Below are 56,015 nucleotides of genomic sequence, written 5' to 3' on the forward strand. Positions count from 1 at the left end.
CCGGAGCGTTTAGTCGCGAGAGTGGGCACGTCAATGCGCTTCAATGTCCCGCCCGGCTGGCCGACTCCTCCGGAGGGCTGGGTCCCCGATCCCGGCTGGCAGCCGGACCGCAGCTGGCCGCCGGCTCCTCCCGGATGGCAGTTCTGGGTGGACGCCCCTGCCCCGGCCCCGCCGCCACCGCCCTCGGCCACCGGCTCGAAGCTGGACGAGCAGCTGCTGAAGGTCGCCCAGTGGGCCCGCCAGCGGGCCGGCAAGCACGACGAACAACTCCCGGCCGTGGTGTTCTCCGGCCCCGATCCGGCGGCGAAGTGGTTCGGCCTGGCGGCCAGCGTCGCGAAGTTCGGACCGGTCCACTCGGCCCTGAACAACGCGCTCACCTCGGCCGTCCCCGGCGGCGACCAGGTCCTGGAGCTGGTCAAGTCGCTCTACGCCATCGAGGACGAGCAATCGCGCGTCCTGCACAGCATCGACACGAACGTCAAACTCCTGAAAGAGGGCCCCTACCGAGCCGGCCGCCTGCTCCTGAGCGAAGCCCACCGTCTCGCCGACCACGCCGAGGAGAGCCGCCGTCTCCTGGAAACCGCCAAGGACCGCTTCTACGACGCCCAGCCACTGGCCTCCTCGGTCCAGGAACGCACCATGGTCGAGCTGCACCTGGCGCTCGTGTGGCTCGCCCTCGGCCGCCCCGACGACGCCCGCTACTGGCTGGAGCAGGCCTACCAGTCGGCGCGCCTGGTGATCGACTCGCTGACCCAGCAGGCGGGCGACGTCAAGGTCCTGAAATCCAAGTGGGCGACGACCGCCCTGAGCATCTACTACCCGGCCGGCCTGTTCGTGGTCCCCCTGAAGCTCAAACGCCTCATGAACGCCGACCGCGCCAACGCGGCCATGACCGCCTTCCTGCCCGTGGCGAACTCCATCGCCGCCTGCCTGAACAGTTTGAATGTGCGCCCGGTCGTCCCCGGCCTCCAGCTCACGACCAACTACGACGGCAGCCGCCTGCTCCAGGAGGTCGGCCTGGCGGGCTAGCGAGAATACGTTGTACTCACCCCCGCGGAGTCTCGGCGCGATGTCGATCTACGGCTGGCTCGGCCACTTCTACCGGCCGCCGAGCACGGCGAGCACCAGCCCGGAGCAGATCATCATCGACACGCTGACGACGATGCTCTGAGCCGGCGCGATGGTCGGCCGATACGCGGGGCTGGTGCAACGGGGCACGGTCCGTGCTCGGTGCATTCGCGGGCGTGTGCTGGATGCTGTGGCTGGCTGGCTGGCTGGCTGGCTGGCTGGCTGGCAAGCAGGCAGCGTCAGCCGCCCCGATTCGCCCGGTCGTCGTACTCCTCGCGCGCGGCCAGCACCTCGGTCGTGTGCTCCAGCGACCACTCCGTGAGTGCCTTCACCGGCCCGCGCAGCGTCACGCCCAGCGGCGTCAGCTCGTACTCCACCCGCACCGGCACCTCCGGGTACACCGTGCGCAGCACCAGGCCGTCGCGTTCCAGCGCGCGCAGCGTCTGCGTCAGCATCTTCTCGCTGACGCCCGCCAGCCGCTTGCGCAGGTCGGTGAAGCGCGATCTGCCGTGCTGTCCGAGTGCGCCGAGCACCAGGATCGACCACTTGTCGCCGATCCGGTCGAGCAGGTCCCGCGACGGGCAGCCCCGCTCGAACGGGTCGTAGGAAGGTGCCTCGGTCACGTTCACGGTCGCGACAGACGCCACAGCGCTCACCTCATTTCTTTCCGCCGGGCGGCTACCTTACCGAGAAGCAGCTACTTCCCAAAAGTGAGCTACCTGCCGGCCGGACCAAGCGCGAACCACGCGCCGCTACGAAAGCCGCACCTTCCGGATCCACACCACCCCGCCCGCAGCCAACACCACCGAAGCACCCAGCAGCATCGCCGTCTCGATCCCCTGGAACTCCCAGAACCGGTCGGCGGGCTGATACGTCACCACCTGCCGCAGCCCCAGCGCCCCCAGGCAGTCGTCCGTCTGCGCGATCCCCAGATTCGTGCACTGCGACGCCTGCAGCAAGCTGAACCCGCGCCCGTCCGGCGTGACCGTCCGGTCCGTGACGATCCACGCCCCGCGGATGTCCACCGGCACCGTTACCTGCCCCTCGTTCCCGAACTGCGCCGACCGCAGATCCGCCGCCGTCAGCACCGGCCTGGTGATCGTCGCCGGCGCGACCAGATGCGGCCGCACCCACGTCGGCACGACGAACTGCACCGCCGCTACGACCACCAGCGTGGCCGCCATCGCCGGCACCGTCCGCCGCACCACCACCCCGAGCACGACGCCCACCACGAACCCGAGCGCCGCGTACCCCAGCGGCACGACACCCCGCGCGTCGAACACGATCTTCTGGAACCGGCTGATCTGTGTTCCGACACCCTGCGAACCGCCCCCGACAGGAAAGCCGCCGGCCCGATCGATCGGCGCAGCCCACCAGCTCAGCGCGAGACTGACCAGCCCGGCGAACGCCATGCTCGCCAACCCCAGCGCCGCGATCTTCATCACGGCCCAGCGCGTAGGCGTGACGCTCTGATGCCACACGAAGCGCAGCGTCCGCCCCTCCACCTCCCGAGTGATCATCGGCGCGCCCCAGAACGCCCCGATCAGCGCCGGCGTGAGCAGCAGCAGTCCGAGCCCGGTGAAATACAGCACCGGATAGACCCCGTCCGCCTTCATCGAGGCCAGGAAGTGTGTCGTCGCCGCCGAGCACGACGAGCCACACGACGGCAGGCCGCTGGAATCGTAGAGCCCTGACAACCCCGACGCCGTCGTCGCGAGCGCGACAGCGAACGCGACAACGACAGCCGCAGCGACAACCGCCGAGGCACGAAACTGCCGATAGACAAGCCAGATCATCGCTGAGTCTCCACTTCCGAACGCGAGGCGCGGCTCATATGCGCCAGAACCAGCTCTTCCAAGTCCGCGGGTCCGCCCTGTGCCGCGAGCAATTCATCAACCAACCCCGCCGCCTGAATACGAGACGCGGCGATCACCACCAGGTAGTCGCAGAACCCTTCGAGATCCGAGACCAGGTGCGAGGAGAGCATGACCGTCGTCGCCCGCTCCACAACCGCCTCCCGCAGCTCGTCCCGGAACTCGCGCCGAGCCAGCGGATCCAGCGATGCGACCGGCTCGTCTAGGATCAGCAGCTCAGGACGCTTCGCGATGGCCATCGTCAACGCCAACTGCGCACGCTGACCGCCGGAGAGCCGCCCCGCCTTGCGCCGCGGATCCAGCGCGAGCCGTTTGATCCGCTCCTCGGCATACGACTTGTCCCAGCGCGGATTCAGGCGCGCGCCGAGCCGCAGGTGGTCGGCGATGGACAGCCCCAGATACGTCGGCGTGTCCTGTGCCACGAAGCCGACCTTGGCCAGGTGCCCCGGACCGCTCCCGGGCCTCCCGCCGAGCACCTCGATCGCCCCGGCGTCGGGGGCCAGGTGGCCCGTGATCAGGTTCAGCAGCGTGGTCTTGCCGGCGCCGTTGGGGCCGACGAGTCCGACGACGCGGCCAGCCGGGATGCTCAGCGTGCAGTCGGTCAGGGCCCAGCGGCTGCGATAGCGCTTGCCCAGCTGACGGGTTTGGATGGCGGTGTTCATGCGATCCAAAGTGCCGCCCGGCGCCCCCGCGAGTCGTCGGACCGTGGCATCGACCTCCGCGCCCCGATCTGGCCTGAAGTACGACGCGCGACATCGTCTCTGAGGCCGACGCGCGCTCAAGCACTGCGCCGGTACCGTCATGCCATGGACGCTCACAGCCCGCCGCTGGTCACCCGCCTGGCGCGCCTGCGCCTGCGGCCGTGGCAATGGGCCACCGTCGACTGCGCCGTCGCCGTCCTGGCGGTGGCCGCGGGCAAGGTGCCATACCTGCGCTTCCCGGGCTGGCTGGCCGTCGCCGTCCTGCTCCTGGCGTCCCTTCCCGCCGCCCTTCGCCGACTCTGGCCGCGTACCGTCCTCGCGGTCGTCGTGGTCAGCTCGGCGCTGGCCATCGCGGGCACCGCCGTGAACGCTCCGGTCTACATCCCCGTCGGGGCCTGCTACGCCGTGTCCCTGATCCCGCTACGGTTCCCCCGGCGTGAGGCGCTCTGGCTCCTCCTCGCGACCGTGCTCGCGGTGGGAGCCGGATTCGCCGTCTATGCCGCAGGTCCCGGCAACGCCAGCTCCGGCGACACCGGCCGCTTCGCGGCGGAGACCGGCGTCTACGTCGCGGCCGCCTGGCTGGCCGGCTACGCGCTCCAGCAGCAGCGTTCCTACACGGCCAAGGCACAGGAACAAGCCGCGCAGGAAGTGCGCGAACAACTGGCCGAAGCCCGCCGCATCAGCAGCGAGGAGCGGTTGCAGATCGCTCGCGAGCTGCACGACGTCGTCGCGCACACTGTCAGCCTGATCGCCGTCCAGGCCGGCGTGGCCAACTATGTGGTGAAGACGAACCCTGACGAAGCGGCGCGCGCTCTGGCGTCGATCGAGACGACTAGCCGCGGCGCTCTGCGTGAGATGCGGGTTCTTCTGGCGATGCTTCGCGCTGATGACAGTGCGGACGGCAGCGTGCGTGGACAGCAGGAGGCTGAGTTGGTGCCGGTTCCGGGGCTCGTCGACCTGGATGTTCTCGTGGCACGGGCCAATGAGGCCGGACTTCTGGTGGATCTGGAGATCCACGGCGAGCGTACTGTCGTCGCCGCTGGTATCGACCTGGCTGCATACCGGGTGATTCAGGAGGCGATCACCAACGTGGTGAAGCATGCGGCGACGGACACGTGCCGCGTGACGGTCAGCTATGAACAGGACGCACTGTCGGTGCAGGTGACGGACAACGGCACAGCCGGGGCCAGCCAGATCTCCGGTCTGGGACACGGCATCGTCGGCATGCGGGAGCGGGTCATCATGTACGGCGGCGACTTCCACGCCGGACCGTTGCCCGGCCGGGGTTTCCGGGTGTCCGCCCGGATCCCGCTGACGGAGGCCGGATCATGACGATCCGGGTCCTGGTGGCGGACGACCAGGCGCTGGTGCGCGGCAGCTTCAGCCTGCTCGTGGACTCCGCGCCGGACCTGTCGTCGGTCGGTCAGGCGGCGACCGGCGCCGAGGCGGTCGAGCTCGCCGAGCGCGAACACCCCGACGTGGTCCTGATGGACATCCGGATGCCCGGCATGGACGGGATCGAGGCGACGCGCCGGATCACCGCCGCGTCGCCGACACCGCCCATCCGGGTCCTGATCCTGACCACCTTCAACATCGACGAGTACGTCTTCACGGCCCTGCGTGCCGGGGCCAGCGGCTTCCTGCTCAAGGACACGCCGCCGGCGGACCTGCTGGCCGCGATCCGCGTCGTCGCGGCCGGCGAGGCGCTGCTGTCGCCGAGCGTGACCCGGCGCCTCATCGAGGAGTTCACCCGGCGACCGGAGCCGTCCCGGCGACCGCTCGGCGTCCTGGAGGACACCACCGACCGCGAACGCGAAGTCCTGACGCTCGTCGGCCTCGGCATGTCGAACGACGAGATCGCGGCGCATCTGCACGTCAGCCTGTCCACGGCCAAGACCCACATCGGCCGGCTGCTGATGAAGCTGGACGCGCGCGATCGGGCCCAGCTGGTGATCGCCGCCTACGACGCCGGCCTGGTCAAGCCCGCGTGAGCGGACCAGGCCGGCGGCGTCGTAGGCGTCGTGGTCGTTGTGGTTACGGCAGCACCTGAACCGTGTCCCCGACCGCCCGTTCACCGGTCGCGTCCGACGGGTTGGTGACCAGCTTGCCGTCCACGGCCATCGCCGTGGACCCGCCGCCGTCGAGGTTCAGCGCCTGCACCGCGCCGAGCGAGCGCATGAACTCGGCCTCCTCGTAGAGCGTGAAGCCCTCGCTGCCGGCCGTCTGGCGGCCGTCGACTGTGACCAGGAGCAGGTCGCCCTTGGCGTCGGTGCCGGCCATGGTGCGCGGCTGCCGGGCGTTGGCCCACTGGAAGCCGTGGGCCTGGAGCCGCGCGGCGGTGGTCTGGGCCCAGGAGTGCGAGGCGACCTCGGCGTTGGCGGGGCTGCCGGTGACGGTGCTGGTGACCGGCTGTTCGAGAGCGACGGTCCAGAACGGGGCCACGCCGGGGTTCTTGATGGTCACGGTGCTGAGGTCGGTGGCGGTGGCGGTGGCGGCGGTGGAGATGGTGGTCTGTGCCTGCGCCGTGGTCGCGCTGTACGCCGCGAGCGGCACGGACAGCGCGAGCACGGCTGCCGCCGTGAGTGCGCCCCTGGAAGCCGTGCGACGAACGAGGTAATAGCAGGCCCAACTTCCCGAACGAATTGTGGAAGGGCGAGGCGTAGCCTGTGTCTGGCCGCCTAGGCTGTAAGGACCTTGCTAGACGCACAACGGGAGGCACGGCCGTGCGTTTCGCCATATTGGGACCGACGACGGTGGACCACGGAGCCGGGCCGGAGGAGCTGCCGCCGGGTATCCCCGAGTCTGTGCTGGTCGTGTTGCTGCTGAGCAGCCCGCGGGCGGTTCAGCTCGACGTGCTGATCGACGCGGTGTGGCCGGAGCGGACGCCGATGGCCGCCGTGGAGTCGCTGCGCAACCATCTGAGCCGGCTGCGGCGGTTCCTGGGGCCGGTGCTGGCCGAGCGGTTGACCACGCGGCCGTCGGGCTACCTGATCGATCTGGACGGGGTCGGCTTCGACGTCGCAGAGTTCTTAGAACTGTCGCGGCAGGGACGGCGGTTGGCCTCCGGCGGCGTGTGGACCGAGTCGGCGAAGGTGCTGACCGCCGCGCAGGAACTGTGGCGGGGCGAGCCGCTGGCCGGGCGGATCGTCGGGCTGGACCTGGCCAGCCGGTTGCGGGCGCTGCGGGAGGAGCGGCTGTTGGTGCAGACGGTCCGCATCGACGCGGACCTGCGTCTGGGGCGGCACCGGGAGGTGGTCGGGGAGCTGCTGGACCTGACCGCGACGCAGCCTTTGCACGAGCCGGCGTGGCGGCAGCTGAGCCTGGCGCTGTATCGGGCGGGGCGGCAGGCCGACGCGCTGGAGGCGTTCCGGCGGTTGCGGAATCTGCTGGACGAGCAGTTGGGGGTCGAGCCTTCGGTCGAGCTGCGGGATCTGTATCAGCGGATGCTGAATCAGGATCCTGCGCTGAGTGCGGATGTCGAGGAAGGCTCCGACTCGGTGGATTCGGCGTCGGACCCGGTGGTGAAGCCTCAGCCGTCGGCGTCGGCATCGGTGCCGATGCCACCAGCCGCCGAAGTGATCGCAGTAGCCCAGCTGCCGGCCCTCATCGGCGACTTCACCGGCCGAGACGAGCAGATCCGGTTCCTGCACGAGGCGATCACCGTCCGGTCGGGGCGGGCCGGTCAGGTGCCGGTCGCGGTGATCACCGGCGGGGGCGGGCTCGGCAAGACGTCGCTGGCCGTCGCCGCGGCGCATCAGGTGGCGGATCAGTTCCCTGACGGGAACCTGTTCGTGGACCTGCACGGCATGGACGCCGCGACGCGGGACCCCGGCGAGGTGCTGCGGCAGTGGTTGGTGGACCTCGGGACTCCGGCGGAGGCAGTGCCGGTGGACGCGGAGGCTCGGCAGGCGCGGTTCCGGAGTCTGACGCACGGCAAACGGCTGCTGGTCGTCGTGGACAACGCTCGCAACGCCGCGCAGGTGCTGCCTTTGCTGCCGGCCTCGCCGGGCTCTGCTGTTCTGGTCACGAGCCGATCGCGGCTGAGCGATCTGCCGGCGACCGCGCGCCTCGATCTGGAGCCGATGTCGGCGGTCGAGGCGCTGAACATGTTGGGGGAGCTGGTCGGGGTCGAGCGGTTGCGTGCCGAGCCTCAGGCCACTGATGACATTCTGCGGGTTTGCGCCGGTCTGCCGCTTGCGCTGCGGATCGTCGGCGCGCGGCTTCAGGCTCGGCGTTCGTGGCCGGTGCAGGCTTTGGCGACGCGATTGGATGACGAGCACCGGCGGCTGGACGAGCTGCGGATCGGGGATCTGGCGGCGCGCGCTAGCTTTGAGGTCAGCTTTCGGGGTTTGCCTGCCGGTGCGCGTCCTGAGTCTTCGCCGGCTCTGGTCTTCACGCTGCTCGGGCTGGTGGGCGGTCCGGACATTTCGGTGGCGGCGGTCGCGGCTCTGGCCGGTGTTTCGCTCGACGATGCTGAGGATGCCCTGGACGTGCTGCTGGACGCGCACCTCGTGGACAGCGTGATCCCCGGGCGTTACTTCCTGCACGACCTGCTGCGGGACTTCGCTCGCGAACTAGCCACACCCTCCGCGGGAGATGACCCCGCCCACGCTTCGGATCGGTCGGCGGCGATCGCTCGGCTGATCCACTGGTACTGCCACGCTTCCTCCTCCGCGGCCGATCAGCTGGCGCCGAGGACGAACACCTGGGATCTGCTGTCCAGGATCTCGGAGCCCGAGGCGGTTCCGAGCTTCGCCGATCGCGACGCGGCGTGGCAGTGGTTCCTGGTGGAGATCGCCAACATCCAGGCGGCCGTGGTCTCCGCGGAGTCGGACCTGCCCGGGCCCGAGGCCTGGGTGCTGGCCTCGCAGCTGGTCCTGTTCTTCACGCAGGGCAGCCGCTGGGCCGAGGCGGCGGAGACGTTCACCGTGGCGCTGCGATCCGCGGAGCGGGACGGCGATCCGCTGGGGCGGGCCCGGATCCTGAGCGTGCAGGCGTACGCGTTCGGGCACCTGGAACGGCACGCCGAGGCCCTGGACGCGGCCGGGCTCGGGGTCGAGGCCGCCGAGCAGGTCGGCGACCTGCGGCTGCTGGTGATCGCGTACAACGCCTACGGCTGGGTCCTACTGAAGGCGGGGCACTACCGCGAGGCCGTGGCCAACCAGCAGAAGATGGTCAAGGTCCTGCGGATCATCGACATGCCCGAGCGCACCGCCGCCGGCCTCGCCGACCTCGCCGAAGCCCTGACCGCCTGCGGCGAGCACGCCGAGGCCGCCGCGGCCCTGGAGGAGGCCCTGCCCCTGGCGCGCAAGGCGGAGCGGCCCTACATCGAGGCCTACATCCTGAACGCCCTCGGCACAGCCCACACCTCCAACAACAGCGCCGAGGAAGCGGTCTCCCTCCTCACCGACGCCGCCAACCTCCGCGCCACCATCGAAGACCAAGCCGGCCACGCCGAAAGCCTCCTCCGCCTCAGCCAAGCCCAAGCCGCCCTCGGCCACACCACCACCGCCGCCGCCACCTGGACCCAGGCCTCGACGATGGTCGACGCCATCGCCAGTTCCCGCCTGATCGACCTGCGCGCGGAGCTCTCCGAGCCGGTGGCGGCGGGCGACGCGGCGGAGGGCGAGTGAGGGCGCCGGGATCGGGGATCTCGGGTGCGCGATCGCCGCAGACACCGGGCTCGCGGCAGGGCCGACACGACTGGTACCGCGCTGGTCGGCCAGAGTCGCGTCGCCTCCCGATTGCCGAGCACCTCGCCCGCGCGAGCGCGCGCCGCCTTTCGGCTCGCTAACCGAGCCGCGCCCGATCAATCGGCTCCGACCAATCCAACTCGGGCCCGATCGGCACGAGTTCCCGAGGGGTTGAATCCTTTGCTCTCAGCAGGCGATGGTCACGATGGTCAGGTGACGGAACGCTTCCGATACGCCCGCTGCCGGCACGAAGCCCCGCAGTAGCGAGCCGGACGTCCCGTCGGCGAGGCGTGAAGCGGCGCGCCGCACTCGGCACACCGGAGATCCGGAAGATGCGAAACGCTCGGAGTTTCGTAACGCGCGTCGGCAGCGAGGGAACTTTCGTCACACAACAGCGCTCCGGCCACAAGATCCACCAGCCGTGCTGACCGCGCCCCCTCACGCGCCCGAGAAACCGTCGCGGCACCGAGCACCAACGCCCGCACATCCGCCACGTCAAGCTCGGCCCGAATCTGCCCGGCCTGCTGCGCCCTGGCCAACAGCGCCCCCAGCGCCGCCTCGAACACCCGGTTCGTCTCAGGATCCGGTATCAGCCGCTGCTGATCCTCCACATCGACGGACTCGCAAACGGCCTTGTTCACCGCGGCCGCGTCCACCAACTCCCGAAACAGCGTCATGAACGCCCGGCCCGGATCCTCAGCGCTCAACAGCTCATCGGCGCGCTCAGTCATCCGCACGAGCCCGCGGCTGAACACGGCACGCAGCAAATCCGCCCGAGTGGGAAAGTGCCGATACACCGTCCCGACCCCGACGCCGGCCCGCTGCGCGATGTCGTCGAAGGACACGGAGATCCCCTGTTGGGACAGCATCTCCCGCGCCGTCTCCAGCAGCAGAGCCCGGTTCCGCATTGCGTCGGCACGCCGGGGGAGGGGGAGCACCGCGCTCTGCGTCTCGCCGGTCGTCGTCATCACCCGCTCCTTGACTTACGGAGAGAGTTCTCCATATCGTCCTTCCAGTACCGGAGAAATCTCTCCGGTATCGACAAGTCTACCAGCGTCATCTTCAGTAAGTGGAGGGGCTTTCGTGACAAAGACAAACACGCAGCCGGCAGTGACGACCACCGAGGCCACTGAGGCCACTGAGGCCACTGAGGCCATCGAGGTCATCGAGCGGCTGCGAGAGGCGATGCAAAGCGGCCAGAACGAACTCTTCATCTCCCAGTTCGCCCCGGACGCGGTCTACGAGACCCCGTTCGGCCTCGACGGCCCGAAGCGCTGGGAGGGCTTCGACGCGATCAGCGCGCACCTGCGAGGCGTGGCCGCGAACTCCGCACGCGGCCTCCTGACGTTCGACAAGGTGACCGTCGCCGTCCACCCCGGCGCCGACCCGGAGCAGGTCACGGCCCAGTTCACCGTCGAGGGCACGGTCAAGGCCACCGGCGAGCCCTTCGTGCTGCCCTCGTCGATCGGCGTCATCCACGTCCGCAACGGAAAGATCACCAGCTACCAGGACTACACCAACACCCTGCGCGGAGCTCAGATAGTCGGGGGACTGGAGCAGTTCGCTGCGATGCTGAGGCATGCACAAGGCTGAACGCGGCAAGGTGGCGGTGACAGAAGCCCCGCTACCTCAACTTCCGCAACGTGACGTCCAGCGCTTCGAGAACATGCTCACGCGCGGCGGCGGCAGCCGCGTCGGGGTCGCGCTTCGTGATCGCCTCAAGGATCTTCGCGTGCCCGGCGACGGCGGCGGCAGCCTCTTCCCGTGTGTAGAGCCGAGCGATCTCGTGGTTGAAAAAGTGCTGCGAGTTCCGCTCGTTGACCGCCGCCAACCGGGGATTGCCCGAGGCCACCATGACCGCCTCGTGGAACGCCTCGTTCAGCGTCACGAGCTCCTCGCGGGGACGGTCCACGACGCCGGGGTCGTGGGCCCCGATCGCCGCGAGCGCCCGCACCGTGCCGGGGTCGGCCCGCTCGGCGGCCAGCCGCGCCGCCATCGCCTCCAGCGCAGCCCGCACCTCGTAGATGTTCTTGATCTCCTCGGCACTGTGTTCGTGCACGACGAAACCCCGGCGCGTCGCCACCACGAGGCCTTCGCTGGCCAGCACCTGCAACGCCTCGCGGACCGGAGTGCGCGAGATGTCCAGGCGCTCGGCGAGTTCACCAGCGACGAGGTGGGTGTTCGGCCGGATCCGGCCGGCGATGATGTCGGAGCGCAGTTGCCGGAGGGCTTCTTCTGCGAGGGAGACCGCAGGGGTCATCGGTGCGTGGGTTCCTTCCGGCGCGCTTGTGGGAGCAGCCATTCGAGCATAGTGCATGCGGTTGTGCATGCACTATGCCATGACCCCTCCCAGATAGTGGGTACGTACCTATGATAGGCCTCAACCTACGGTATCCTACGGGGCATGATCTCCACGAACACGACCTTCAACGATCGTTGAAGGGTTTGTCCGGGCCGACCGTCAACTCGATGATTCTCTTGCGCGCACCATGACGCGCTACGCAGAGCCCTGACAGGGGAGGGTCCCGTGAAGCTTCTGGGGGCGGTCTCATGGCCTTCTCGCGCATAGACCTCGGGGACATGACCCGCCTGCGGGTGAGCGTCATCCGCGATCCCGTACCGATGCTGATCTCCCTGCTCGCCGACATCTACGGCGACCGGCCGCAGGGAGTGCCCGAGCCCTGGCGCCGGCTGGTGCGTGGGTCGATGTCGACCGACGCCGCGGCGGTGCTGCGCCCGATGTTCGCGCCGGGCACGCCGGTGCTGCCGGACTGCATCAGCCCGCCGATCCGGCCGAACCTCGACAGCTCCGATCCCGGAGGGCATCTGGAGCGGATCCGCGGGGCCGATCCCGACGTGCTGCTGGCCGAGCTGCACGGGATCTTCGGCGACGACGTCCCGCTGCCGTGGCGGCCGGTCGTCGCCGCGCCGGAGCGATGGCTGCGGGGCGTCGCTGACGTCATGGCGGACACCTGGGGTGCCTTCGCCCCGGTGTGGAGCCGCGCTTCGGAGCTGTTCGACCGCGAGGCCGAGCGCATCGGCGGGGCCGTCGTCCGGGGCGCGCCGGAGGCGGTGCTGCTCGGCCTCGGCTCCCGCCACCACTACCAGGACGGAAGCCTGTACATCGAGGACCGCTACCCGGAGGACTTCGCGCTGGAGGGACGCACGCTCGCCTTCGTGCCGATCATCTCCAGCGCGGCGCCGGCGCTGTGCGAGCTCGACCGCCCCGACCTGGTGTGGCTCGGCTACGCCATGCCCGGCCAGGGCCGCCTGCACAGCGCCGCCGCCCCGGCCCGCGCCGACGCCGGCGCCGACGCCCTCGGTGTGGCCATCGGCGCGGCCCGCGCGCTGATCCTCAGGACCCTGACGACGCCCGCGACGATGTCCGACATCGCCGGCTGGATCGGCGCCACCGCCCCGGCCGCCACCTACCACTGCCGGCACCTGGAGGCCGCCGGGCTGCTCACCCGCCGGCGGCAGGGATCGCGGACAGTGGTGCGGCGGACGGCGCGGGGGGAGGCGTTGGTGGATCTGTTCTCGTGAGGCAAGCCGCACTCCACCTTGCTGCATCACAACCTTGCTGCATCCACAACTGCATGCAACAATGAATTCGTTCCACGAGGCACGACAAACGGGGAATCATGAACGATCTGTTCGACTTGACCGGCACCGCCGCGGTCGTCACCGGCTCCAGCCGCGGCATCGGCCTGGCCATCGCCGAAACGCTGCTCGCGCAGGGCGCACGGGTCTGCGTCAACGGCCACGACGACGCCGAGACCACCCTGGCGTTCAAGGAGCTCAGCGAGCAGTACCCGCCGACCGCCGACGGCGTGCCGCGGGTCGCGCAGCTGGCCGGCGACGTCACCGACGCTTCCGTGGCGCAGGGGCTCGTGGGCACGGCCCTGGAGGCGTTCGGGGCCGTCCACCACGTCGTCTGCAACGCAGGCATCGACATCATCAAGCCGGCTGTCGACTACACCGTCGAGGAGTGGGACCGGATCCTGACGGTCAACCTGCGCGGAGCCTTCCAGCCCGCGCAGGCCGCCGCGCGGCACTGGATCGAGAACGCCGGCGGCGGATCGATCACCATGACCTCCTCCATCGCCGGCTCGGTGGGCATCCCGACCCTGGCCCCGTATGCCGCCAGCAAGGGCGGGATCAACCAGCTCGTCCGCACGCTCGCCGCCGAATGGGCCCCGCACCGCATCCGCGTCAACGCGGTCGCGCCCGGGTACGTCGCCAACATCATGGACAGAGTCACCGCGCACGACGACCCGGCGTCCGACCGGCGCATCGAGACCTTCACGCCGCTGGGCCGGCGCGCGACGGTCGCCGAGATCGCCGCGCCGTACGCCTTCCTCGCCTCCCCGGCCGCGAGCTACGTCACCGGCTCGATCCTGGCCGTCGACGGCGGATACACGGCCGTGTGACCCACGCAGGGGAGAAGGGGAGGAGTGTCATGTGCCGGAGCGCTCACACACTGGAGCCCGATCGCCAGACCGTCGAGGCGATGGGACAGGCGATCATCACGAGGATCGCCGACTACATCGACGCGCTGCCGGCCACGCCCGCGAGTCACTTCGGTGACGACGAACAGGTCGTGACCGGGATGCTGCGTCCGCCCGACGAGACGCCGGGCAACTTCGACGAACTACTGGACGTGTTCCGCTACGCCGCCGCGTTCGGGCTCGACCCGGCACATCCCGGCTACTACGCGTACTTCCCGGCAGGTGGCCTGGTCTCCTCGGCGCTCGCCGATGCTCTGGCTCAGGTCTACAACCGCTTCACCGCGGTGGCGACGCTGGCGCCGGCCCTCGTCGCGATGGAACACGGGGTGCTGCGCTGGCTGGCCAAGGAGTTCGGGCTTCCCGAGGGTGCCAGCGGGCTGATCACCACGGGAGGGTCCCTCGCGACGTTGACGGCGCTGGTCGCGGCGCGTGACGACCGGCTCGGGGAGAACTTCGCCGGCGGGACGTTGTACGTGACCGAACACACGCACTACTGCGTGGCGAAGGCGGCGCGGATCGCTGGGTTCCCCGCTTCTGCCGTGCGGGTCGTGCCGACGCGGCAGCTTCGCATGGATCCGTCGGCGGCGGCCGGCCTGATCCGCGAGGATCGCGAGCGCGGCTTCGAGCCTTTTCTGCTGGTCGGGACTGCGGGCACGACGAGCACAGGCAGCGTGGACCCGCTCGCGGAGCTCGCCGAGATCGCGGCGGAGGAGTCGCTGTGGTTCCACGTCGACGGTGCGTACGGCGGCGGCCTGCAGCTGACGGACCGGGGCCGCAAGCGGCTCGCCGGTATCGAGCGTGCTGATTCCGTCGTGGTCGATCCGCACAAGAGCCTGTTCTTGCAGTACGGGACCGGGGTCCTGCTGGTGCGGGACACGTCGAAGCTGCTGGCCGCCCACGCCGACGACGGCCACTACCTGCAGGACGTGCACGAGGTCGACGACCTGCCCGACTACGGGCATCTCGGACCGGAGCTGACGCGGGAGTTCCGCGGCCTGCGGCTGTGGCTGCCGCTGCACCTGCACGGCGTGGCCGCGTTCCGTGAGGCGCTGGACGAAAAGCTCGACTTGGCAGGGCTCATATATCGAGAGCTGTCCGCCGATCCGGTTTTCGAGGTCCCCTGGGAGCCCGACCTTTCGGTGGTGGTGTTCCGAATGCGGGGCGACGATGAGGATAACCAAAGGCTGCTTGACCGGGTCAATGCGACCGAGCGGATATTCTTGTCCAGTACGCGCGTCGAAGGCCGCTTCTTCCTGCGAATGAATCCGACCAGTCATCGCACGCATGTCGATGACGTCCGCAATGCGTTGGCGATTCTCCGGGCCTACGCCCGGACCTGACAGCTGTGAGAGAGCGGTGACAGACATGAAGCTGGCTGGAGTCGTCATCGACGCGCTTGACGTCGCGGCGTTGGAGAGCTTCTGGACCGAGGCGACGCGCGGGCGTACGGACGGCCTGGGCCTCCGGTTCGCCCCGACCGACCGGCCGAAGGCCGGCAAGAACCGGCTGCACCTCGACGTGGCCGGCGGTCCTGACTGGCCGGCCGAAGTCGAGCGGCTCCTGGCGCTCGGCGCCACGCGTGCCGACATCGGGCAGGGCGACGTGCCCTGGGACGTCTTGGCCGATCCCGAAGGCAACGAGTTCTGCGTTCTACGCCCCGGGCATCCCGGTGTGCTCGCCGACGCCGGGCTCGTCGCGATCTGCCTGGACATCGCGGAGCAGGACCGCGCCGAGCGGTCGGCGTTCTGGATGTCCCGTACCGGTTGGACCCACTTCGAATCCGGCGCCTGGGGTTTCCGGCTGCGACGCGCGGACGACAGCCCGGTGTCCTTGGTGATGGGTCCGCCGGCGGCGGCGAAGACGGGACGCAATCGGCTGCGGCTCGACGTTCTCGCCCCGGACTCGGACAGCGGCGAACTGCTCGATCCGGCCGGGAACGAGTACGAAGTCCGGGGCGGCGCTACTGCGCGGGGTTAGGTGCGGTGTTGTCCGGCCCCAGCTGCTCGACCTGGTAGCCGTCCGGGTAGCTCGGCGCGGTGCCGAGCGTGAGATAGGGCTTCGTGCGCGGCGCCTTCCACGCTTCGGTCGTCGCCCGCAGCCGAATCAGGCTATTGACGAGAGCGCGCACCGGCAGCGCCGGCGTCGGGGCGCCGACGGCCGCCCGCAGCGACGGTGTCAGCAGCGTGTCGGCGACCGGCCCGGCCAGTCCCTTGAGCCGGTCGGGCAGACGCCCGGCGAACAGCCCGCGGGTGGCCGCCATCAGGGCTTCGGCGGCGGCGGTGTGCCCGAAGTGCTCGGCCTCGTAGGTGTCGAGCAGCTTCTCGAACCCGGCGTAGTCGGCGGGGATGTCGCTGACGTTCATCAGCGTGCCGAGCCGCCGGTAGAACTCGACGGTCGCGGTGCGCTCGTGGCAGCACAGCGGGCGCCAGCCGGTGCGGTCGATCCAGCGCGTCGGCACGACGACGAACGTGGCCAGCACGTAGCGGTAGTCGCCGGCGGAGATCTCGAAGCGGTGGTGGATCTGGTTCAGGCGCTTCACGGCGGCCCGGCCGTGCTCCGCCGCCAGGCCGTGCGTGATCATCTCGTACATCAGCAGGCCGGTGTCGTCCGCGCGCTTGCGCGAGCGCTCGGTCATCTCGCCGGTCGAGTGGAGCAGCTCGGCGATGGCCGGGATCCCGAACGTCCGGTAGAACGCCAGGTTCAGCCCCAGCATCGTCTCCCAGCCGAACTCGTACTGCGCGACGGTGCGGTAGATCTCCTCGTGGTCCTTGACCGGGTCCAGGGTGCGGAGGTGCTTGAGTCGGGCCAGGTCACGGTTGCGCATGGGTTCGGATCCTACCGGCCGCCGCGCGGCGTGCGCTGGGCGATGGGCGCGGGCGACCCGGGCGTGCTCGGTGTCACAGTGGCCTGATTCGGGTCGCGCCCTCGCCGCCCCTGCGAGGGAGGCGGTGAGGGCGCGAGTTGTCGGCCGCTGCTCAGTGTCCTGCGGTCCCGGTGCTCCACAGCGTCGCGCCGCTGGAACTGAAGATCACGGTGTTCCCGTCGTTCTGCACCGTCAGGTAAGCGCCGTTGTTGCCGGCCGTGTTGCTGGCCCACAGCGGCGAGCCGTTGCCGTCGTAGATCACGAAGTTGCCGTCGCCCTGCATGATCGCCCTCGCGCTGGCCTTGCCGACCGTGTTCGAGGCCCACAGCGGCGTGCTGCCTTGGTAGAGCACGAGGTTGCCGTCGCCTTGCAGGATCAGGGTGAAGCGGCCGTCGCAGGACAGCGTGGACTGGTTCACCGTGAGCTGCTGGTTGGCGGTCAGAGAACCGCAGCCGCCACCGCCGCCGCTGGAGACCTCCGGCGGGGTGGGCCGCGTCGAGGTGAGAGCGAGCTGGCCCTTGAGCATCCTGCCGCCGTCTCCGGTCAGGCGCATGTAGTAGTCCGCGCTGCACGCCGTGCCGTCCTCGTCCAGGGAGAGCAGGCCGGAGTTGGTGGGGACGTACGCCTGGGTCGGGGCGGTGTTGAGGATCTGGTTGCCCTCGCCGTACTCGTCGAACATGGAGATGTAGATGCCCTGCGCGCCGACGCGGACCATGTTGTAGAACTGCGCCCACATGAAGTCGCCGTGGGCGCGCTGGCGGCCCGAGAGGTCGCCGGGCAGGACGCAGGGCTGGTAGTCGATGCCGTTGGAGTTGCAGTAGGACTGGTCGCCGGTGTTGACGTTCGTGTAGAAGTTGTTCGAGTCGTTGACCGAGCCGATGCGGCCGACCATCCACGGCGAGATCATGTTGAAGGCGGAGTAGACGTTCTGGTAGCCGGAGCGCGAGTCGTTCACGCCGGTGCGCCAGTAGGTCGGGACGCCGCCCATCACGTAGCAGCCCTGGTCCTTGAACCACTGCACGACCGACAGACAGTCGGCGGCGGACCAGGGGTGGTTCGCGTCGTTGAAGCCGAAGCCCCAGATGCCGACCACGGGCTTGCCGTTCTGGTGCGCGTACGCCGAGGACGAGGCGTACTGTGACATCACGTTCGTCCAGTCGGCGGGCATCTCGGTCTTCATGTTCGTCCAGCCGGACGCGTCGTACATGATGTAGAACTTGCGGCCGTACTGCTGCGCGGCGGTGTTGACCTTCGCGGTGACCGCGTTGCGGGTCGGGCCCTCGCTGCCGTTCGGGTCGAAGCGCTGGAGTGCGGCGGTGTCGCAGCCGTGCTGCTGCATCAGCGAGAAGTGCGCGTTGACCGTGGACTGGTCGTAGGAGGAGAACAGGTTCGGCGCGGCGCCGTTGCCCAGATTCGCGTAGCCGGTCCGGTAGCCGTTGGTGTATATCGACATGTCCGGCCACGCCTTGAGGTTCTGGTTGCTCGGCGTCGGGGCCTGCGACTCGTTCTGGCTCCAGTGCCACCACGCGTTGATCGGCGCCCCGTCGCCGATGCAGGCGAACCAGCCCTGGTAGCCGACCGTGATCTTGCCGACCACGTCCCCGGCGGCCGAGGCCGCGGGCCGCGCGGCGCCGGCCGCGGTCGCGGGCTTGGGTCCGGCGAAGGCCGAGGTCAGCTCGCTGCCAGCGGCGGCGGCCAGGGCCGTGCCGGTCAGGGCTGAGGTCAGCAGGGTGCGTCGGGAGAGCGTCATCGACAGCCTCACTCGAATCAGGGGGTTGAGGGGGAACGGGCACGGACAAAGTACCGCCCGATTCCGGGGAATGGAGTCAAGAGTTCGCCAAGAAAAGGGCTCGGAATTCTGATTTCTGGTGAGGCGAATCGGTCTATTAAGTTCTGGAAGCCGCCTGTTGTCAGAAAAGACGGTTGACGTGTCCGGGAAGTGAATTCTCGACCGGTGTGGGCCTCACGCGTCACGGGTCGCGCGCCACGCGCCGGCCCCGACGAACACGACCAGGTAGAGGACGAGATCGAACAGCGAGAAGGCGAGCGAGGGGATGCGCGCCGCGTGCGCCCCGGTCGGCGGGGTGAGTGTGGCGAGGCGCGTGGCGGCGTTGATCGGGGTGAGGTGGTCGAGCAGGTAGGAGCTGCCCTCGAAGGTGCGTGCGACCGGGTATGTGAGGAAGATCAGCGCGAACATCGCCGACAGCGCCGCCGCGGTGTGGCGCAGCAACGCGCCCAGCCCGAACCCGGCCATCGCGACGACGGCCATGTAGAGCCCGGCGCACGCGACCGCGCGCAGCACGTGGGGATCGCCGAGCGAGATGTTCAGGTGCTGCCGCCGCAGCACCACCTGCCCGAGCAGGAACGTGGCGAAGGCGAGCACCTGTGACAGGACCAGCGCGAACCCGCCGAGCGTCAGTGCCTTGGCGAGGTACCCGCGCGCCCGCCGCGGTGCAGCGGTGAGCGTGGTGCGGATCATGCCGGTGGCGTACTCATTGGTGACGGCCAGCACCCCGAGCGCCCCGAGCGCGAGCTCGCCGAACTGGAACCCGCTGAGCGGATCCCCGACCGGATCGAACGCCGCGCGGTCGGCGGCGGACATGGTGGCCCAGTGGCCGGTGACGGACAGGACGTCCATCAGCCCGACGCCCAGGCTCAGGACGACCGCGACGGCCACGGTGACGGTGGTGGAGCGGATGGTGCGGAGCTTGATCCACTCGGCGTGGACGAGCACGGGGAAGGTGGCTCGGGTGGCCGGTGGGGTGGTGCCGAGGCTGGTCATTGGTGGTCTCCTGGAAGTTGGCGTGGATGGCGAGCGGTGAAGGGCGGTAGTTGGGTGGCGCCAGGGCGGTGCCGGCGGCCAAGGGCGAGTAGTGCCCGCGAAAAGTGGTGCGGCGCTGCGGTATCTCCTGCTGCTCAGTGACCCGCGGCTAAGAAAGCGCCCGATACTCCACCGCCGAGGCGGTCAGGCGCATGTACGCGTCCTCCAGCGAGGCGCCCGGCCCCGCGTCCGCGAGGAAGCGTGCGACGTCGGTGTTGGCGAGGAGGCGGCCGCGGCCGATGATGATCAGGTGGTCGGCGGTCAGGGCCATCTCGCTGATCAGGTGGCTGGACACCAGCACCGCGCGGCCCTCGGCGGCGAGAGACTTCATCAGGGTGCGGATCCAGCGCACGCCTTCCGGGTCCAGGCCGTTGACCGGTTCGTCCAGCAGCAGGACCGGCGGGTCGCCGAGGAGGGCGGCGGCGATGCCCAGGCGCTGGCGCATGCCCAGGGAGAACGTGCCGACCCGCTTGCCCGCCGCGCCCGACAGTCCGGTCAGCTCCAGCACGTGCGCCACGCGGCCGGCGGGCAGGCGGTTGCTCGCCGCCAGCCACGCCAGGTGGTCGCGGGCCCGCCGGCCGGGGTGGACGGCGCTGGCGTCGAGCAGTGCCCCGACCTCGCGCAGCGGCTGGGGCAGTGCACGGAACGCGCGGCCGTGGATCAGGGCGCGGCCGGCGTGCGGCGTGTCCAGGCCCAGGATCATGCGTAGCGTCGTGGACTTGCCGGCGCCGTTCGGGCCGAGGAAGCCGGTGATCTTGCCCGGTGCGACGCGGAAGCTGAGGTCGTCGACCGCCGTCTCGCGGCCGAATCGCCTGGTCAGGCCCTGGACTTCGATCGGCGGCGGGGAGCTGGAGAGGTTCATGGGCCAACCGTGCCCGCACGCCGGATCCGGCACATCTGCCTGCGGCCGGGTTGCGCCTATGCCTGCGGGCATACGCCGAGAGAACGATGCCGCGCCCGCCGTGCGTGCCTACGCTGACCGGTATGGATCTTCCCGCTGCTCCGCCGCTTTTCGCCTGGGTGCGCCCGGCGTGGTGGCGGGCTGCGGACACTGCGGCGGCAGTGCTCTTCGGCGCGGCGTCCGCACTGCTGCTGGCCAAGCACGCGGACGGCGTGTTGCCCATTCTCGGTGCGCTCATCGGCGCCGTGGCGTTGGCCTGGCCGATCGCCGCACGCTCCCGGCGCCCGGCGGCAGCGTTCCTGCTCTCGCTCGCGACGCTCGGCGCCGTCGGCGCCTGGCAGCCGCGCTCGGCTCCTGCCGCGCTGGTCCCGCTCGGCATCACGCTGTACGCGGTGGCCTCACGTGCCAAGCCGCCCGCCGCGGTCGCCGCACTCTGCGCCGCGATCGCCGCCGCCACAGCAACGGCACTGCCTGACTTCAAGCACTCCGGCGGCGCGGTCCTGTTCGGCTCGATCTACCTCGTCGTGTGGACGATCGGTTTCGCCATGGCGATGCACCGCCGCTACACCACCCTCACCCTCCGCACCGAACTTGACCGCCAACGCATGGACATCGCTCGGGAACTGCACGACGTCGTCGCCCACCACATGAGCGTGATCACCGTCCAGGCGGGCTACGGCGGCCTGCTCCTCGACGACGACGGGGATGACGGGGATGACGGCGCCGCCACCCCCGACGTGGCGCGCGCCAGAGACGCACTGGCCGTCATCGAAACGACCGGGCGCCAAGCCCTGGAAGAGATGCGCCGCCTGGTCGAGGTACTACAGGCCGAGCAGGGCTCCGTACCGGAAGCGGGCCTCGCCCCCGCGCCGGGGCTCGCCGACCTGCCGCGTCTGATCGACCACGTCGCGAACGCCGGCGTCCGCGTGACGCTGACGACGACCGGCACCGAGTGCGAGCGCGACGTGCCGCCCGGCGAGGACCTGGCTGCCTACCGCATCGTGCAGGAGGCCCTGACCAACGTGATCAAGCACGCCGGCACCGACACGGCCACGCTGAACCTCTCCTTCAGCGACGAACGCGTCGAGATCCAAGTGAGTAACGGTCCTGCGAAGCCCAAGCGCGGCGGCCTCCAAGACGTACCGCGATCCCCAGGCCGCGGCACAGCCGGAATGCGCGAGCGCGCGCAGCTCTACGGCGGCGAACTCCACGCCGGTCCCACCCCCGACGGCGGCTACCGCGTCCAGGCACGCCTACCGCTACCGTCCCCCACGGAAGCGCCGGCGGCACCGTGACCCTGCGCGTCCTGGTCGCCGACGACCAACACCTGCTGCGTGCCGGCATCAGTGGAATCCTCAGAGCCGCCCCGGATATGTAGGTCGTCGGCGAGGCGCGCGACGGCGAGGAGGCCGTCGAGCTCGCGCAGACCCACCATCCCGACGTGACCCTCATGGACATCCGCATGCCCGTCCTCGACGGCATCGAGGCCACCCGCCGCATCATCGCCGCCGCACCCGATGCCAGAGTCCTGATCCTGACCACGTTCGACCTCGACGCGTACGTCTACGACGCACTACGCGCCGGCGCCAGCGGCTTCCTCCTCAAGGACACCCCACCCCGCAAGCTGATCGAAGCCGTGCGCACCGTCGCCACCGGCGAAACACTCCTCGCCTCCGCGATCACCAAGCGCCTCATCGCCCGCTTCACCGCCCGCCCCATCACCCCCGCGCCGACCCCGGAGGATCTCAAGGTCCTGACGGACCGCGAACGCGAAGTCCTGGCCCTCGTCGCCGAAGGCCTGACCAACCACGAGATCGCCCGCCGCCTCTACATCGGCCAGGGCACCGCCAAGACGCACATCCGCAACTTGCTCGCGAAGCTGGACGCGCGCGACCGCGTCCAGTTGGTGATCCTCGCCTACCAGACCGGGCTGGTCGAGGTCGAGGTCGAGGTCGACGGGATCGATGGCGGCGGTCAACGCGGCGGCGCTTAGTGACCGAGCTTCGCGCGGGAGGGCGCGCCGGCAGCTGTTCTGGCACCTGTTCCGGCAGCTGTTCTGGCAGCGACGGGCCGAGCAAGGCTGCTTGTTCCACGGTGCTTCCCGCTGCGGATATTTTGGGCGCTGATGGCCTATGTGTGGGTGTTGGTGGGTGGGTGGGTGGGTGGGTGGGTGGGTGGGTGGGTGGGTGCGGCGCGGTTTGTTTGTGGGTTGACAGTCAAGGGCGTTTTTTGACGGCTTCGCGTGGGTTTAAGAAGGATCCGCTGGGTGACGCAGTTCGGTGGTGTCCGGCTGGTTGCGTTGGCGGCCGGCGGTTTTCGTGTGCACGACCGCGCGCGGGTCCGAGTCACTGCGCACGCGTCAGGTCGGCGGCTAGCGGCCGCGTTTGGTGGGTGCCTAAGGTCAAAGACAGGGCCTCCGGCGGCGCCTGCGCGGCGAGCGGCACTCGCTCCGGGGAGGGGGGGTCGCGTAGTCGGCTGGCGGTCGTTGCTTGTGGTCGCCTGTGTCCCGGGTTCCCCGTCGCGTCGTCGCCTGACGGAAGCAGACCGGTCCGGTGGTATCAAGTCGGATCACACGCTGCTGTGGTGCGGTTTCGTGCGACTTGACACCACCGGCCCGGTCAGCTTGGCTGCGCCCGCCGACGCGACGGGGAACCCGGGACAACCCCGCCTGTGGGAAGGGTTCCCGCACCTCCGGCTCGACACCTCACCGCCGCCTGTGGTCACCGGGAGGACCCCGTCCGCACCACAGGCCGGGGTTGTCCCGGATCCCTCGTCGTGTCGGCGGGCTCTGCCAACCCGCCAGGCCGGCCGGATGCGGCGGACCGTCCCGGCGTACTGCGAAGGGGCCCGGGAGGCCCAACCCGCACGCCGAGACGGTGACGTTACCTCAGCAGGTCGACGTCGATCCCGTGCTACTGACCTTCACCGCGCCGCCGGCGGTCGTCTGACTGTTCGTGACGCAGTATCCGGACACGTTCTGGAATCCGAAGTCATAAGGACTCTTAGTCCCACGCTGCACCGTGAATCCGTTGAAGCTCACCGTTCCGGCCGCGTTCGCGATGACCGCGGGGCGGGCGTCGTTCGCGGCGAGGTGGACGGAGCTGTTGGTGAACTGGATGCCGTCCACGTTGTGCAGGTACCAGCCGTAGGCCGGCCGGGTCCCGATGCTGTTCGGGTTGTAGTCGCCGTTGTCGCTCGGGACGCCGGTGCCCACCGCGCCGCTGCCGCCGGGCAGTGTCAGGTTCACGCCGTCGAACGTGACGCCGGTGACCCGGTGCGCGGCGTCCAGGCCCCACAGGGTCGGGCTGTACTGGGGCGAGGCGACGCCGGAGCCGGTGACGTTCGTGAACGTGACGTTCGAGATGTGCCCCGGGCTCGGTGTGCCGCCGCAGCGCAGTCGTTTCCCGATCTTCTCCATGATCGGGGAGCTGACTCCGGACAGTGTGACGTTCGAGTAGTGCACGTCGGAGATGTCTGCGCCGTCCATGCTCACCATTCCCAGGCCGGACTTGCCGGCGCCGGTGATCGTGATGTGGTTGAACGTGTAGTCCGTGAACGAGCCGCAGGTCTCCGAGCCGAACATCAGGGCGTTGCAACACTGGGACGAAAGGGTCGCGCCGTCCACCGAGACGTGGCCGTTGGGCAGGGTCTGGCCCAGGGCCCAGTCGCTCTTGAAGACCAGCGCGTCGTCGTTGGACGCGATCTTGATGTTCGTGATGGTGACGTTCGTGGTGGAGATGACGTTCCAGCCGTCGCGGTTGCCAGTGGTGGCGATGGTGAGGTGGTCGGACACCACGTTGGTGCAGCCGTTGGTCAGCGCTCCGAAATGGCCGCCGCGGCGCAGCGTGATGCCGCTGAGCGTGAGTCCGGTGCAGCGGGTCAGGGAGATGATCTTGTCCGCCTGGCCGCTCGCCGGGATGCCCGGGACCAGGTGGCCGCCGCCGTCGATGGTGCCGGAGCCGGTGAAGCCGATGTTTGTCAGCCGGTCGCCCCAGATCATGGCGTCGTGGAAGTGGCTGTGCCCGTAGTCCTGGTACTTGTCGTTCGGGTTGGGCTCGGGCGCGTCGTAGGTCTTGGCGGCCGACCCGAGGATGGTCGAGCCCGCGTCGAGCTGGATCGTGACGTTGCTCAGCAGGTGGATCGAGTTCGCCGACAGGTACGTGCCCGAAGGGACCTCGACGACGCCGCCGGTGCTCGCGGCGTTCGCGGCCACGATGGCCTTGTTGATCGCGGACGTGTCGTTGTGCGTGCCGTCGCCCACCGCGCCGTAGGACTTCACGTTGAAGACCGGAAGCGCGGCGCGCGCCGCCGCATGCGAGGCGGCAGGCGCGGTGGAAGCGGTGGACGAGGCGAACGCGGCCGCCGCGGGAGCCGCGACAACCAGCGCCACCAGGGGGATCAGGGACTGTCGCAGGACTCGGACGATGGATCTTCGCATATCAGGACCCTTCCGGAGCATCGACGGAACCGCCATACGATATACGATGTATTATCGAATCCGAGTTTTCTTGTCAAGGTTCCTAACTTGTTTGTCGCAGGGGGCTGGGCTCTCAGAGGGACATAGATCAGGGACCTGACGGAATCGTCACCCGTACCGCCAGCCCACCCTCCGCGACGGCCGTCGCCGTCACGACCCCACGGTGCGACCCGCGGCTGAGCCCGCTGAGACGGCTCGAAAAGCCGCTCCACCGCATCCGCCGCCGGTGGCCGTGGCGGTGAATTCGGGCAGGCAGCTGATGGCGGTGGTTTCGTAGGACGTCAGGGTGCTGCCTTTCACGTCGAGGACGAGGCCGTAGCCGTCCATCTGCCAGACGCCGTCGAGGGAGGGCCTGCCGGCCTTGGCGTCGGCGCCGGCCGCGGTTCCGGTCGCGACCAGGGCTGCGGCGGTGACGGCGGCGATGCGCGCGCTGGTTCGGTTCATGCTGTCAGCCTGCTGCGACGGGGCGGGGCCGGGCATCGGCCATCGGTTCTCGGTCTGGCTCATTCCTCGGGATGAAGGACAGCGACGAAGGTAGGCTTGCGGCCCCGCCCGCCACTCCCGGCCAAAAAACCCCGCGGTGCCTCTCAACTTCCGCGCCGTCCGGAGGCTCTACCCATTGTGCGCGCCGAGACCACCGGCGTGCGGGCGAGGGAAGGAGAGCGGGGTGCCGCCGAATGGCGCTCACCGAGCATGAGGAGCAGGCGTTCTGGCAGTTCGTGGCCAGCCGCAGGCAGCAGCTGGTGCGGACCGCGTATCTGCTCGCCGGGGATCACGGGCATGCCGAGGACTTCGTTCAGGACGCGTTGATCCGGGTCCATCGCAACTGGCGGCGGATCGAGCGGGTCGATCAGCCGGAGGCCTATGTCCGCAAGATCATCGTCAACCTGGCGAACTCCTGGTGGCGGCGTGCTCTGCGGCATCGGACGCACGTCGAGTGGCAGCCGCCGGACCGGCCCGACGAGTACGACGGCCACGCCGCGGTGGACCGGGAGGACGAGCTGTGGCGCGCGCTGGCCACGCTGCCGCCGGGCATGCGCGCCGTGATCGTCCTGCGCTACTACGAGGAACTCACCGAGGCCGAGACCGCCGCGCTGCTGGGCCGGTCGATCGGCACCGTCAAGAGCCAGGCCTCCCGCGGGCTGGTCCGGATGCGCGAAGCGCTGTCCGAGGCCCGGGACGAGGTCGCGACCCGATGAGAGAGGAGTCATCCATGACGGACCAGGAGCCCGGGGGGCTCGGCGGGTTCGGGGAAGAGGTCTCCCGCATGCTCCACGCGCGAGCCCTGCGGTACCCGGAGCACACCGACCCGGTGGGCCTCACCAGGAAGCACCTGAAGGCGGCCGCGCATCGCCGGCGGGCCATGGTCGGCGCCACGACCACGCTGGCGGTGACCGGCGGGGCGGTGTTCGGCATCGTCGCCGCGTACCCGTCCGGCGCCGGCACCACCACCGCCGCCAGCGTGGGTCCGGCGCCCGACTACGCCGCGGTGGCCGCGTGCCCCGAGAACACGAAGGTGCCGGTGGACGTCCCGCGCGGCGCGACCAGCACGCAGATCGCCAAGGCGCTGGTCCAGGCCGGCGTGGTCAAGAGCACGCAGGCTTACCTCAACGCGGCGGACCGGAACCAGGCCTCCAGCGGCATCACCCCCGGGACCTACGCGATCTGCCCTGGGATCTCGGGCGCCAGCGCGGTCTCGGAACTGTTGAAGAGGTCGAACGTGTCGAACGCCTCGCAGATCACCGTGACGCCGCAGGAGCGGGGAAAAGACGTGATCGCGAGCCTGATCGACAAGCGCAAGTGGAAGCAGGCCGACTTCGACACCGCGATCGCCACCAACACGATCGGCCTGCCGGCATGGTCGGTGGACTCGACGAACCACGAGTTCACGATCGAGGGGATGCTGGAACCGGGAACTTACTGGCTCACCGCGTCCGACTCGCCGCGCAGCATCCTGACGCAGATGGTGGCGAACCGGAAGGCGTTCCTGAAGAGCATCGACTTCGAGGACAAGGCCGCAGCGTTGACCTGCGGCACCGCCAAGTGCACGCCGGAGCAGGCGCTGATGGTCGCCTCGATCGCCGAGAGCGAGGTCGCCGACCCGACCGACGGCGCCCGGATCGCCGAGGGCGTCTACGCACACCTGAAGGCCAACGACTACCTGGGCATCGACTCCACCGCCCTGTACGCCATCGGGCACCTTCCGGCCGGCGAGCGCCTGACCGCGGCCCAGGCCCAGGACCCCAACAACCCGTACTCGACCTACCCGCCGCACCGCGGCCTGCCCCCGACGCCGATCGACGCCACGTCGGACGACATGATCAAGGCCGCGCTGGCGCCGACGCGCGAGGGCAACTACTACTGGTGCGTCACCGCCACCGGCACGAACTTCTACACCAAGTACCAGCACAGAGCCCTCGATAAGGCGTGCAGGATCGACAACTGACCGGACCCGCAAGCGCGGCGGCGTGCCAGGGACTGTCTGGCACGCCGCCGCAGTCTGCCACGGAAGTTAGCCGTGCGAACTAAGCCGGTCAACGGACGCTGATGTAAACACACGGAGAAGAATGATCGTCAGTTACTCAGGGATCTGTTACGACCGGGCGAGTCACTCAGGGAGCTGACGGCCCTCCAACGCCGTGCGCAGCGCCGCCGCCTCCTCCTGAGAGAGCTGCTCCAGGAAGTGGACGAACGACACCGTCTGGTTGTCGCTGGTCGCCAGCGCGTCGCACATCAGGCGCGCGGTGTAGGACTCGCGGGAGGCCGCGGCCTCGTAGGCGTACGCCCGGCCCCGGCGCTGCCGGCTGAGCCAGCCCTTGCGGCGCAGTTTCTCCATGACGGTCAGGACCGTCGTGTACGCCAGATCCCGGTCCGTGTTCAGGTCGGCGAGGACGTCGCGGACCAGGACCGGACGGTTGTGCCGCCACACGCGATCCATCACTTGGGCTTCCAGTTCCCCGAACTGCCGCAGAGCCACGAGCAGAGCCTAATCGAATCCGCCCTTCAACATCTACTAATTGGAGTAGTAGCGTTACTTCATGGCTGTGCTGGGCGAAGCAGGTGTTGTAGGAGCGCTCTACTGTTGCGTTCCCAGACGTGGCGACGAGGATCAGACGCCGGTCGACGTGCAGGAACGGCAGGGGCGCACCTATGCCGCGGCGATCGGGGTCACGGTGCCGGCGCACCTGGTGTTCGCCGATCAGCGCCGATCTGTGTGGAATTCGGGCAGTGCGCGGCCCGCGTGGTCCGGGCTTCTTACGGCCGTGCGTAGTGGACGCGTGCCGGCGGTCGTGGTGATCAAACCGGCGATGCTGGTCCGCCATCGCGCGGCCGACGCGGTCGAGTTGTTGATCGCGGCGCAGGAGCACGGGGTGGACCTGTACTCGATGGGCGACTCGCTGGACCTCGCGGATCCGCGCGGCCGGGAGGACGCCCTGTCCCAGGCGCGGTATCACGCCGGCAAGGCCGCCTCGTTGTCGAAGACCGTGCAGAAGCTGCGTCGTCAGACCGCTGACGACGGCCTGCCGCACGGCGGCGGCCGCCGGGCCTACGGCTACGGCCCCGGCATGCGGCCGCTGATCCCCGAGGAAGCCGAAACGGTCCGGGAGATGTACTCGCGCTACCTGGCCGGAGACAGCCTGCGCGCCATCGCCGGGGATCTGAACGCACGCGGCATCCCGACCGTGACCGGCGCCAAGTGGACCACCGGCGGGGTCAGCCGCATCCTGGTCGCCCCGCGCTATGCCGGGCTCCGTGTCTTCCAGGGCGGTGTGGAGTCCATCGACGGCCTGCGGCAGGCCGTGTGGGAGCCCTGTATCGGCGTCGAGGACTGGCAGCGGGCTCAGGCCGAGCGGGCCGCTCGCGCCGCCGTGGCCGATCGCCGGCCGCGTGCGGACTACCTGCTGACCGGTCTGGTGGTGTGCGAGCGGTGCCGCGACCACATGGTGGGCTCGATCGTCGGCGACTACCGGATGTACGCGTGCCCTTCGAAGAACAAGCCGCAGCCCGACCGGTGCAACCGGCACATCGGCGCCAAGTCGCTGGAGGACTACGTCCAGCAGGCCGCCGTCGAGGTGCTGCAGAACAGCAGCAGCACCCCGGCGCCGTCGGATCTGCCGGTCACGGTGCGCCGCGGCCCGGTCGGCGCCCCCGGCCGCACGAACCAGTTCCGGGTCGGCCACGGCCGGGTGGAGACGCAGAGTGCGAACGTCCTGGACGGCGTCGTCACCGGCCCCGAGGCCCCCGGCGCCTGGTCCCGGCTGCCCGAGCAGCGGCGCCGCGCCGTACTGCGGTTCTTGTTCGCCTCCGTCGAGATAGGGGACAAGACCACCAGCCGCAGCGTCTTCGACACCAGCCGGATCAACATCCTGCCGGGCCTTTCGCTCGACGAATGCGCCGTGGGCGGCGGCCCGGACGGCCTCACGAGACCACGGTGATGTAGCTCATCATCCCGTTGTCCTCGTGCGCGGCGATGTGGCAGTGGAACATCCAGCGGCCCGGGAAGTCGTTGAACGGCACGCGGATGACCACCTTGCCGGGCACGCCGTTCACCGCGTGCGGCACCGGGACTGTGTCCTGCATGTGTGTGTACGGCTGCGCGACACCGTTGATCGACAGCACCTCGAACGGTGTGACGTGCAGGTGGAAGGGGTGGTCCTCGCCGGCTTCGTTGAGGATGGTCCACTCCTCGACGGTGCCGAGCTTGGCCGGGGTGGCGAAGACCGACTGGCTCATGTCGAACTGCTTGCCGTTGATGTAGAACGACAGGCCGTCGGCGCTCTCCGACAGGTCGACGGTGCGCTGCTGGGCGATCGGGGCCGAGGCCAGGTCGGCCGGCGCGGTGCGGACGGCGCCGTTGAAATCCGGGAGCCGCTGGACGCCTGCGCCCCGGACGGCGACCTTGACCAGCTCGGTGTCAGGGTACTGATCGCCCTGCGGGCCGTTGCTGTAGGCGGTGGTGCGCAGCCAGGTCTGGCCGGCCTTGCCGTTCGCCGTCACCAGGACGTCGTACCGCTTGCCCGGCGGCAGCAGCAGGGTGTCGGCGCTGCGGGTCTGCGCGACCGGGACGCCGTCCTCGCCGACCACGGTGAAGTGGTAGCCGTCCAGCTGGAGCTGGTAGAAGATGTCGGCCCCGGCGTTGGCCAGGCGCCACAGCTCGGTCTGGTTCGGGCGCAGCGTCAGCGTCGGCCGCAGCTGGCCGTTGACCAGGCGGACGGTCGGGGCGTTGGAGTCGATCGAGGTGGTGGCGGTGTTCTGCACTATGTGGCCGCCGGCGTCGATCTGCGCGTCCTTGAAGACGAAGGTGTGCGCCTCGACGCCGTGGTAGGCCGCGGGCAGCAGGGTGCGGTCGTCGCCGACGACCATCGCCCCGGACAGGCCGGCGAAGATCTGGTCCTCGACGTCACCGGGCATGAAGGGCGCCGGTGTCGGGGTTCCGGTCGTGGTCGGCGTGCTGGTCGTGCTGCCCGCCGCTGCCATGCCGGGCATGTTCGCCATGCCGGCCATCGAGGTGTCGACGTCGTCCATCGCGGCGGGGCTGCCGGGGGCGGGGCACGTCGTCCCCATCGCGTGGCTGTGGTACCAGTACGTGCCCTGAGGATGGTCGGCGGGGATCGCCAGATGGTACGTGAGCGTGGTGCCCGGGGCCGCGCACAGGAACGCGTCGTCGGAGTGGTCCTCGGGGGAGACGTGCATCCCGTGGAAGTGCAGGTTGGTGGCCACCGCCAGGTTGTTCACCAGGTGGACGGTCAGCTGCGCGCCGGGGTTGAACCGCAGTGTCGGGGCGACGAAGCGGCCGTCGTAGGACTCGCCCCACACCTTCTTGCCGGCCAGGCTGAAGTCGGTGTCGGAGGCGTTCAGCGTGATGGTCAGGTCGTGGTTCGCGCCGGCGTCGATGTCGGCGTTCGCCGGGTCCTTGAACGGCGCGCCGACCGTCATCCCCTTCTCCTGCTGGGCGGTCGACGGCGGGCCGGAGGCGGCCCCCGGGGCGGCCAGCGCGACCGCGCCGCCGGTGGCGGTGAGCAGCGCGACGACGGTCATGAGAACAGAGGAGCGGCTTGCCAACAGAGTGCGCAGCACGGAGGTCACCCATCAACTGGTATATCGACAGGGGCAAGGCAGAACGTCTTGCTGGCACAGCAGATCGCCGTGCTACTAGGCTACACAGTAGCTAGGGTAGCCAGTGGTGTGAAGGGGGATTCCCCTAGCAAAGACCCCGGGAATTGAGCCAGCGTTACAGACCGTTGAGATTCGGCCCAGTTCTACGGCCAGCCATAGTAGAGCGTTGAATCCGAAGCCGAGCGCGGGTCGCGGCGGCGAGGCCGGTGAATGACTAGACGATCAGCGCGAGGCCGAGTCCGAGCGCCGCCGCGGCCGTCCCGGCGAGCAGGCTGACGGCGACGTTCGTGCCGGCCTCGGCGATCGAGCCGTCTTCGACCAGGCGCATGGTCTCGTAGGAGAACGTCGAGAACGTCGTGTAGGCGCCGCAGAATCCCGTGCCCAGCATCGCGAGCATGCCCTTCGGCATGCCGTGGTGCACGGCCAGGCCGGTCAGCAGGCCGAGCAGGAACGCGCCGGTGAGGTTGATGGTCATGGTGCCGAGCGGGAGCCGGGAGGTGCGGCGGCCGGCGATGGTCCGATCCAGGAGGTAGCGGGCCGGGGCGCCGATCGCGGAGGCTGCCGAGACGGCGAGCAGGGTGAGCATCAGGACTGCTCCGTCGACAGGGCCAGCAGCGACGCGGACGCGGGCTCCGGCTGCGCGAGGTGTCGGCGGCGCTTGCCTTGCCACGCGCCGATGCCACGGCCCAGGCTCAGACCCAGGCTGGTCGCGGCGATCCCGGCGGCCAGGCTCAGGAACACGTTCGCCGCCGCGGTGCCGTAGGCCCCGGCCGCCAGCAGGCGGTCGGTGTCGACCATCCACGTGGAGAACGTGGTGTAGGCGCCGAGGAAGCCGACGCAGAAGAAGGGGCGCACGTAGGCGTTCGGCGGCCAGATGTCGAGGATGAACACCATCAGCAGCGCCAGCACGAACGATCCGGTGACGTTGATCGCGAAGGTGGTCGCGGGGAAGGTGTGCGGCGCGGTCGGGTAGGCCAGCCCGAGGCCGTAGCGCGCGGGGCCGCCGAGAGCGCCGCCGGCGGCGATGGCGGCCAGGACGCGGCGCGCGGTGCGAGGTCGGGGCGCTCGGGGTTGGGCGTTCGATTCGGCCGGGTCGGATTTGGCCGGGTCGGATTCGACCAGGTCCGGATCGGTGGGGAGGCCGTCGGCCGGTGTGAGGTCGGCGTCGCGGGTCACGTCACAAGCTCCTACTCGTCCCAGGACGACGGCAGCACGCGTCATCGCGTTGGAGTAGGGACCGTTGGCCAGGCGCTGGCGGTTGTACGGCGGGCCCCACCGCCGGTGATACCGCGCCATCGTAGCGGGACTGTCCGGCATCCGCTAAGCACCGGCCGGGTTACCGATATGCTTGCTCGCGCAAGCAGTGTAGGGCGCAACCCACGGAGGCCGGGTCTGATGGCAGCGAGCAACAAACGGCAGCACACCAACCCGCGTCAGCACGCCAACCCGGCGCAGCCGCCCGCCGCCGACCTCGGGGCCATGGTCTCCGGACTGCTGGAGGAGACCGCACTGTGGCAGTCCTTCCTCGGAACGCATCGCCGCCTGGTCGAGCGCCTCGCCGAGCAGATGCAGACGGACCACGGCCTGCCGCTGGAGTGGTTCGACGTGCTCATCCACCTCGCCGACGAGCCCGGCGCACGCCTGCGGCAGCGTGAGCTGCGCGACCGGATGCTGCTCAGCGAGAGCGGCGTGAGCCGGATGCTGGCGCGGATGGCGGCCGCGGGTCTGCTGGAGCGCCGGCCCGCCGACGACGATCGGAGGGGCGTCGAGATCGCACTCACCGACGCCGGCGCGCAGGCGCTCGCGGCGGCCCTGGAGTCGCACCGTGCGCTGGTCACGACGTCGTTCACCGACCGGCTCACCGCCACCGACCGCCTTGCGCTGGAACACATTCTCGCCAAGCTCACCGACCCCGCCGAGGGCTGATGACGAGGCCGGCGGTGGTGAACGCCAGTCCGCCCGCCCAGGCGAGCGGGCCCTGGAGCCCCGGCCACAGCGGCATGTAGTGCGGCACGAGCACGAACAGGATGAAGCTGACGTCGGTGACGAACGCGATGCCGAGCACCAGCCAGAACGCCGGCTGCCACTCGCGCACGACGGCCAGCACCGAGAACACCGCGATCAGGCCGGCGGCGAAGTAGAGCGTCCACGCGTCCTGATACAGCCGGGCTTGGACCATCGAGTGGTGTTGGGCGCGGCCGAGGCGCACGACGGCGTTGCCGGCCTGGACGTGGAGAGCGGCCCAGAGAAGGTAGAAGGCGTACCCGATGACGGTGAGAATTCGGGCAGGCGTTTGCGTGGACATCCGAGCAGGCATGAGTTGCGGCCTCCCTGGTGATGAGTCAGCGGATGCCGAACGGGCCCAGGACATCGCCGTCGATGCGCAGCGATTCGAGCATCGTGTAGGCGTTGTCGATCGTGTAGACGTCGGCTGCGCCGAGCACCCCGGTGTACTTCGCGACCACCGGCGCGGCGGCTGCCTCGGCCACCGCGGACAGGTAGGTCTTGAAGATCGCCCAGGCGTTGCCGGTCGGGCCGTACTTGGCGAAGAACTCGGTGGGATCGAGTGATGCGATCGCCGCCGGGGTGCTGCTTTTCAGGTCACTGACATACGCCAGCTGCGTCTCGGCGTCCGAGCGGCTCCCGAGCCGTCCCAGGTGCCCGCCGACGAGCGTCTGCCAGGGATAGTCCAGCGCCGTCTGGTGCGCGGCGACCCAGCCGGGGACGTCCTGCGAGAAGCCGAGGTTGCCGAAGGGGACCCAGCCCGGGAACAGGACGTCGACGACCATCAGCGTGTCGTGCGCGGGAACGTGGATGAAGATGTTGCCCGGAGCGTGGTTCGGGCCGTGGTACTCCAGTAGCAGGTGCTCCCCGCCGGCCTCGACCTCGTGGCGGCGGGTGAACGTCACCGTCGGGACGGGCCGCCGCGGATCGGCGTCGCGGGCCAGCGCGCGAGCGGTGTCGACGTGCGCGATGCGGACTGTGTCGGAGTCGCCGAGCAACGCGGCGGCGCCTATGTGGTCGGCGTGTGAATGCGAGTAGACGATGTGCGTGACCTTGGCGGGCCGACCGTTGGCGCGGGTGACGTCGTCGACCGCCCGCAGCAGGTTGTGACCGATCGTCGGCGGTGCGTCCACGACGACCACGCCGCGCGCCGTCGACAGGAACATCGCCTGGTAGTAGCCATCCGTGACCCAGTACAGGTCCCCAGATATCCGGCCGACGTAGTAGCGGTCGGCATTCAGCGCAGGACCGAACGCCTCAGCGGGCACCGGTGCGAAGTCCGGCAAGCCGGAGGGGGCGGCGTCCGCGTGCCCGACGTCTGCCTGCCCGACGTCGGCGTGCGCCGTGCCGGGGGCGACGGCGCCGAGCAGCCCGGCCGCGGTCGGGACGGTCAGGGCGGCGGCGGTGTTCATCAGGAACCTGCGACGGTCGGTCGATCGCGTCGGCAACGAGTTCATGGCGGTTTGATCGCTTTCAGCGAGGGCTGTCATTGGCTGGCCGCCTCACTGTAGCTCTAGGTGCTTGCGCAAGCAAGTATCGGCCGCGACTACCGCTCCGCCGCCCCCGGCCGGGTGACCTCGATCAAATCCAGCCCGAGCCGCTCCATCTGCGCCAGTACCCCGTACAGCGCCGAAAGGTCGAGCAGCCCGGTGAGCACCGTCTGCGCGCCCGGGTCCTGGCACTCGGCGACCAGCGTGGGGAACGCGGACAGGACGGTCTCGCCGAGGTGGCCGCCGACGCGGATCGAGTACAGGGCCGGTTCTGCGTTCATGCCTGCACGGTCCCTCGGGGTCCGGTGATTTGGCATCACCTGGACCCGGTGAACCGCGCCTAAGGCGTCTGCTGCCTCTACCGCGTCGGCCCGGTCCCCAACAGGTGCAGCTCCCGGGCGCGCTGCACGGCCGAGGAGCGGTCGGTGGCCTGAAGCTTGGCGTAGATCCGGCGTACGTGCGTCGAGACGGTGTTCACCGACACCGACAGCTCGCTGGCGATCTCCGGCCGCGACAGGTTCGTCGGCAGGTACCGCAGCACCCGCAGCTCGGTCGCGCTCAGCTCCGGGACGGGTCCCGGCCCGAGGCCCGCCGTCGCCGCCGTGGCCGGAACCGCGCCGTGGATCACGTCCAGCACCTCGGTGAGCCACGGGCCGTACGCCGAACGCTGCCGCGGCACGGACTCCAGCAGTGCGCCGGCGTCGGCCATCACGAACGGCAGGATCAAACGCTCCGGCTCCGACGCCGCCAGCGCCCGCTCGACAGACTCCCACGCCCGATCCTGCGCACCGACCTCATCGTGCGCGAGCCCCGCCAGCACATGCGCCTCGACCACCGTCGAGACATGCGTGGTGCGGATCGTCCCGTCGACGACCGCCGACGTCGCCGCCAGCGCGGCGGCCGGATCGCCGGAGACGAGCGCGATCACGGCCCGCGCGTTCGACACCTCGGCGGAGCCGGCCAGCGCGTAGTCGACCGCGGCCAGCAGCGCCTGGGCCTCAGCGACCGCGCCGAGACGGGCCCGGGTCGCGGCCAGCCAGCCGACGACGAAACCGCCCAGCACGTGCGGATGCGACATCCCCGCCTGCATCTCGTACCCGGCCGCGAACTCCGCCTCGGCCTCGGACATCCGGCCACGCGCCAGATGCAGCAGGCCCCAGCTGAACCTGTGCAGCACCCCGATGTCGGGCCCGGCGTCGGTGCGCAGCGCCTCGTCGGCCTGCGTCAGCGTCGCCTCGCAGCGGTCGAACTCGCCGTTGAACACCTGCGTGCACGCCTGCGCGACCAGCGCCGGCGCCAGGATCGGCGCGGTGTCCCAGCCGTGCTGCGCGGCCAGCGCCAGTGCCTGCTCGCTGATCCGGCGCGCGTCGCTGAAGCTGTGCAGCTTGGTGGCGAACCCGAGCTGCGACAGCGCGGCCACCTCCAGGTACGGACGCCCGATGAACCGCGCCAGTTCCACAGCCTCGGCCAGGTGCTTGGCCCCGTCGGGGAGCCCGAGGGACCAGGCCTCGACCATGCCCAGGTTCATCAACGCCACCACCCGCAGATCCGCGCCGAGCGCGATGTCCTCCGCAGAGGTGGAGAACGAGCCGAAACCGGAACCGGTGGGCGGCGCGGTGAGCAGTGCGGCGTGCCGCATCACCTCGGCAACGTCGCCGCGCCGCCGCGCCAGCTCCAGACTCAGGGCACTGACCGTCGCATCGGCGCGCGCCGGCCGCTCCGGCGGTGAGTCGGTGATGCACGTCGTGGTGACCGCCAGGTGTGCGGCGGCCTCGTCGAGCCGGCCGCGCCACAGGTCGAGCATCGCGCGCACGGCGCTCAGCTCCGGCAGGTCGGCGGTCGAGGGAGAGGGGAAGGCGTCCAGCAGCGACTGCATGGTCTCCTGCTGGCCGTCGAGCATCAGGCCGAACGAGTGGTTGCCGAACAGCTTCGCCGCCGCGGCCCAGTCGCCGGCCGCCTGCGTGTGCCGCACGGCCTCGACCACCATCCCCGCCTCCGTGAACCAGGCGGCCGCACGCCGGTGCAGCCCGCGCACCTCGTCGGGATGGACGCGGCGCAGCTCCAGCTGCAGCAGGTCGGCGAACAGGTGGTGGTACCGGAACCAGGTGCGCTCGGCGTCCAGCGAGACGACGAACGCGTTCGCGTCCTCCAGCCCCAGCAGGATCCGCTCCGACCCCGGCCGACCGGTGAGCACGTCGGCCAGGTCGCCGCTGACCCGGGTCAGGATCGAGGTGCGCAGCAGCATGTCCTGGACGTCCCGCGGCTGCCGGTCCAGCATCTCGGCGACCAGGTACTCGGCCACGGTGCGGTCGCTGCCGCCGAACTCGGTGACGAACCGCTCCGGATCCGGGTGCCCGTGCAGCGACAGCACGGCCAGTCGCAGCCCGGCGGCCCAGCCCTCGGTGCGCTCGTGCAGCCGGGCCGTCGCGCCGTCGGACAGGACGATGCCTGAAGCCTTGAGCAGCGCACGGGTCTCGTCCTCGGTGAAGCGCAGGTCGGCGGCGCGCAGCTCGGCCAGCCGGCCGTCCAGCCGCAGCCGGTGCAGCCGCAGCGGCAGGTCCCGCCGGGCGGCCAGGATCACGTGGGCGTTGTCCGGCAGCTGCGTGAGCATCCGGGTCAGCTGGGTCTGCGCCTCGGGAGACGTCAGCTCATGGACGTCGTCGATCAGCAGACTGACACGGTCCGGGCACGCGGCCAGCTCGTCCAGGATGCGGTCGACGATCGCCTCGCTGCTGAAGTCCGGCGCGGCTACCGCCGGCAATTCCTCTGTGTGGTCGCGGTCCTGCGCCAGGCCCCGGACGGCGTCCAACACCGCGAGCCAGAACAGCTGGCCGTCGGGCTCGTGCTGGACCTGGACGATCGCCGGCCGGTGGCTCTGCTCCTGGCGGTCGGACCAGGAGCGCAGCAGGGAGGACTTTCCGCTGCCGGCCGGAGCGGTAATGATCGTTACTGCGCAGCTCGCAGCCTGCTCCAGCGCTGCCAGCAGCCGCTGCCGGGCGATCAGGTGCGGATGCCCCTGCCCGGCCGGCATGTCACGGTGGGAGGAACGCAGGGGAGTTGCTGGGATGACCGACACTCTCCACTCGACCATTACGCGCAACACCTGTCAACGCGCCACCGCGATCACCTGATCCGGATGACGCGGGATCACCTGACCGGTGGTCATCCTGACCGTCAGGACGAGGAATCGGCAGACGCCGCACAAGGCGTCGCGAGAGACAAGGTGATGGAGATGACCGAGCGTGTCGCGTTGGTCGTCGGCGCCGGCGGGCCCCTGGGCCGGTCGGTCGTGGACAAGCTGGTCGCCGCGGGGTACCGCGTGGCCGGGGCGGACCGGAACAAGGACGGCCTGGAGACGCTGCCGCCGCAGGTGCTGCGCGTCCCGGGCGACGCCACCGACCCGGAGGACGCCCGGCGCGTGGTGGAGACCGTGGTCTCCGAGCTGGGGACCCCGGCGGTGCTGGTGAACACGATCGGCGCCTACGGCCTCGGCGACGCGCTGGCCGCGACGCCGGACCAGCTGCGGCTGATGATGGACGTGAACCTGGGACCGGCGCTGTGGCTGACGCAGGCGGTGGTGCCGCACATGCGGGAGGCCGGAGGCGGGTCGATCGCGTTCGTGTCGTCGCGATGGGGTGCCGAGGCGGAGGCGGGGGTGGCGGCGTACAGCCTGAGCAAGGCGGCGCTGAACCACCTCGTGGTGGTGCTGAACCACGAGCTCCGGGAGTCGGGGATCCGCGTGAACGCTGTCGCGCCGCAGCTGATCGACACGCCGCTGAACCGGTCGTTCCTGCCGGCGGACGTGATGGCGCACGCGACGGCGCCGGAGGCGATCGCCGATCAGCTGGTGCATCTGGTCACCGACGCGGGTGGTCCGGTGTCCGGGGCGATCCTGCCCGCGTACGGGTTCTGATATACGCACGTGCGGCCGGTCCGGGACCTCGCCGAGGTCCCGGACCGGCCGTTTTCGTTATCCGTTGTCCGTTGTCCGTTGGTCGCTGTTCGCCGCGTGCTGCCGGACTACGGATGCACCTGCGACCCGACCCCGAGGTCCAGCCGGATCGACTCCAGCAGCACGAAGGCGTGGCTCTGCGTGTAGACGTCCGCCGCGGCCAGCACGCCGGTGTACTTCTTGATGACCGGGTCGGAGGCGTACTTGGTCTGCGCGTCCTGGTAGGTCTTCACCGCAGCCCACGCGTTGTCGCCGTACTTGGCGAAGAATGGAGCGGGGTCGACCGCGGTCAGAGCGGCCTTCACCCCGGCGACGAGGTCGTTGACGTACTGCTGGTAGAGCAGCATGTCGTCGCGGGTGCCCAGGCGCCCCATGTGCCCGCCGACGTAGTGCTGCCACGGATACGCCAACGCTTTGCCCGGGGCCGCTATCGAGCCGGGCACGTCCTCGTTCAGGTTGAAGCTGTCGAACGGGACCCAGCCGGGCAGGTTGATGTCGACCAGCATCAGCGTGTCGTGGTCGGGGAAGTGGATGTAGATGTTGTCGGGGGTGTGGTTGGTGCCCAGGTGCGCCAGCTCGACGCGCTCGCCGCCGATGTGCAGGGTGCGGCGTTCGGTGAACGTCTCGTCGGGGGCCGGCCGCGTCGGGTCGTTGTCGCGGAGCAACAGCGTGCGGGTCTCGGCGTGTCCGATGCGGGTCACGTCCCGTCCGAACAGCGACGAGGCGCCGAGGTGGTCGGCGTGGTGGTGCGAGTAGACGATGTGCGTGACCTTGTTCGAGGTGCCGTTGGCCGCGGCGACCTCGTCGATGGCGCGCTGCAGGTTGTGGCCGATCGTCGGCGGTGCGTCGAACAGGACCACACCGTCTTTCGTGGTCAGGAACGCGGCCATGTAGGTGCTGTCGGTGACCCAGTAGAGGTTCCGCTCGATGCGGCCGACGTGGTAGCCCTGCGCGTTGACCGCCGGACCCAGCGCGGACGGCGGGATCGGGGCGTAGTCGGGGAGGTCGGAGCCAGTATCGGCGGACGCGGGGCCGGCGAGTACGCCGCCTGCCACGCCGGCCAGGGCCGGGACCGCGGCGACGGTCGCCGAGCGGGTCAGGAACGAACGACGGTTGGTGCGGGAGTCGAGCGTTGACATGGTGCGCACTGCCTTTCGATCGGAGAGGTTGATCAGAGTACTGAATCAGAAGTCTGATACTGAGGTGGGAACCATGGGGAAGCGCGCCAGCATCGCCTCCAACTCGGTCGCGGAGACGTTCGCGCCGAACGCTTCGCTGCCGGGTTGGAGCCGTACGCCCTCGGCCAACGGCCCGGCGATGACGGGGTCGAATCCGAAGGCGTCGACGATGCGGGCGACGGCGTCGCGGTCTCGTGGGTCGTCGGCCGCGACGGCGATGGCCTTGCGGCCGGGCGTGCCGGTGGGGCGGCCGCCCTCGTCCAGGTCGTGGTAGCCCATGTGGTTGAAGGCTTTGACGACGTGGGCGTCGCGGAAGTACGCCTGGACGAGCTGGCTGGAGGTGGTGCGCGGATCGGTGAGGTCGGGGCGGACGCCGTCGATCTCCCACCAGTAGTTCATGGCGTCGATGACCAGCTTGTTCTGGAGGAGTTCGGCGGGGATGTCCCGGAACTTCCCCAGCGGCAGGGCCAGGATGACGATGTCAGCCTCCGCCGCGGCGCTCGCTGTGGTGACCGCCGACGCGCCGGGGGTGAGGATTTCCACGGTCAGCGCGATCTTGGCGGGGTTGCCGGAGCCAGCGACGAGGACGCGGTAGCCCGCTGCCACTGCCAGCCGCGCCAGGACGGTTCCGACCTTGCCGGCGCCGAGGATGCCGATGGTCTCTCCCACGGATCAGCCCGCCAGCAGGTCGCGGACCATCGGCATGACCCGCGTGCCGAACAGCTCCACGGTGCGCAGCCGGGCGCTGATCGGCTGCGCACCGTTGGTGTAGATGAGGTCGAACCGGCCCACGCCGAGCGCCTTGACGGCGTCGGCCATCTTCCGTGCGACGGTCTCCGGCGAGCCGACGTACAGCGAGCCGTGCTCGACTTCAGCCTCGTACTCGTGCTTGCGGATCGGCGGCCAGCCGCGCAGCGCGCCGATGCGGTCGCGGATCACCTTGTAGTGCGGCCAGTGCAGTTCCCGGGCCTGCTCGTCGGTGTCGGCGATGAAGCCGGGGGAGTGCATGCCGACCGGGTGTGCGGTGGTCTCGAACTGCTCGGCGGCGCGCTTGTAGAGGTCTACGTAGGGCGCGAAGCGTGCCGGCGAGCCGCCGATGATCGCGATCATCAGGGGGAGTCCGTACTGCGCGGTGCGCACCACCGACTGCGGCGTGCCGCCGACGCCGATCCACGTGGTCAGGTGACCGGACTCGGTCTTGGGGTAGACGTCGGCGCTGTCCAGCGCGGGGCGCTTGGTTCCGGTCCAGGTGACCGGCTTCTCCTCCAGGAGCTTGGCGAACAGGTCGAGCTTCTCCTCGAACAGTACGTCGTAGTCCCGCAGGTCGTAGCCGAACAGCGGGAAGGACTCGGTGAAGGATCCCCGGCCGAGGATGATCTCCGCGCGGCCGTGGGAGAGGGCGTCGAGCGTTGAGAAGCGCTGGAAGACGCGGACCGGGTCGTCGGAGCTGAGGACGGTCACGCCGGAGGACAGGTGGATCCGCTCGGTGCGGGTCGCGATGCCGGCCAGGACGGTCTCCGGGCTGGAGACGGCGAACTCGGGGCGGTGGTGCTCGCCGAGGGCCACGACGTCGACGCCGATCTGGTCGGCCAGGACCGCCTCGTCGACGACCTGGCGGATGGCCCGGGCGTCGGAGACGAGGGCGCCTGAGTCGTCTTCGGGGATGTCGCCGAAGGTGTCGAGGCCGAAGACAAGATCAGACATGGGGGACTCCTGGTCGAGATGTGGTTCTGGTGCGGTTCTTTAAGCGGCGCCGTGCGGCTTGCCTGTACATAGCTTCGGCGGGGACCAGGTGAGTCCCCATCACCCGAAGGCGGTGATATCCGCGGGCGGCGCTTGAATCACCGGGTTCGGGTGACGGCCGGTCACCGGCTTCGGCCTGAGGCTGCTGGCAGGGGCAAGCCCCGCATTGGACGCTGACAACGAACGGAGCACGCCATGAATGCAGTCGCAGGTACATCCGCGGTCATCACACCGGCCGAGGTCTTCAGGCGCAGCCTGGACGCCTTCCTCGCCAAGGACATGAGGGCTTGGGCGGACCTGTGCGCCGAGGACGTCCTGGTCGAGTTCCCCTTCTCGCCGGCCGGCCTGCCGTCGAGGCTGGAGGGTCGCGAGGCGATCTTCGAGTACTTGCGGTACTACCCGGACATCATCGACATCCACGAGATCGGCGCGGTGACGGTCTACGCGACTGACAAGCCGGACACGGTCGTCGCCGAGTGGAGCGTCAAGGGGCACGTGATTCCGAACGACAACGCGTACGACATGGCGTACGCGACCTTCGTGACGGTGCGCGACGGGCAGATCGTCAATTATCGGGAGTACTGGAACCCGCTGGCGTTCGGGCAGGCGCTTGAGGGCGTGTCGTTCGGATGAGCGCCGGGGACTTCGGGGACTTCGGGGACGTCGAGGGCTCCGGACAGCGCCGCGTCGCGGTGGTCACCGGCGGATCCGGCGCGATCGGCGGCGCGATCGCGGCCCGGTTGGCCGAGGACCACACGGTGGTCAACCTCGACCGCGCCGGCGACTTCAGTGTTGATCTCGGCGACGCGGACCAGGTCCGTCAGACCGCTGCGGCGGTGCTGGAGGCGCACGGAAGGGTCGACGTCCTCGTCCACGCGGCGGCGATGGTGGCCTTCGGGCCGATCGAGGAGTACGACCTCGACGTGTGGCGCCGGGTCCAGGCGGTGAACGTGGAGTCCGCGCTGCTCCTCAGCCAGGCATTCGCACCGGGGATGCGCGCACGCCACTTCGGTCGACTGATCTTCATCGTGTCGAACACCTTCTGGCGCCCGGCCGGCGGCCACCAGATCGCCTACGTGGCGTCCAAGGGCGCGCTGATCGGGCTGGCGCGCACCCTGGCGGTCGGACTCGGCGCCGACGGCATCGCGGCGATGACCGTGGCGCCGGGACTGACCAGGACGCCGGCCACCTCGGTGGTGCCGGCCGAGGAATTCGACGACGTCGCGACGCACCAGGCGCTCGCCCGACCACTCACGCCGGAGGACACGGCCGCGGTGGTCGCGATGCTGGTGCGGGACGACGCGGCGGCGCTGACGGGACAGACGCTGGTGGCTGACGGGGGGTTGGTGCTGATGTGAGGGGGCTGGTGGTGGATCACGACGAACGCGACGAAGATCATCTGCGCGCGGAGGATGTGCCAGGGTGAGCAGTGCGGCTCCGTACCGTTTCGGCCAGATGCGCCAGCCATCTATCGACGCCGCGTCTAATAACACCTAGGATCGCCGACGTGCCCCGACTGACCTCTTCCCACGCCGCGCTCGCCGGCCTCCTCGCGTCCGCGGCCGTCACGCACTTCGTCGCGCCGAAGCAGTACGACGCGATCGTTCCGCGCTCGCTGCCCGGAAGTCCGCGCATGTGGACCTACGTCAGCGGGGCTGCGGAGCTCGCTGTCGCGGTCACGATCGCGAACCCGAAGTCGCGTCGGCAGGGCAGCCTGGCTGCCGCGGCGCTTTTCGTCGCGGTCTTCCCGGCCAACGTCAAGATGGCGCGCGATTGGAGCGATCGGCCGGCGCCGGCCAGGGCGGCGGCGTGGGGGCGGCTGCCGCTTCAGGTGCCGTTGGTGTGGTGGGCGCTGAAGGTGGCCGGCAACGCCGCGAATAAGGGCTGACGCCGCTTCGTTCGGCATGCGCCGCGCCGTCCCCGACAGCACGATGGGACAGTGAACCCCGAGCCCACCGCACTCGTGACCGGCGCCAGCGGCTACATCGGCGGGCGGCTGGTCCCCGAGCTGCTGGCCTCCGGGTTCGACGTCCGCTGTCTGGCGCGCGATCCGGACCGCCTGCGCGACCACGCCTGGGCCGAGCGCGTGCGGCAGGTGCGCGGCGACGTGCTGGCGCCGCAGACGCTGCGGCCGGCGCTGGAAGGCGTCGATGTCGCCTTCTACCTCATCCACTCCCTGACCACCGGCGAGGGCTTCGAGCGGACGGAGGAGCGCGCGGCCCGCAACTTCGCCACCGCCGCCAGGGACGCCGGTGTGTCGCGCATCGTCTACCTCGGCGGCATGGCGCCTGCGGACACGCCGCTCGCGGAGCTGTCCCCGCACCTGCGCTCGCGCGTCCGCGTCGGCCGGGTGCTCCGCGCGTCCGGGATCCCGACGGTCGAGCTGCGTGCCGCCGTCGTCATCGGCTCCGGGTCGGCCTCGTTCGAGATGCTGCGTTACCTCACCGAGCGCCTGCCGGCCATGGTGACCCCGCGCTGGGTCGGGACCCGGATCCAGCCGATCGCGGTGCGCGACGTCCTGCATTACCTCGTCGGCGCCGCCGCCGCGCCGGACAGCGCCGTCGGGGCCGGGGGAGTGTTCGACATCGGGGGTCCGGACGTGCTGACCTACCGGGAGATGATGCTCCGCTACGCCGGCCTCGCCGGCCTGCCGCGTCGCCTCATCCTGCCGGTTCCGGTGCTGACACCGGGCCTGTCCAGCCACTGGATCGGCGCGGTCACGCCGGTCCCGGCGTCCATCGCCCGGCCGCTGGTGGAGTCGCTGCGGCACGAAGTCGTCTGCGCCGGCCGCCGCGTCACGGAGCTGGTTCCGGACCCGCCGGAGGGCCTGCTCGGCTTCGATGAGGCGGTCCGGCTGGCACGGACCCGCGTGCAGGAAGCGAATGTCACGACCCGCTGGTCCTCGGCCTCGGTCCACGGCGCCCCGAGCGACCCGCTGCCCACCGACCCGGCGTGGGCCGGCGGCAGCCTCTACCGCGACATCCGAGAGGCAGAGGTCGACGTCGCGCCGGAGCGCGTCTGGCGCGCGGTGGAGGCCATCGGCGGGCAGACCGGCTGGTACTCGTTCCCACTCGCGTGGGCGGTGCGGGGGTGGCTGGACCGGATGGTCGGCGGGATCGGCCTGCGCCGAGGGCGTCGGGACCCTGAGACGCTACGCCTGGGCGACACGCTGGATTTCTGGCGCGTGGAGGCGCTGGAGCGCGGGCACTTGCTGCGCCTGCGCGCGGAGATGAAGCTACCCGGCCTGGCGTGGCTGGAGATGTGGGTCGAGCCGACCGCTGACGGCCGTACGAGCTACCGTCAACGGGCTCTGTTCTTCCCCCACGGCCTGTTCGGTCACCTGTACTGGTGGGCCGTGGCGCCGTTTCACGCCGTCGTCTTCGGCGGAATGCTTCGCAACTTGCTGCGGGCGGCCAAGGAGGACTCGGGCAGTGCCTCGCGAGGCTCCGCCGCTTCGGGGTGACCTGCGCCTCGACGGCGAACATGGTGATGGGCGCTGGCCAACGTGTTCTTCAGCTTCGTCGTCGGGCAGGCCCATGAGGCCGAAGACCAGCAGGACGAGCGCGGACAGGATCGAGCCCCAGCGGTAGACCTGGCCGAGGTGGTGGTCGGCGGCGGCCAGGAGCTGGGTTCGTGAGTCGGCCGGCTCAGTTCGCGACGAGTCTGAAGAAGATCGCGGAACGAGTACCGGTTGCGCAACCGGTTCCGAAACCAGTTCCGGAACCGGTCACGTCTTGACCGGCCGGAAACACCGCTGCAACATGCAGCCCAGAGAGCGCTCTCACAGAGTTCGCCCCCACGCACTCACCACTCTGGAGGGATTTCGCATGCGCGTCACCGCTCGCGCCGTCCGACAAGCCTGGCGCCGATCCGGTCCACCCCGGCCACCGCGCCTGCCTCGACCACCGCGCCCGCCCCGGCACCGTTCGCTCCTCGCGGCGGTCGCGCTCGTCGCCGGCAGCCTGACCGGCGGCCTCGCGGTCTCCGTCGCCTCGGCCCCGTCGGCCGCGGCCGACACCGCGCCGCCGCCTCCCAGCGGGTGGAACACGGTGTTCAGCGACAACTTCGCCGGGCCCGCCGGGTCGGCGCCGTCCGCGTCGAACTGGTTCTACGACATCGGTACCGGCTACGGCACCGGCGAGAAGGAGCAGACCACCAGCTCGACCAACAACGTCTACCTCGACGGCAACGGCCATCTGGTGCTCAAGGCCATCAACAGCGGTGGGACCTGGACGTCCGGCCGGATCGAGAGCACGCGCGACGACTTCCAGGCGCCCCCCGGCGGGGAGTTGGAGATGAGCGCGTCGATCCAGCAGCCGAACCCGTCCGGCGGCCTCGGCTACTGGCCGGCGTTCTGGGCACTGGGCTCGCCGATGCGCGCCGGCGGGGGCTGGCCCGCCTCCGGCGAGATCGACATGATGGAGGACGTCAACGGCCTGAACGAGGCGTCGCAGACGCTGCACGACTCCGCGAACAGCCCCGGCCACCCGCTCATCGCCTGTCCGGGCGCCGGATCCGGCTGCCAGACCGGCTACCACACCTACTCGGTGATCGTCGACCGCACGAACACCAGCGCCGAGCAGCTCCAGTTCCTGATGGACGGCGTGGTCGAGAGCACCATCACCGAGGCCTCGGTCGGCACCGCGGCCTGGCAGTCGGCCATCGACCACGGGTTCTTCATCATCTGGGACCTGGCGATGGGCGGCAACTACCCCGACGGCGTCTCCGGCACCACCACGCCGACCGCCGCCACGACCTCCGGCAGCTCGCTGAGCGCGGCGTGGGTCGCGGTGTACGAGAAGGGCGGGAACTCCACGCCGACCGGCACCCCCATCGCGACCGGCGCCGTCAAGGACGCCGCGGGGCTGTGCGCGGCGAACCAGAACTCGCTGAACACCGAGGGCAACCCGATGTTCGCAGCGAACTGCGACGGCAGCGCCGGCCAGTCGTGGTCCCCGTACACGGACAACACGGTCCGGGTGCAGGGCGGCTGCCTCGACGTGGTCTCGGCGGGGACGACCAGCGGGACGAACGTCGACTGGTACCCGTGCAACGGCACCAATGCGCAGAATTGGACACGTCAAGCTAACGGCGAGCTGCTGAACCCGAACTCCGGTCTGTGCCTGACCGATCCCGGCGGCAACAGCGCGACTCGGCTGGACATCGAGGCGTGCACCGGCTCGGCGCAGCAGACATGGACGTTCCCCACCGGCAGCGGCGGGAACACGGTGACGGTGACCAACCCGGGCAACCAGACCGGGACCGTCGGGACGGCGGCCAACGTCCAGATCACCGCCGGCGACTCGGCATCCGGCCAGACGCTGACCTACAAGGCCTCCGGGCTGCCGGCCGGCCTGTCGATCAACGCCTCCAGCGGCCTGATCTCCGGCACGCCGACCGCCGCGGGCACCTCGACCGTGACGATCACCGCCACCGACGGCACCGGCGCCTCCGGATCCACCTCGTTCAGCTGGACCATCGGCTCCGGCGGCGGCACCTGCGGCACGACCAACCTGGCGCTGAACCAGCCGGCCACCGCCTCGTCGGTGGAGAACGCGGGCACGCCGGCGTCGGCGGCGGTGGACGGCAACACCGGGACACGCTGGTCGTCGCAGTTCTCTGATCCGCAGTGGCTCCAGATCGATCTCGGCTCGACGGCGTCGATCTGCAAGGTGGTACTCCAGTGGGAGACCGCATCCGGCAAGGCGTACCAGATCCAGACCTCCCCGGACGGCACCAACTGGTCCACCATCTACTCCACCACGACAGGTCCCGGCGGAACCGAGACCCTGAACGTGTCCGGCACCGGACGCTACATCCGGATGTACGGCACGGCCCGCAACACGCAGTACGGCTACAGCCTCTGGGAGTTCCAGGTCTACGGCTCGACCTCCGGCACCGGCTGCGGGACGACCAACCTCGCGCTGAACCAGTCGGCGACGGCCTCCTCGGTCGAGAACGCGGGCACGCCCGCATCGGCGGCGGTGGACGGCAACACCGGCACGCGCTGGTCCTCGCAGTTCTCGGACCCGCAGTGGCTCCAGGTAGACCTCGGCGCCACGCACACGCTCTGCAAGGTGACGCTGACGTGGGAGACGGCGTACGCGACCGCCTTCCAGATCCAGACCTCGAACGACGGCACCACCTGGACCCCGGTGTACTCGACCACGACGGGCACCGGCGGAACGCAGGACCTCACCGTCTCCGGCAGCGGACGCTATGTACGCATGTACGGGACGGCGCGGGCGACGCAGTACGGGTACAGCCTGTGGGAGTTCCAGGTCTTCGGGAGCTGATGGCTGTGGCGCGCTGAGCGAACAACAGGGTCGGCCGGGCTGAACGATCGGGCCCGGCCGACCCCGTTTTGTGCAGTGCGCCGGTCTCGCCATCGCGCGGCCGCCCAACCGCATCGCTAGGCTCCCGATCATGCGAGCTCTCTACCCCGGCTCCTTCGACCCGGTCACCGAAGGGCACCAGCACGTCCTCCGCCGCGCCGCGAGCCTGTTCGACGAGGTCGTCGTCTGCGTGATGGCCAACGCGAGCAAGACCGGCCGCTTCCCGGTCGCCGAGCGTGTGGAACGCCTTCGCACAGCGGCGGCGGGCCTGGTCGGCGTCACCGTCGACGCGCACACCGGCGGCCTGCTGGTCGACTACTGCCGTCAGGCCGGCGTCGGCGTCGTCATTCGTGGCGTGCGCGACGGCCGCGACCTGGACCACGAGATGGCGATGGCGCGCATGAACCGTGAGCTGGCCGGGATCGAAACGCTCTTCATCGCCTCCGAGCCCGACCGGGCCCACATCTCCTCGACCCTGGTCACCGCGGTCGGTCGGCGCCTCACGGCTCTATAGCGGCCCTTTGCGCAGTTCCGGCTCCCACGAGGACGAGGCCTGCCGGTCGGACAGCACCAGGCCGACGATGCTCGTCGCCACGAACAGGGCCACCGCGATCAGCAGGAACCAGCAGCCGATGGCGGCGTGGACGTTCAGCTTGCCCTCGGTGAAGTCCGCGGGGTTGGGGTCGGTGAAGTTCAGGTCGAAGGTCGAATAGGTGGGTCGGAAGAGGGCCCGGTTGATTCCGAGCAAGGCCAGCGAGGCGGCGGCCATGCCCAGCGAATACCACGCGCCGGTGGCGTAGGGGCGGTCCAGCTCCGCGGCGGAGCGGGGCCTGCCGGCCCGGCGGGCCCGGCGCCGCCAGTCGCTGGGACCGGGAGGACGCCGAAAGTCGCGGCGTGCGCGGAACCACTGGCCGCCCAGCACGACCAACCAGACGGGGCCGAGCAGCCCGATCGGGAAGTTGTCCCAGGCGTGGTAGTCGATGTGCTGACCGGAGTCGAAGACGCCGGGTATCACCGGTGGCACGGCGCGGAACCACGGTGTCACCAGCGTGAGCAACGCGAAGGGGATGGCCAGAACGTATCCCCACGCCCACCACGGAGCCAGATCGTCGATCGCGTCGCTGGTCGCAGACTCTGAATAGATCATCGCTAACACCCACCCCCGATGGGATCGTCTTGACCCCGCGATCGTAGCGTCAGCTAGAATGAATATGCAAAGGGTCTGCGACAGCCAGGATGAAGACGTGCGCTCCTACTCGATGTGCGAGTGCTGATGTCGGGCGGCCCGGGCCGGTCCGCGAACCCTGAAACAGGCCATTGATATCCCGTGTAGCCCCCGCCCGACGACAGCCGAGCCCGATCACACCGGCACGTGCGCCCCCATGATCACGCACCGATCCGCCGGCAGCCCGAAGTAGTCCACAGGACTGGCCGCGTTGTGCGCGATGGTGAGGAAGAGCCGCTTGCGCCAAGCCTGCATCCCCTTCGCGTTGGTCCGCACGATCGCGATCCGCGACAGGAAGTACGACACCGTCTCCACGTCGATCCCCGCGATCTCCCCGGCGTCCGGCCGCATCGCCGCCTGCCGCAGAATGCGCGGCACGTCCGGCTCGTCCTGGAAGCCCAGGTGCGCGGTGAGGTGGATGATCCCGTCGTCGGTGTGCCCGAGGTCGTCGAAGACCAGGCGCTCGGCGTCGGGGATGTGCGGCACCTTCTCCACCATCATCGACAGGATGACCACGGTCTTGTGCAGCGTGTGGTTGTGCTCGACGTTGGCGCGCAGCGCCAGCGGCGTGGTCTCGATGTTGGCGTTGAGGAACACTGCCACGCCGTCCACCCGGTGGATCGGCGGCTCCAGGGCGTCCACCTCGTCCACGAACGGCCGCAGCGGCCCCTCCAGCGCCGTGCGGTTCGGCGTGACGATCGCGCGGCCCCGGCGCCACGTGCTCAGCACCGTGAACACCAGCGTGGCGACCAGTAGCGGCAGCCAGCCGCCGTGCACGACCTTGGTGAGGTTCGCCGCGAAGAACGCCGTCTCGCTGGTGAGGAACACGACCGCGCCCACGGCGATCTTCCAGGGCGCGACGCCCTTCAGGACGCGGGCGACGGCCAGGAACAGGATGGTGTTGAGCATGAACGTCGCGGTGACGGCCACGCCGTAGGCCGAGGCCAGCGAAGCCGACGAGCCGAAGCCGATCACCAGAACAGTGACCGTGCAGCACAGGAACCAGTTCACGACCGGCACGTAGACCTGCCCGATCTCGTGCTCGGAGGTGTGCCGGATCGTCATGTGCGGCAGGAACCCCAGCTGCATCGCCTGCCGGGTCACGCTGAACGCCCCGGAGATGACGGCCTGCGAGGCGATGACCGTCGCCACCGTCGCCAGGATCACCATCGGGAACTGCGACCAGTGCGGCATCAGCAGGAAGAACGGGTTCGACACGGTCTCCGGCCGGCGCAGGATCAGCGAGCCCTGCCCCAGGTAGTTCAGCGTCAGCGCCGGGAACACGAGGTAGAACCAGGCGCGGTGGATCGGTTTGCGCCCGAAGTGGCCCATGTCGGCGTACAGCGCCTCGGCGCCGGTCACCGCCAGCACCACCGAGGCCAGCGCGATGAACGCCACGACCCCGTGGTGCACCAGGAACTGCGCCCCGTACGAGGGGGACAGGGCCTTGACGATCGCCGGGTGCGCCGCGACCTCCGCCGCCCCGGCCACCCCGATGATCAGGAACCAGACCGTCATCACCGGTCCGAACAGCCCGCCGACCAGCGCGGTGCCGTACTTCTGGATCGCGAACAGGCCGATGACGATGACCACGGTCAACGGCACGACGTAGTCCTTGAGCCCGGGCGCGGAGACCTTCAGACCCTCCACCGCCGACAGCACGGAGATCGCCGGCGTGATCATCCCGTCGCCGTAGAACAGCGACGCCCCGAGTATGCCGAGCGCGACCAGCAGCACCTTGGTCCGGGTGGAGCGGAAGTCCAGCTTCTGGATCAGGGCGGTCAGGGCCATGATGCCGCCCTCGCCGTCGTTGTCGGTGCGCAGGATGAAGCCCACGTACTTGATCGACACGATCAGCGTGATCGCCCAGAACACCAGCGACACCACGCCGTAGACCTGGTCCGCCGAGGTGCCGACCGCCTTGTTGTCGGCGGTGAACACGGTCTGCATCGCGTAGAGCGGGCTGGTCCCGATGTCTCCGAACACGACGCCCAGAGCGCCGAGCATCAAGGCGGCCGCGCCGGCCTTGCGTGTGCGGTGTCCGGAGCCGTCTGTGGAGCTTGCGGCGTTCTGGGAGGTGGTCCCCGTGGCGTCAACGATCACAAGTCAGCGATCCTGACAGGTGTGCGGGGTGTGAGCAAGGGGCTGTCAAGTATGTGGAACGTGTGGGCACCGGAGTCTGCCTACCGCCAGCCGCCGCGGGCCTTGAGGTTGCGCTCGTAGGCCTCGACCGCGTCCTTCGCGTCCCTCAACCCCATGCCGGTCGCCTCCCGGTAGAGCTTGATCGCCTGGATCTTCTTGCCGGCCTGGACCAGCGCGGTGAGCTGCGCCTCATAAGTGACGACGGGAATCGGCCGGCTCAGGCCGAGGCCGCTGTCGCCGTCATCGTTGCCGCCACCGCTGCCGTCACCGTCGAGGCCGAGATGGGCCAGCACCCGGTCCAGCTTCTCCTCGATGGCAGCGAGCCGCATCTCCACTGTTATGTGGTCCCCGGAATCCATGCCCCGACGGTACCGCTCAGAACCCCCGATCGCGTTCCGCCTCGATAGTCGTGTCCTCGCCGTGCCCGGTGTGCACAACCGTCGCACCGGGCAGCATGAACAGCTTTGCGCGGATCGACGACTCCAAGGTGGGCCGATCGCTATAGGAGCGTCCGGTAGCGCCGGGCCCGCCGTGGAACAGTGTGTCGCCGGTGAAGACGCAACCGAGTTCGGGCGCGTACAGGCAGACCGCTCCGGGGGAGTGGCCCGGCGTGTGCAGCACCTGGAGCGTGGCGCCGCCGATGGGGAACGTCTGGCCGTCGGTCAGATCGACGTCCCAGAGCGTCGCCTCCGGGTCGTCGGGGCCGCCGTGCACGAGCTCCCACAGTGGCCGGTCGTCCGGATGCAGCAGGATCGGGGCGCCGGTGCGCTCGCGCAGCGCCGGGGCGACGCGGACGTGGTCGTCGTGCGCGTGCGTGCACACGATCGCCTTGACCCGGCGCTCGCCGACGACCGCGAGAATGCTCTCGACCGAGTGCGGGGCGTCGATGACGACGCACTCCGCCTCGTCGCCTACGACCCAGACGTTGTTGTCGACGTCGAAGGTCTCGCCGTCCAGGCTGAAGGTCCCGGACGTGACTCCGTGGTCGACGCGCGCCGCCATCTGATCGTCAGCCATCGGAGAATCGGCCATCTGAGAATCATCCATCAGAGGATCACCACGGACCGCAGGACCTCGCCGCGCCGCATGCGGTCGAAGGCCGCCTCGACGTCGGTCAGCGCGATCTCCTCGCTGACGAACGCGTCGAGGTCGAGCTTGCCGCGCTGGTAGAGGTCGACGAGCATCGGGAAGTCGCGGCTGGGCAGACAGTCGCCGTACCAGCTGGACTTCAGCGCGCCGCCGCGGCCGAACACGTCGATCAGCGGCAGGTCCGGGATCCGCATCTGCGGCGTCGGAACGCCGACCAGCACGACGGTGCCGGCCAGGTCGCGCGCGTAGAACGCCTGCTTCCAGGTCTCCGGCCGGCCGACCGCCTCGATCACCACGTCCGCGCCGAACCCGCCGGTCAGCTCCTGGATCGCGGCGACCGGGTCGGTCGCCGAGGAGTCGACGGTGTGGGTGGCGCCGAGCCGGGTCGCGGTCGCGAGCTTCTTGGCGTCGAGGTCCACCGCGATGATCGGGTTCGCCCCGGCCAGCGCCGAGCCCGCGATCGCCGCCGCCCCGACCCCGCCGCAGCCGATCACCGCGACCGACTTGCCCCGGGTGACGCCTCCGGTGTTCACGGCGGCGCCGATGCCCGCCATCACCCCGCACCCGAGCAGCCCGACCGCGGCGGGCCGCGCACTCGGGTCCACCTTCGTACACTGACCCGCCGCCACCAGCGTCTTCTCGGCGAACGCGCCGATGCCGAGGGCCGGGGTCAGTTCGGTTCCGTCCTCCAGCGTCATCTTCTGTTTGGCGTTGTGCGTGTTGAAGCAGTACCACGGCTCGGCGCGCCGGCAGGCGCGGCACTGACCGCAGACCGCGCGCCAGTTCAGGATGACGAAGTCCCCGGGCTCGACCTCGGTGACGCCGGGGCCGACGGCCTCCACGATGCCCGAGGCCTCGTGGCCGAGCAGGAACGGGAACTCGTCGTTGATGCCGCCTTCCCGGTAGTGCAGGTCGGTGTGGCAGACGCCGCAGGCCTGCACCCGGACCACGGCCTCACCGGGCCCGGGGTCCGGGACGGTGATCGTGACGATCTCGACCGGCGCGCCCTGGGTCCGTGCGATGACTGCCTTCACCTGCTGCATGGCACTCCTTCGTGTTCTGCTGACCAGGATGGTGATGGATAGTGATGATATGGGTTCCGAGGCAGGCGCCAGGCCGTTCCTGTCGGCGGTCTCTGCCATCATCCGGCGTATGACGCTCGACCGCTCCGTGCTCGCGGGGTCAGGTGCCCCGGTGCCCTTCGACCCAGACCTGCTCATCGCGATTCGTCGCCGTCTGGACGAGATCTGCGACGCTGCGCGGCAGCCGTCTCCGGCGGCCGGCAATCCCTTCGCGGCAGTCCGCGATCACAGCGAACCCCGCGAGCTTGCGAAGACTCTCGCGGCGTGGGGCGATCGTGCGGAGCCCGCGGTGCCCGAACTGGTCCGACTGCTGGCCGTCCGGCCCATCGTGGCGGCCCCGGCGCTGGCCGCGATCGGTCAGCCGACCGTCGAATGCGTGGCGGCGCTGCGGCGGGTCGTTGAGACCGCCGACGGCGGCGAGGCCGTCCACGCGCGCCTCGCGGCGGCCCGGGCCGTACGGAGCCTGACAGGCAGCGCCGAGGCGCTCCTGGCCGCCGTCCGGTTCGGGCTCACCACCCCGAGCAAGGACCCCGACGACCGCGCGGCAGCAGCCGACGCCGCCACGGAACTCCCCGATCGCGCCGACCACGCCGACCTCCTCACCCTGCTGCTGCTGCGGGCGCTCCAGGCCATCCCGGTCCCGACTCCGAGCCTCCCGGCGCATCAGGCGCGTCTCAAGCTCGGCCGCGCTCTCTGGCTCTTCACAGGCCGGCCCGAGTACGTGATCGAGGTATTGCGCAGCACACTTGATCTCGCCGGCGAGGACTCCACCGCCTGGACCGTCGCCAGGGCGGCCGAGCTCGCCGCGGACCTCGCCCCCGACCTCGGTCCGGCAGCGCGTGAGCTCGTCCCCGGCCTGGAAGCGGCGCTCGCCGATCCGGTTTCAGCTGGTGCCGCTGAGCGGGCGCTGAAATCCCCTTACTTCCGCAAATAAGCGAGGCATAGTACGAATACGGCCCGCCCCAAATAAGCGATCGATTTCACCGGAGAAGCGCTGGGCGTGCCGCCCTTGCGTGGCCGCATCTCGACTGGCACTTGGCGCACCACATATCCGGCTTTGATGGCCCGGACAAGTGTGTCGATCGTGTCGGCCAGGTATTCGACCGGATACCAGGCCGCGTAATATTCGATGAGTTCGCGATTGCAGCTGCGCAGCCCGGACGTCGTGTCCGTCAGCCGCACCTTCGCCTGGCCGGAGATGACCAGGCTGAACAGCGTCATCGCCCAGCGGCGCGGGCCCTTGGCCTCGTAGTCGCCCTCGCCGGCGAAGCGGGCGCCGATCACCATGTCGGCGTCGGCCAGCCCGGCGATCAGCTTCGGGATGCTCTCCGGCAGGTGCTGGCCGTCGGCGTCGAACTGCACGGCGATCTGGTAGCCGTTGTCGCGCGCGTAGATGTAGCCGAGCCGTCTGGCGCCGCCGACGCCGAGATTGAAGGGGAGTTCCAGGACGGCGACGCCGTGCGCGCGGGCTGCCTTCACCGTGGCGTCGGTCGATCCGTCGTCCACCACGAGGATGTCCACGTCCGGCAGGAAATCCTGGATCTCCTGCAGGACGTGGCCGATGGATTCTTCCTCATTCCACGCCGGAATGATGACAAGCACATTTTTCTGTGTCACGGATGCCCTAGCGCTGTGATGACTTTCTCCGGTCCCGGTCCGTACCCGTCAAGATATCCGGGCGACACCCGGCCGTGCTTGCGAACGGCCGAATTTCGCGTGGCGGGACGACGGCGACGTCGGAACACGCCGCCGGTCTACGGCTGCTCGGTCCAGTTCTCGCTGGTGCTTCCGTTGCACGTGTAGATCTCGGCCTCGGCGTAGTTGGCCGTCGAAGCCCCGAGCACGCTCAGGCACTTGCCGGACTGCGCCCCGACGATCGTCCCCGCCGACCCCGACCCGGAGTTCACCGTCCACCGCTGGTTCGCGGCGCCGTTGCAGGTGTTCACGCCGACGATCGAGCGGTCCGCGGTCGCGCTGTTCTGGACCTCCAGGCACAGGCCGCTGGACGCGCCGGTGATGGTGCCGTTCCCGGTGACCAGCCAGTGCTCGCTCGGGCTTGCGTTGCAGGTGTAGATGTCAGAGGTCGTACCGGGAGCCGTGGAACCGCCGGTCACGGACAGGCACTTGCCGGACAGACCGCCGACGAAGGTGGTCGGCGCCGCGCCGGACGGCCCGGCGAAGGTGATCATGGCCACGTCGCCGGCCGGGACCGAGGCGGAGAACGTCGGAGAGCCGACCGTGTACGAGGTCGTCGTCGGGGCCGGCAGCGTGCCGTCGGACTGCACGCTCTGGCCGCCGAGCGTGATCCCGCTCTGCGTCGTCAGGCTGGACGCCGACAGGTCGAACCGCGAGGCCGTGGCATAGGTCCGCGGCAGGTTCAGCTTGACCGAGGTCGCGCCGTTGCTCGCCGGATCCGCGACGTTGTCCAGTACGACCGTGACCGAGTTGTCGGCGTGCTGGACCGCGTATGCGCGCACGGTCGCCGAGGCCGGGTTGCTGACCTGCAGGAAGCTGCCGGTACCGACGGCGTGCACGGCGGCCAGGCCGTAGTACTCCGGCTGCGCGGACAGGTTGCCGGCCGCGGCGTCGGCCGCGGTCGCCGCGCACAGCGGGGTGTAGTACGGGAACGACGACGTGCCGTAGCACTGCGTCACAGTGCCGTGCATGTAGTACCCGGCCGCGCCCTCCTGCGCGAAGTTCAGCTCCTCGTCGACGGCCCACAGCGCCGAGGCGTAGACGTCTGACACACCCT

At 69.9% G+C, this 56,015-nt stretch carries 51 protein-coding genes and 4 pseudogenes (1 of these 55 only partly in view); 25 read left to right on the top strand and 30 right to left on the bottom strand.

Going from position 1 to position 56,015, the window contains the following annotated elements:
- The first annotated feature begins 33 nt into the window (after positions 1–33).
- Complete coding sequence (locus ABH935_RS05495; protein ID WP_370376657.1) at positions 34–1,029, top strand: hypothetical protein; 996 nt, start codon at positions 34–36, stop codon at positions 1,027–1,029.
- A gap of 278 nt (positions 1,030–1,307) precedes the next feature.
- On the opposite strand, the gene ABH935_RS05500 is transcribed toward ABH935_RS05495, so the two are convergent.
- The 3 genes from ABH935_RS05500 to ABH935_RS05510 all read right to left on the bottom strand — a co-directional run bounded on the left by ABH935_RS05500 (position 1,308) and on the right by ABH935_RS05510 (position 3,604).
- A complete protein-coding gene (locus ABH935_RS05500) occupies positions 1,308–1,715 on the bottom strand; it encodes a winged helix-turn-helix transcriptional regulator (protein ID WP_370376658.1) in 408 nt (135 codons plus the stop codon).
- A 105-nt stretch (positions 1,716–1,820) separates the two neighbouring features.
- The gene (locus ABH935_RS05505; protein WP_370376659.1) at positions 1,821–2,864 is read right to left on the bottom strand and encodes a transporter; all 1,044 of its coding nucleotides are present in this window, start codon (positions 2,862–2,864) and stop codon (positions 1,821–1,823) included.
- On the bottom strand, positions 2,861–3,604 hold the full coding sequence (locus ABH935_RS05510; protein WP_370376660.1) for an ABC transporter ATP-binding protein: 744 nt from the start codon (positions 3,602–3,604) through the stop codon (positions 2,861–2,863). The genes ABH935_RS05505 and ABH935_RS05510 overlap by 4 nt, the downstream gene beginning before the upstream one ends.
- 144 nt (positions 3,605–3,748) lie before the next feature.
- Between ABH935_RS05510 and ABH935_RS05515 the strand changes: the two genes are divergently transcribed.
- Together ABH935_RS05515 and ABH935_RS05520 are read left to right on the top strand one after the other, a co-directional pair.
- Complete coding sequence (locus tag ABH935_RS05515) at positions 3,749–4,975, top strand: sensor histidine kinase (protein ID WP_370376661.1); 1,227 nt, start codon at positions 3,749–3,751, stop codon at positions 4,973–4,975.
- Positions 4,972–5,634, top strand: coding sequence for a response regulator (locus ABH935_RS05520; protein WP_370376662.1), 663 nt, complete (start codon positions 4,972–4,974; stop codon positions 5,632–5,634). The genes ABH935_RS05515 and ABH935_RS05520 overlap by 4 nt, the downstream gene beginning before the upstream one ends.
- 43 nt (positions 5,635–5,677) lie before the next feature.
- Here the strand turns inward: ABH935_RS05520 and ABH935_RS05525 are convergent.
- Positions 5,678–5,953 (bottom strand): annotated as a pseudogene (locus tag ABH935_RS05525) (phosphodiester glycosidase family protein); the annotation flags it as partial.
- 413 nt (positions 5,954–6,366) lie between these two features.
- Between ABH935_RS05525 and ABH935_RS05530 the strand changes: the two are divergent.
- On the top strand, positions 6,367–9,276 hold the full coding sequence (locus ABH935_RS05530) for a BTAD domain-containing putative transcriptional regulator (protein ID WP_370376663.1): 2,910 nt from the start codon (positions 6,367–6,369) through the stop codon (positions 9,274–9,276).
- 269 nt (positions 9,277–9,545) lie between these two features.
- Here the strand turns inward: ABH935_RS05530 and ABH935_RS05535 are convergent, their stop codons facing one another.
- Positions 9,546–10,304 (bottom strand): TetR family transcriptional regulator, encoded by a 759-nt coding sequence (locus tag ABH935_RS05535; protein WP_370376664.1) that lies wholly within the window; start codon positions 10,302–10,304, stop codon positions 9,546–9,548.
- A gap of 115 nt (positions 10,305–10,419) precedes the next feature.
- Between ABH935_RS05535 and ABH935_RS05540 the strand changes: the two genes are divergently transcribed.
- Positions 10,420–10,929, top strand: coding sequence for a nuclear transport factor 2 family protein (locus tag ABH935_RS05540; RefSeq protein WP_370376665.1), 510 nt, complete (start codon positions 10,420–10,422; stop codon positions 10,927–10,929).
- A 31-nt stretch (positions 10,930–10,960) separates the two neighbouring features.
- Here ABH935_RS05540 and ABH935_RS05545 read toward each other — a convergent pair whose 3' ends face one another.
- The gene (locus tag ABH935_RS05545) at positions 10,961–11,596 is read right to left on the bottom strand and encodes a GntR family transcriptional regulator (protein WP_370376666.1); all 636 of its coding nucleotides are present in this window, start codon (positions 11,594–11,596) and stop codon (positions 10,961–10,963) included.
- A 290-nt stretch (positions 11,597–11,886) separates the two neighbouring features.
- On the opposite strand from ABH935_RS05545, the gene ABH935_RS05550 reads away from it, so the two are divergent.
- The 4 genes from ABH935_RS05550 (at position 11,887) to ABH935_RS05565 (ending at position 15,821) form a co-directional block, all read left to right on the top strand.
- Positions 11,887–12,879: a hypothetical protein gene (locus tag ABH935_RS05550; protein ID WP_370376667.1), complete on the top strand. Its 993-nt coding sequence runs from the start codon at positions 11,887–11,889 to the stop codon at positions 12,877–12,879.
- A 98-nt stretch (positions 12,880–12,977) separates the two neighbouring features.
- The gene (locus ABH935_RS05555) at positions 12,978–13,766 is read left to right on the top strand and encodes an SDR family NAD(P)-dependent oxidoreductase (protein WP_370376668.1); all 789 of its coding nucleotides are present in this window, start codon (positions 12,978–12,980) and stop codon (positions 13,764–13,766) included.
- A gap of 80 nt (positions 13,767–13,846) precedes the next feature.
- Positions 13,847–15,184, top strand: coding sequence for an aspartate aminotransferase family protein (locus ABH935_RS05560; RefSeq protein WP_370376669.1), 1,338 nt, complete (start codon positions 13,847–13,849; stop codon positions 15,182–15,184).
- 25 nt (positions 15,185–15,209) lie between these two features.
- Complete coding sequence (locus ABH935_RS05565; protein WP_370376670.1) at positions 15,210–15,821, top strand: VOC family protein; 612 nt, start codon at positions 15,210–15,212, stop codon at positions 15,819–15,821.
- Here the strand turns inward: ABH935_RS05565 and ABH935_RS05570 are convergent.
- The 4 genes from ABH935_RS05570 to ABH935_RS05585 form a co-directional block, all read right to left on the bottom strand.
- Positions 15,805–16,668 carry an oxygenase MpaB family protein gene (locus tag ABH935_RS05570; protein ID WP_370376671.1) on the bottom strand — a complete coding sequence of 288 codons (864 nt, stop codon included), beginning with the start codon at positions 16,666–16,668 and terminating at the stop codon, positions 15,805–15,807. The two genes, ABH935_RS05565 and ABH935_RS05570, sit on opposite strands and share 17 nt — an antisense overlap.
- Positions 16,669–16,819: 151 nt before the next feature.
- Entirely contained in the window at positions 16,820–18,457 is a 1,638-nt protein-coding gene (locus ABH935_RS05575; protein WP_370376672.1) for a lectin, read from the bottom strand.
- Positions 18,458–18,670: 213 nt separating this feature from the next.
- A complete protein-coding gene (locus tag ABH935_RS05580; protein WP_370376673.1) occupies positions 18,671–19,489 on the bottom strand; it encodes an ABC transporter permease in 819 nt (272 codons plus the stop codon).
- Between the two features lie 148 nt (positions 19,490–19,637).
- A complete protein-coding gene (locus ABH935_RS05585; RefSeq protein ID WP_370376674.1) occupies positions 19,638–20,390 on the bottom strand; it encodes an ABC transporter ATP-binding protein in 753 nt (250 codons plus the stop codon).
- A 122-nt stretch (positions 20,391–20,512) separates the two neighbouring features.
- Here ABH935_RS05585 and ABH935_RS05590 point away from each other — a divergent pair, with 122 nt between their 5' ends.
- Complete coding sequence (locus ABH935_RS05590) at positions 20,513–21,724, top strand: sensor histidine kinase (RefSeq protein ID WP_370376675.1); 1,212 nt, start codon at positions 20,513–20,515, stop codon at positions 21,722–21,724.
- Positions 21,721–22,422: pseudogene (locus tag ABH935_RS05595) on the top strand (response regulator). The gene ABH935_RS05590 and the pseudogene ABH935_RS05595 overlap by 4 nt, the downstream one beginning before the upstream one ends.
- 894 nt (positions 22,423–23,316) lie before the next feature.
- Here the strand turns inward: ABH935_RS05595 and ABH935_RS05600 are convergent.
- The gene (locus tag ABH935_RS05600; RefSeq protein WP_370376676.1) at positions 23,317–24,867 is read right to left on the bottom strand and encodes a glycoside hydrolase family 28 protein; all 1,551 of its coding nucleotides are present in this window, start codon (positions 24,865–24,867) and stop codon (positions 23,317–23,319) included.
- A gap of 189 nt (positions 24,868–25,056) precedes the next feature.
- Positions 25,057–25,350 (bottom strand): hypothetical protein, encoded by a 294-nt coding sequence (locus tag ABH935_RS05605; protein WP_370376677.1) that lies wholly within the window; start codon positions 25,348–25,350, stop codon positions 25,057–25,059.
- A 233-nt stretch (positions 25,351–25,583) separates the two neighbouring features.
- Here ABH935_RS05605 and ABH935_RS05610 point away from each other — a divergent pair, with 233 nt between their 5' ends.
- Together ABH935_RS05610 and mltG are read left to right on the top strand one after the other, a co-directional pair.
- The gene (locus ABH935_RS05610) at positions 25,584–26,105 is read left to right on the top strand and encodes a SigE family RNA polymerase sigma factor (protein WP_370376678.1); all 522 of its coding nucleotides are present in this window, start codon (positions 25,584–25,586) and stop codon (positions 26,103–26,105) included.
- A 14-nt stretch (positions 26,106–26,119) separates the two neighbouring features.
- Positions 26,120–27,352 (top strand): endolytic transglycosylase MltG, encoded by a 1,233-nt coding sequence (mltG, locus tag ABH935_RS05615; protein WP_370376679.1) that lies wholly within the window; start codon positions 26,120–26,122, stop codon positions 27,350–27,352.
- A 162-nt stretch (positions 27,353–27,514) separates the two neighbouring features.
- On the opposite strand, the gene ABH935_RS05620 is transcribed toward mltG, so the two are convergent.
- Complete coding sequence (locus tag ABH935_RS05620; RefSeq protein WP_370376680.1) at positions 27,515–27,883, bottom strand: BlaI/MecI/CopY family transcriptional regulator; 369 nt, start codon at positions 27,881–27,883, stop codon at positions 27,515–27,517.
- A gap of 61 nt (positions 27,884–27,944) precedes the next feature.
- Here ABH935_RS05620 and ABH935_RS05625 point away from each other — a divergent pair, with 61 nt between their 5' ends.
- The gene (locus ABH935_RS05625; RefSeq protein ID WP_370376681.1) at positions 27,945–29,342 is read left to right on the top strand and encodes a recombinase family protein; all 1,398 of its coding nucleotides are present in this window, start codon (positions 27,945–27,947) and stop codon (positions 29,340–29,342) included.
- On the opposite strand, the gene ABH935_RS05630 is transcribed toward ABH935_RS05625, so the two are convergent.
- The 3 genes from ABH935_RS05630 to ABH935_RS05640 form a co-directional block, all read right to left on the bottom strand.
- The gene (locus tag ABH935_RS05630) at positions 29,326–30,945 is read right to left on the bottom strand and encodes a multicopper oxidase family protein (protein WP_370376682.1); all 1,620 of its coding nucleotides are present in this window, start codon (positions 30,943–30,945) and stop codon (positions 29,326–29,328) included. The genes ABH935_RS05625 and ABH935_RS05630 overlap by 17 nt on opposite strands.
- Before the next feature lie 292 nt (positions 30,946–31,237).
- On the bottom strand, positions 31,238–31,609 hold the full coding sequence (crcB, locus tag ABH935_RS05635) for a fluoride efflux transporter CrcB (RefSeq protein WP_370376683.1): 372 nt from the start codon (positions 31,607–31,609) through the stop codon (positions 31,238–31,240).
- Positions 31,609–32,199, bottom strand: a complete 591-nt coding sequence (locus ABH935_RS05640; protein WP_370376684.1) for a CrcB family protein — start codon at positions 32,197–32,199, stop codon at positions 31,609–31,611. Before ABH935_RS05640 ends, crcB begins: the two co-directional genes overlap by 1 nt.
- Positions 32,200–32,418: 219 nt before the next feature.
- Between ABH935_RS05640 and ABH935_RS05645 the strand changes: the two genes are divergently transcribed.
- Positions 32,419–32,949 (top strand): MarR family winged helix-turn-helix transcriptional regulator, encoded by a 531-nt coding sequence (locus tag ABH935_RS05645; RefSeq protein ID WP_370376685.1) that lies wholly within the window; start codon positions 32,419–32,421, stop codon positions 32,947–32,949.
- On the opposite strand, the gene ABH935_RS05650 is transcribed toward ABH935_RS05645, so the two are convergent.
- The 4 genes from ABH935_RS05650 to ABH935_RS05665 all read right to left on the bottom strand — a co-directional run bounded on the left by ABH935_RS05650 (position 32,927) and on the right by ABH935_RS05665 (position 37,548).
- The gene (locus tag ABH935_RS05650) at positions 32,927–33,340 is read right to left on the bottom strand and encodes a hypothetical protein (RefSeq protein WP_370376686.1); all 414 of its coding nucleotides are present in this window, start codon (positions 33,338–33,340) and stop codon (positions 32,927–32,929) included. The two genes, ABH935_RS05645 and ABH935_RS05650, sit on opposite strands and share 23 nt — an antisense overlap.
- Before the next feature lie 25 nt (positions 33,341–33,365).
- On the bottom strand, positions 33,366–34,484 hold the full coding sequence (locus tag ABH935_RS05655; RefSeq protein WP_370376687.1) for an MBL fold metallo-hydrolase: 1,119 nt from the start codon (positions 34,482–34,484) through the stop codon (positions 33,366–33,368).
- An 89-nt stretch (positions 34,485–34,573) separates the two neighbouring features.
- A complete protein-coding gene (locus ABH935_RS05660; protein ID WP_370376688.1) occupies positions 34,574–34,798 on the bottom strand; it encodes a hypothetical protein in 225 nt (74 codons plus the stop codon).
- Between the two features lie 77 nt (positions 34,799–34,875).
- On the bottom strand, positions 34,876–37,548 hold the full coding sequence (locus ABH935_RS05665) for a LuxR C-terminal-related transcriptional regulator (protein WP_370376689.1): 2,673 nt from the start codon (positions 37,546–37,548) through the stop codon (positions 34,876–34,878).
- A 201-nt stretch (positions 37,549–37,749) separates the two neighbouring features.
- Between ABH935_RS05665 and ABH935_RS05670 the strand changes: the two genes are divergently transcribed.
- The gene (locus ABH935_RS05670) at positions 37,750–38,430 is read left to right on the top strand and encodes an SDR family NAD(P)-dependent oxidoreductase (RefSeq protein WP_370376690.1); all 681 of its coding nucleotides are present in this window, start codon (positions 37,750–37,752) and stop codon (positions 38,428–38,430) included.
- Positions 38,431–38,537: 107 nt separating this feature from the next.
- On the opposite strand, the gene ABH935_RS05675 is transcribed toward ABH935_RS05670, so the two are convergent.
- Genes ABH935_RS05675 through ABH935_RS05685 form a run of 3 tightly spaced genes read right to left on the bottom strand, consistent with a single transcriptional unit; the run spans position 38,538 to position 41,351 of the window.
- Positions 38,538–39,608, bottom strand: coding sequence for an MBL fold metallo-hydrolase (locus tag ABH935_RS05675; protein ID WP_370376691.1), 1,071 nt, complete (start codon positions 39,606–39,608; stop codon positions 38,538–38,540).
- 45 nt (positions 39,609–39,653) lie between these two features.
- Positions 39,654–40,316, bottom strand: a complete 663-nt coding sequence (locus ABH935_RS05680) for an NADPH-dependent F420 reductase (protein ID WP_370376692.1) — start codon at positions 40,314–40,316, stop codon at positions 39,654–39,656.
- Positions 40,317–40,319: 3 nt separating this feature from the next.
- A complete protein-coding gene (locus tag ABH935_RS05685; RefSeq protein ID WP_370376693.1) occupies positions 40,320–41,351 on the bottom strand; it encodes an LLM class flavin-dependent oxidoreductase in 1,032 nt (343 codons plus the stop codon).
- Positions 41,352–41,585: 234 nt separating this feature from the next.
- Between ABH935_RS05685 and ABH935_RS05690 the strand changes: the two genes are divergently transcribed.
- The 8 genes and pseudogenes from ABH935_RS05690 (at position 41,586) to coaD (ending at position 48,239) form a co-directional block, all read left to right on the top strand.
- Complete coding sequence (locus tag ABH935_RS05690) at positions 41,586–42,023, top strand: nuclear transport factor 2 family protein (RefSeq protein ID WP_370376694.1); 438 nt, start codon at positions 41,586–41,588, stop codon at positions 42,021–42,023.
- Positions 42,020–42,748: an SDR family NAD(P)-dependent oxidoreductase gene (locus ABH935_RS05695; protein WP_370376695.1), complete on the top strand. Its 729-nt coding sequence runs from the start codon at positions 42,020–42,022 to the stop codon at positions 42,746–42,748. The genes ABH935_RS05690 and ABH935_RS05695 overlap by 4 nt, the downstream gene beginning before the upstream one ends.
- Positions 42,749–42,897: 149 nt before the next feature.
- Positions 42,898–43,278 carry a hypothetical protein gene (locus ABH935_RS05700; protein ID WP_370376696.1) on the top strand — a complete coding sequence of 127 codons (381 nt, stop codon included), beginning with the start codon at positions 42,898–42,900 and terminating at the stop codon, positions 43,276–43,278.
- 51 nt (positions 43,279–43,329) lie between these two features.
- Positions 43,330–44,853 carry an SDR family oxidoreductase gene (locus tag ABH935_RS05705; RefSeq protein WP_370376697.1) on the top strand — a complete coding sequence of 508 codons (1,524 nt, stop codon included), beginning with the start codon at positions 43,330–43,332 and terminating at the stop codon, positions 44,851–44,853.
- A gap of 42 nt (positions 44,854–44,895) precedes the next feature.
- Positions 44,896–45,027 carry a hypothetical protein gene (locus ABH935_RS05710; protein ID WP_370376698.1) on the top strand — a complete coding sequence of 44 codons (132 nt, stop codon included), beginning with the start codon at positions 44,896–44,898 and terminating at the stop codon, positions 45,025–45,027.
- 1,060 nt (positions 45,028–46,087) lie between these two features.
- Positions 46,088–46,576 (top strand): annotated as a pseudogene (locus ABH935_RS05715) (ricin-type beta-trefoil lectin domain protein); the annotation flags it as partial.
- 48 nt (positions 46,577–46,624) lie between these two features.
- Positions 46,625–47,677: pseudogene (locus tag ABH935_RS05720) on the top strand (discoidin domain-containing protein); the annotation flags it as partial.
- Between the two features lie 139 nt (positions 47,678–47,816).
- Positions 47,817–48,239, top strand: coding sequence for a pantetheine-phosphate adenylyltransferase (coaD, locus tag ABH935_RS05725; protein ID WP_370376699.1), 423 nt, complete (start codon positions 47,817–47,819; stop codon positions 48,237–48,239).
- On the opposite strand, the gene ABH935_RS05730 is transcribed toward coaD, so the two are convergent.
- From ABH935_RS05730 to ABH935_RS05750, 5 genes are all read right to left on the bottom strand, one after another.
- On the bottom strand, positions 48,234–48,872 hold the full coding sequence (locus ABH935_RS05730) for a hypothetical protein (protein ID WP_370376700.1): 639 nt from the start codon (positions 48,870–48,872) through the stop codon (positions 48,234–48,236). The two genes, coaD and ABH935_RS05730, sit on opposite strands and share 6 nt — an antisense overlap.
- 213 nt (positions 48,873–49,085) lie before the next feature.
- Positions 49,086–51,053 (bottom strand): potassium transporter Kup, encoded by a 1,968-nt coding sequence (locus tag ABH935_RS05735; RefSeq protein WP_370376701.1) that lies wholly within the window; start codon positions 51,051–51,053, stop codon positions 49,086–49,088.
- 80 nt (positions 51,054–51,133) lie between these two features.
- Complete coding sequence (locus ABH935_RS05740; protein WP_370376702.1) at positions 51,134–51,451, bottom strand: ribosomal protein L7/L12; 318 nt, start codon at positions 51,449–51,451, stop codon at positions 51,134–51,136.
- Between the two features lie 16 nt (positions 51,452–51,467).
- Positions 51,468–52,094 (bottom strand): MBL fold metallo-hydrolase, encoded by a 627-nt coding sequence (locus tag ABH935_RS05745; RefSeq protein ID WP_370376939.1) that lies wholly within the window; start codon positions 52,092–52,094, stop codon positions 51,468–51,470.
- A 44-nt stretch (positions 52,095–52,138) separates the two neighbouring features.
- Complete coding sequence (locus ABH935_RS05750; RefSeq protein ID WP_370376703.1) at positions 52,139–53,224, bottom strand: S-(hydroxymethyl)mycothiol dehydrogenase; 1,086 nt, start codon at positions 53,222–53,224, stop codon at positions 52,139–52,141.
- Between the two features lie 109 nt (positions 53,225–53,333).
- Between ABH935_RS05750 and ABH935_RS05755 the strand changes: the two genes are divergently transcribed.
- Complete coding sequence (locus tag ABH935_RS05755; RefSeq protein WP_370376704.1) at positions 53,334–54,197, top strand: hypothetical protein; 864 nt, start codon at positions 53,334–53,336, stop codon at positions 54,195–54,197.
- On the opposite strand, the gene ABH935_RS05760 is transcribed toward ABH935_RS05755, so the two are convergent.
- Complete coding sequence (locus ABH935_RS05760; RefSeq protein ID WP_370376705.1) at positions 54,182–54,865, bottom strand: glycosyltransferase family 2 protein; 684 nt, start codon at positions 54,863–54,865, stop codon at positions 54,182–54,184. The genes ABH935_RS05755 and ABH935_RS05760 overlap by 16 nt on opposite strands.
- Positions 54,866–55,017: 152 nt before the next feature.
- A protein-coding gene (locus tag ABH935_RS05765; protein WP_370376706.1) for a glycosyl hydrolase family protein crosses the window boundary here: on the bottom strand, positions 55,018–56,015 show its 3' portion. Its footprint extends 940 nt past the window's final position; the window shows 998 of its 1,938 coding nt (coding positions 941–1,938); its start codon lies off the right edge, out of view; it ends in the stop codon at positions 55,018–55,020.

Origin of the sequence: Catenulispora sp. GAS73 (assembly GCF_041262085.1) — a bacterium.
Lineage (GTDB): Bacteria > Actinomycetota > Actinomycetes > Streptomycetales > Catenulisporaceae > Catenulispora.

Coding starts and splice junctions, on each gene's coding strand:
- ABH935_RS05515 (WP_370376661.1), top strand. CDS start 3,749: ATGGACGCTCACAGCCCGCCGCTGGTCACCCGCCTGGCGCGCCTGCGC.
- ABH935_RS05660 (WP_370376688.1), bottom strand. CDS start 34,798: ATGAACGCAGAACCGGCCCTGTACTCGATCCGCGTCGGCGGCCACCTC.
- ABH935_RS05535 (WP_370376664.1), bottom strand. CDS start 10,304: ATGACGACGACCGGCGAGACGCAGAGCGCGGTGCTCCCCCTCCCCCGG.
- ABH935_RS05740 (WP_370376702.1), bottom strand. CDS start 51,451: ATGGATTCCGGGGACCACATAACAGTGGAGATGCGGCTCGCTGCCATC.
- ABH935_RS05665 (WP_370376689.1), bottom strand. CDS start 37,548: ATGCCGGCCGGGCAGGGGCATCCGCACCTGATCGCCCGGCAGCGGCTG.
- ABH935_RS05610 (WP_370376678.1), top strand. CDS start 25,584: ATGGCGCTCACCGAGCATGAGGAGCAGGCGTTCTGGCAGTTCGTGGCC.
- ABH935_RS05570 (WP_370376671.1), bottom strand. CDS start 16,668: ATGCGCAACCGTGACCTGGCCCGACTCAAGCACCTCCGCACCCTGGAC.
- ABH935_RS05690 (WP_370376694.1), top strand. CDS start 41,586: ATGAATGCAGTCGCAGGTACATCCGCGGTCATCACACCGGCCGAGGTC.
- ABH935_RS05550 (WP_370376667.1), top strand. CDS start 11,887: ATGGCCTTCTCGCGCATAGACCTCGGGGACATGACCCGCCTGCGGGTG.
- coaD (WP_370376699.1), top strand. CDS start 47,817: ATGCGAGCTCTCTACCCCGGCTCCTTCGACCCGGTCACCGAAGGGCAC.
- ABH935_RS05545 (WP_370376666.1), bottom strand. CDS start 11,596: ATGACCCCTGCGGTCTCCCTCGCAGAAGAAGCCCTCCGGCAACTGCGC.
- ABH935_RS05575 (WP_370376672.1), bottom strand. CDS start 18,457: ATGACGCTCTCCCGACGCACCCTGCTGACCTCAGCCCTGACCGGCACG.
- ABH935_RS05630 (WP_370376682.1), bottom strand. CDS start 30,945: ATGACCGTCGTCGCGCTGCTCACCGCCACCGGCGGCGCGGTCGCGCTG.
- ABH935_RS05580 (WP_370376673.1), bottom strand. CDS start 19,489: ATGACCAGCCTCGGCACCACCCCACCGGCCACCCGAGCCACCTTCCCC.
- ABH935_RS05685 (WP_370376693.1), bottom strand. CDS start 41,351: ATGTCTGATCTTGTCTTCGGCCTCGACACCTTCGGCGACATCCCCGAA.
- ABH935_RS05730 (WP_370376700.1), bottom strand. CDS start 48,872: ATGATCTATTCAGAGTCTGCGACCAGCGACGCGATCGACGATCTGGCT.
- ABH935_RS05625 (WP_370376681.1), top strand. CDS start 27,945: ATGGCTGTGCTGGGCGAAGCAGGTGTTGTAGGAGCGCTCTACTGTTGC.
- ABH935_RS05555 (WP_370376668.1), top strand. CDS start 12,978: ATGAACGATCTGTTCGACTTGACCGGCACCGCCGCGGTCGTCACCGGC.
- ABH935_RS05755 (WP_370376704.1), top strand. CDS start 53,334: ATGACGCTCGACCGCTCCGTGCTCGCGGGGTCAGGTGCCCCGGTGCCC.
- ABH935_RS05695 (WP_370376695.1), top strand. CDS start 42,020: ATGAGCGCCGGGGACTTCGGGGACTTCGGGGACGTCGAGGGCTCCGGA.
- ABH935_RS05495 (WP_370376657.1), top strand. CDS start 34: ATGCGCTTCAATGTCCCGCCCGGCTGGCCGACTCCTCCGGAGGGCTGG.
- ABH935_RS05600 (WP_370376676.1), bottom strand. CDS start 24,867: ATGCGAAGATCCATCGTCCGAGTCCTGCGACAGTCCCTGATCCCCCTG.
- ABH935_RS05645 (WP_370376685.1), top strand. CDS start 32,419: ATGGCAGCGAGCAACAAACGGCAGCACACCAACCCGCGTCAGCACGCC.
- ABH935_RS05520 (WP_370376662.1), top strand. CDS start 4,972: ATGACGATCCGGGTCCTGGTGGCGGACGACCAGGCGCTGGTGCGCGGC.
- ABH935_RS05590 (WP_370376675.1), top strand. CDS start 20,513: ATGGATCTTCCCGCTGCTCCGCCGCTTTTCGCCTGGGTGCGCCCGGCG.
- ABH935_RS05750 (WP_370376703.1), bottom strand. CDS start 53,224: ATGCAGCAGGTGAAGGCAGTCATCGCACGGACCCAGGGCGCGCCGGTC.
- ABH935_RS05505 (WP_370376659.1), bottom strand. CDS start 2,864: ATGATCTGGCTTGTCTATCGGCAGTTTCGTGCCTCGGCGGTTGTCGCT.
- ABH935_RS05560 (WP_370376669.1), top strand. CDS start 13,847: ATGGGACAGGCGATCATCACGAGGATCGCCGACTACATCGACGCGCTG.
- ABH935_RS05585 (WP_370376674.1), bottom strand. CDS start 20,390: ATGAACCTCTCCAGCTCCCCGCCGCCGATCGAAGTCCAGGGCCTGACC.
- ABH935_RS05675 (WP_370376691.1), bottom strand. CDS start 39,608: ATGTCAACGCTCGACTCCCGCACCAACCGTCGTTCGTTCCTGACCCGC.
- ABH935_RS05670 (WP_370376690.1), top strand. CDS start 37,750: ATGACCGAGCGTGTCGCGTTGGTCGTCGGCGCCGGCGGGCCCCTGGGC.
- ABH935_RS05605 (WP_370376677.1), bottom strand. CDS start 25,350: ATGAACCGAACCAGCGCGCGCATCGCCGCCGTCACCGCCGCAGCCCTG.
- ABH935_RS05510 (WP_370376660.1), bottom strand. CDS start 3,604: ATGAACACCGCCATCCAAACCCGTCAGCTGGGCAAGCGCTATCGCAGC.
- ABH935_RS05655 (WP_370376687.1), bottom strand. CDS start 34,484: ATGAACTCGTTGCCGACGCGATCGACCGACCGTCGCAGGTTCCTGATG.
- mltG (WP_370376679.1), top strand. CDS start 26,120: ATGACGGACCAGGAGCCCGGGGGGCTCGGCGGGTTCGGGGAAGAGGTC.
- ABH935_RS05650 (WP_370376686.1), bottom strand. CDS start 33,340: ATGCCTGCTCGGATGTCCACGCAAACGCCTGCCCGAATTCTCACCGTC.
- ABH935_RS05745 (WP_370376939.1), bottom strand. CDS start 52,094: ATGGCGGCGCGCGTCGACCACGGAGTCACGTCCGGGACCTTCAGCCTG.
- ABH935_RS05565 (WP_370376670.1), top strand. CDS start 15,210: ATGAAGCTGGCTGGAGTCGTCATCGACGCGCTTGACGTCGCGGCGTTG.
- crcB (WP_370376683.1), bottom strand. CDS start 31,609: ATGCTCACCCTGCTCGCCGTCTCGGCAGCCTCCGCGATCGGCGCCCCG.